Source organism: Rhizobium sp. CSW-27 (assembly GCF_018760785.1).
GTDB lineage: Bacteria > Pseudomonadota > Alphaproteobacteria > Rhizobiales > Rhizobiaceae > Neorhizobium.
Map to the genome: position 1 here is coordinate 1 of NZ_JAHHZO010000008.1, position 57,671 is coordinate 57,671.

A 57,671-nucleotide genomic window follows, 5' to 3' on the forward strand; every position below is an offset into this window, starting at 1 on the left:
TTGCCGTCAGAGACACGCCGTTGGCGCCGGCAACGGAACCCGTGGCGGCAACAACAATATCCGCCTCGGCCGTCACCTCGACGGAACCGTCAGACGTGCTCAGCGCATCGGCAAGCTCCACCGAGCCAGCGAGAGCCGAGACAGACACCGTGCCCGCGGTCTTCACACGGCCAAGCTTGGCATCGGTACCCGCCGACAGCGTCACATTACCCGTGCCGCCATCGATCAGAGAGCCAGAGGCCTGCGTCAGCTTGCTGCCTGCCGAGAGCGCGATATCGCCATCGATCGCGGTCACGGAGCGGGTCAGCAGATCGCCAATGCTCGACAGCATGATGGAGGAACCGGCGGCCACCGTGCCGCTCTCCAGCGTCATGCTGCGGTTATTTTCGATGACGACATTGCCGCCATCGGCGTTGGTAAAGGTGAGATGCGCCAGATTGGTCGAGAGCGCCGTATCGCCGCCGATACCGCCATGTGCTGACAACGTCACGCCCGCGGAATCGTCGGAAACGTCGATGTCCTTCAGGTCGTCGCCGTTGCCGTTGATCGAACCGCCGGCCTCGACGACGATGGCGTCGTCGCCACCCTTCTGGGTGACCAGATTGCCGAGCACGATGTTGCCGGCCGCGCCGAGATCGATGGCATTGCCCTGGGCGTCAATGGTCGACCCCTTGCCCATGACGAGGTTGGCTTCAGTGCGAATCTTTGCAGTCCCGTCACGCGAGATAACCTTGCTGTTTTCGCCGAAGATCACGTCCTCCGGTGCAAACCAGTCGATGATGCTCGCCGAGAAGGTATTGCCGGCCTCTACCAGGATCTGGCTGGCCGATACGATCTTCGAGATGCCGCCGACGATGGCTTCCTTGACATAAACAGGCAGATCCGGCGCGGCTATGTAGGAATCGCCCGGCGTCTGCAGCTCAACCTCGCCGTCGGTACGGGTCGTGACGTCGAGCGATGATCCCTCCGTTCCGATACCATCACGGGCGTAGAGCTTGATGTTGCTGCCGTTGAGGTCTACCCCCGCATCCGCGAAGGCATCGACGATACGTCCGTCATTGGCGGCAAGATCGAGCGTCGGGCCGGCGGCATCCTGCAGGCGCAGGTCGCCGGTCTTTTCCGCCAGATAGGCCGAGCCGTCGGTGCGCAACTGCACGTAGCCATCGTCCGTGGTCTCGGTGATGAAGCGCTTGTCGGCAGTGCCGAGATTGTCGCCGGCGGAGGACAGGATCAGGTTGCGGCCGGTGACATTGGCAGCATCGTCATCATTGGCGTTGAGCAGGCTGCCGGAGGTGTTGAGCTGCAGCGTGTTGCCGACCGAAATCGTCTTCACGTTGAGGTCACCCTGGCTCTGCAGATAGGCATCCTGACCGGCTTCCACGCTGACCGTGCCATCCGTATTGATCGACACGCCATCATGTCCCGTGACGGTGATCGAGCCATCGGCATTGTAGACCACGTCACCGACATTGGCGTTCCGCATGCTCTGCATGTCCGCCACCGAGACGGTCTTGTCGCCGCCGGCATTCAGCGTGAAGCCGGTGTCGGCCTCGCCGATGGTGCCGGTGACATCGATGTTCAGGCTGCCGGCCTGGATGTTGCTGGCCTGCGTCGAGCCGCCGGCATTGCCGCCGACCACTTCCGCATTGACGGCCGAGAGCACGGCGTCGCGATCGAACGTCAGGCCCTGCGTATTGGCCGTGCGCTCCGCGTCGGTCAACTGATAGCTGAAGTTCGCGTCATAGGTCCCCTCGGCCGCGGCACCCAGCTTGTCATGGGCATCGTGGTAGAAGGTCGTCTGCTGTGCCTCGTAGGCCGCGATATCGGCGTCCGTGAAGCCGTTCGACTGCAGCGCCGTGCGGTCGGGTTCCGAGACGTGGTAGACGAAGTCCGGATCGTAGGGCGCAATCGTGCTGGCCGCCTCGGTCGAAGCCACCCGCATCACGCTGGCGCTGGCGTCGGAACTCAACTCCTCGCCTGCGCCCCGCATCTTCCAGTAGGCGTGATACATCTCGGTCATCTGCTCGGCCTTGGCATCATTGACCAGGTCGGTCTCAGCCTCGGCATAGGCGGTCGAGCCGATGCCACGGCTGTCGAGATAGTCGGCAAAGGTGCTGTCGCGTGCGGCGAGATCATTGCTCTGCGTCTGAGTGCTCAGCAGGTCGCCGTTGACCAGCAGCGTCAGGTCACCGGCCACATCGATCTGGTCGACGCGCAGGTCGCCGGACACCTCGCGGATCGTCACCGCATTCGCGTCTTCCGTCTTCACCGACAGCGTGCCGCCACCGGCTGCATCGGTATCCACGTCAAGGCCGTTGTTGACGACATTGGTGAGGATCTTGCCGGTCTTGCTTTCCAGCTGGATGCGGCCGCCCTTCACCACCGAGCCCATGTTGGAGGCGCGGAAATCCAGGTCGCCGCGGGCCACGAGCGTCAGGTCGCCGCCATTGGCCGTCTTGGCCGCATCGACGTTGATCTGGCCGAGGCGCAGGCCGCCGGCAACCTCTTCCAGATACAGGTTCGGCGCCGTGGCATTGACGATGGCATTGGTGCCGGTCTGCTCGATCTGGAACGTGTCGGTGGCGGAACTGCCAATGCTGGTCTTGGCGTTCAGCGTGATGTTGTTGGCAATCAGCACACCCTTCTGGGCGTCATTCTCGGCCGTATAAATGCCGCCGCTCCGGCTGGTCAGCAGGGTTTCGCCGGAAACATTGCGCACGGTGCCACCGATCAGGACATCCCCCTGGCTGTCCACGGCAATCCGGCCGGTATCCTCGCCGAAGAAGCCGATGCTGATCGTCTTGTCCGCCTTCACCGAATAGGTCTGAGTGCTGTGGTAATAGATGCGATAATCCATCTTCGGACGGACTTCCCAGTCCAAGCAAGCCCCCCAGTCTTCTTCGCACACAGTCTCATGGGTGAAGTTCTGCACCTCGCGCCCCGTTTCGGTTACATCGCGCGTGTAATGGAACTCCGAGCTGTCGGATGCATTCACCACCAGGGCACCAACGGGATCGGCCCCATAAGTCGGGCTGGACCAGCTCAGGTGCTCATCGCGCCAACGCTCCCAGCCATCACTGCTCGTCTTGGTGGTCAGCTTGCCACGGATCCAATCATAGCTGACGTCACTCCACGGCCTTCCTTTGCGCTCCTTGTTGATGGCATTGATATCATCCTCACCCTCGTCTTTGTCCTCGTGATACGAGTAGAACCGCTGAAGGTCGTAGTAATCAGCCGTCACCGTCCACTGGTAGCGCTGGTTGGCGAGCGGGTTGTAGGTGGCCGCTGCCGCACCGGTGGCCACCTGCGTCATCGCAATGCCGTTCGTCAGTTCATTCGACGTGTTCTCGTACTTGACGATCTCGCTGCCGATACGCGCCCAGCGGGTCTGCAGATAGCTGCTGTCCGCGGTCTGGTAGTTGTGATCGTTGAAGACGATCGTGCCTTCCACGCCATCGCCGGTATCGATATCGCGCAGTTCGAGGGCGCTGGTCGAGGTGTTGGTGATGTCGAAGCGGGCGAAGCCATCCAGCGCCTCCACCTTGCCACGGCCGGTGCTGGCGATGCGTCCCTCGATGACGATCGTACCGCCTTCCGCCTGCAGGTTCTTCGCGACGACACGACCGGTCGCGTAGTCGTAATAGAGCGGAATCTCGGCGAGATCATCGATGGAGATGCTGGCAAGCTGCTCGCGCGTTGCCGTCAGCGGATCGAAGCCGAGGCCGGCATTCAGCTGATAGTAGCGGTCTGTTTCGCTCTTGGTCTGCTCATAGCGGGTCTTCTGCGCACTCGAAAGGGCCGCATCGACCTGGGCCTGCGTCACCGTGGTGTCGCGACCGCTGACGCCGGAGCGGATGGTGCCGTTGATGTTGATGGCGTCGGCCTTGATGTAGATATTGCCGAGCGCCTCGATCGAGCCGGCCGATCCCTGCGGGCTGCCTGCCGAGGACAGCGTTACATCGACATCAGCCGCCGTCTGCACATTGTTGTAGGAGTTGGCGAGACTGCTGAACTCGCTGATCGGATCGTTGCCGAGGTTGATGTCGTCATCGCTGTCGATGCGGAAGTCACGGCCGGCCAGAATGGCCAGGTCCGCCGCCTGCACGCGTGACTGCAAGGATACCGAGCCGTAGATATTGGCCAGCGTCACCGAGCCACCGAGATTGCTGATCTGGCCGTTGACCGTCAGGTCCGGTCCGCTTGTATGGGTGCTGACCACGGAGAGCACGCTCTCCTCGGTCGGAAGGCTGTAGCCGACGGAGCCGAGCAGCGACGACCCGTTCTGCTTCACTTCCGTGCCGTTCACATAGACCTTGCCGCCCACCAGATAGGGGATCGACAGGCCGGCAATCGACAGGGCATTGGAAGAGGTATTCACGACGCGCAGGTCGGCATCACGCGGCGTAACGATGGTACCATTGCCGGTGAGACCGCCCTCGTCGACACCGGTACGCAGCACCACGTCACCCAGCGGCGCCTCGTAGTTGACGCTCCAGGTGTTGCCGGACTTGCTGACCGCCTTGCGCCAGTTATAGCCCTGGCCTGTCACGGAGTTGATGTCCGTGCCGTCGATCGAGATCCAGCGCACCCGGTCAATACCGGTTTCCAGCGTGCCGTTCAGATTGACGGTACCCGCCTTGCTCGTCCGGCCAACGCCCTTGATATCCATGAAGGCGGTCAGGAAGCTGGTCGCGGAATAGTTGCGCACGTCGATATAGGCCGTGGCACCGCCGCGCTTGTCGTCGGAGGCACCGGCATGGATGTTCTCGCCCGATTGCACCTTGCTGCCGCTTGCGATGGTGAGAACATTGTTCTGGTCGCTCGTCGCGCGCGAGATGTTGTCGCGCGGGATGCCGATGGCGGCGCCGATGATGGATATGACGGAGGCCGCCACATCATTGCTGTTGATGCGGTAGCCGACCAGCCGGTCGCCGGCGAGCGCAGAGGCGTCGTCGGCATCCACATAATCCTCGCCCGCACCGAGGAACACATCGCCGTAGCTGGCGACGGTGGCATTGCTGCCGATGGTCACCACATTGTCCGAGGTGGAGGCCGTCACCGAATCCACCCGCAGCGTCGCCCCGGCGCCATAGGCCGACCCGTCGCCGGAGGTCGACATCTTGGTGTCGGTGACGGCGGAGGCTTCCAGATGCTCGCCGGCAAACAGCGAGGCTGCATCGCCAACATTCACATAGGACTGAGCCCGGTCACCGCTGATGCCGGTATGGGTGAAGTTTGTCTTGCCGGTCGCAGCCGCGGCAGCCCCTGCCGCGTCGATGGTGATCACGTCGTCACCGCTGACATTGGTCATCGATTTGACCGTCAGGTCACCGGCCGAATAGATCTGCGTCTTCTTGCCGATCGCCACGCCGGTGTTGGTCTTGACCGACACATTGGAGCTCACATCGGCAATCGCGATGGCGCCATAGGCCTTCAGGCTGATATTGGTGTCATCGCCGAACATGTTCTTGGCAATCGCGTTGCGCGCCAGGATCTGGATCGCTTCGCCATTGCTCTGATCGTCATAGGTCTTCGACACGATCTTGCGGTTGTCACCGATATCGACGGTCGAGGTCCCCTCGACCTCGTATTCGGTGCGACCGGAGCCGCCACCGTAAAGACCAACGCCGAAGGAGTTCATCTTGCCGTCGAAGCGGCGGTCGTGATCGGCCTTGATGACGATCTCACCGGTCGCACGGATGTCATCGCCCGTCAGCGTGCTGGCGAGATCGGAAAGCTCGATCGTCGTTGCGCCCTTGTCGATCACGGTCGCGCGCGAAACCCCGGCGGTATAGATGCCGCCGGCGACCGCAAAGCTTTCTGCGGTGGCCTTGGTGTCGCTGTTGGCAAGAATGTGAATGTCGTCGGCCGCATTGATGGACGAGCCAAGCGTGATGCGGCTGGAATTTTCGTTCTTCGCCTGCGCCACATGTGCGCCGAGCGACAGGCCACCGACGGTGATGCCGATGATCTTGGACTGCAGCGCCACCTGGTTTTCCGTCGTCACGTCCACATCGCCACTGCGCGCAGTGATCTGGCCGTAGCCGAGGTTCACCACCGCGTCATTGCCCGTTGCGGTGCCGATATTGCTGCCCTGGGCAGCCCCCAGACCGCCGGCGGCCGCCAGCGCAAAGCTTTCGGCGCGGCGATAGGTTGCACGAACAATGCCGATGCTGTCTGAGGCCGCCTCGACCGAGTCACCACTTGCGGTGGATTCGAGCGTGGAGGCATCCGACAGGCGGCCGGCCGTTTGCAATTCGCCGATCAGTGCGGAGATTTCCACCGCACTGCCCTTCAGCAGATGATTGTTGCCGGCCTTGACCGTCGCGTCGCCATAGCTTTCCGCGTAGGAATGGACATAGCCGGCAGCCACCGCGCCGAGCGCGATGCCGACCACGTTCGACACGGACCAGCCCAGATTGTCGGCGGCGATGTTGAGAACGCCGGCCGAGTCGAGCGTGACATTGTCACCGAGCTCTACGGTCGCATCGCTGTCTTCCTCGATTTCGGAGACCGCTGCCTGGCCGGCCACGCCACCGCCGGCGCCCGCCAGACCATCGACCGACATGCGGAAGCGCTGCTGCGCGACCACGCCGAGGCCGCCGGTGCGCGTGGTCACCGTGGCACCGTTACCAACAGTCGTGGTCGCACCGCCCTCCAGTTCGGCATAGGTGAACGAAACACCCGCGCCAACCAGCCCCCCCGCAATGCCGATGGTGGTCGCCGCAAGGTTCTGCTCGTTCTCGGCGCTGATCAACGCCTGCGCTGCCGAAACCTGCGCGCCGGCTCCGACCAGCGTCTGGGCGGTGTTGCGCAGACGGTTATAGTTGATCGAGCCCGCCACACCGACCAGACCGCCCGCGCCGGCAAAATTGACCGCCTCGAGCACGGAGACATTCTGGGCCTGCATGGTGAGCGCAGCCCCTGCCGTCACCCGGGCATTGTTGCCGATGCCGGTGATGGCCGACGACGAGAAGTCGTTGACGCCGACCGTCAGACCGACGCCGACCGTGCCGCCGCCACCGATCGTGCCGGCAAACTGGTAGACGCGGCCGAAATCGCTGGCGGCAAGATCGACAGCGCCACCGGCAACCACCTCGGCATTGTCGCCGATCGTGGCAGACGTGCGATCCTGGCCGTCCTTCGTCAGCATGGCCGATACGCTGGTCGCATCACCGGACAGGCTGGAGGCCGTCGCGTCATTGGCCTTGGCCACCGTCGCGTCGAGCGTCGCATTGCCGCTGTTCTGGATGCGGTTGCCGGCCACGATGGACAGGATGCCGTCCACCTCCTCCGCCATGCCGGCACCGTCGACGGCAGCACTGCCGTCATTGTTCTGGTAATCGTTCAGGTTGCCGGAACCGGTGCGGTTGATCACGACTGCACCGCCGACGCCCACCACGCCGCCAACGCCGCCGGCTATGGTGTTGGAGGCATAGTTCTTGGCAGAGACGGCGTCGATATCGACACGGCCGCCGGCATAGACCTTGGCACTGCCGCCGATGGCGGCATCCGTCTGGTTGAGGATCGTCGCCATGTCGAAGCTGACGCCGACACCGACCGTGCCGCCGCCGCCCAGGCCACCGACCAGACGATACATGTCGATCGCACTCGACGCCTCGATCTCGACATCCTGGCCGCTGCCGGCCGACTTGAAGGCCGAATCCTGGTTGATGCGGCCATAGGCATAGGAGGAAATGCCGCGACGGGAATCCACCACGTTGATCGAGGCGCCGACACCGGCCGTACCGCCGACGCCGCCAGCCACGATGATGTTGCCGATATATTCGCGCGCGCGCGCCGTGATGCTGGTGTCGCCGATCGCATTGATCGCCCCGGATGCACCGAGGACGGCGGAGGTGGTGCTGTCGGCCACGACCACGTTGATCGCGCCGCCGACGCCGGCCGTGCCGGCCACGCCGATGGCGCCGACCACTTCCAGGTGGCTCGAGCTTTCGCGCGCGTCCACCGAGACATTGCGATAGGCATCGGCGCGGCCGTCGATGCGGGCCGCCGTCGTGCCGGAAATCACGGCGACGTTCACGGCCGCGCCGACACCGGCCGCTCCCGTGGAGCCGCCCATGGCGAAGTTGGCAATGCCGATCTGCTGCTGGCGGCGGGCCGCCACCGCCACGTCACGGCGCGCCTTGACGACGGCACCGCTGTCGACCGTGGCCTGTGTCGTGCCGCTGAAGACGTTGACGGTAGCACCGCCGCCGACACCGGCCGTTGCGGCCGCGCCGACCATGCCGGCAAAGCCGATCATGCGACCGGTCGACTGGGCACTGATGATCGTGTCCTGGTTTGCACCATACTGGCCAAGCGTTGCCGCAGACAGACCCGCATTGATGGTCGCGCCGCTTGCCACATGGGCGCTGACGGTGTTGCTGAACACGCCGACATCCACCACGCCGCCCACGCCGGCAGACCCCGTGGAGGCACCGACCGCGAGAGAAATTGCCACGGCACGATGGTCACCATTGGCAGTCATCACGAAGCCCTTGGCGGTGCGCGTCGTCGTCGGCATGGCGAGCAGCGCATCGCGCTCCGCCTTCGACTTGCCGACATCACCCAGGGTGTCGAAGGCCGCCTTGACGTCATCGGCAAAGGCAAGGCCCGTGCGCTCCAGCCCCTCGAAGCTCTCGACGATGCCGGTGCGCTCGGCCTCCTTGGCCTCCTCGACCTCCTGCAGTTCCTCGAAGGAAACGACGTCGTTTTCCAGCCCGCGCGCTGTCACGCTGGCATTGCTGCCAACTTCCGCCAGCGTATTTCCGAGCACGACCAGCGAACCGACGCTTGCGCCGACACCGACATTCTGGCCGGCGCCGATGCCGCCGCCGAACTGCAGCAGGCTGCTGTCATCGGCCGCATCCAGCCACACATTGCCATTGGCCGTCACGACGGCACTCTCGGCGATGCGGGCGGTGACGTCATTGTCGAGCACCAGGACGGAAACGGTTCCGCCGACGCCCGTGCTCTGCGTGCTGGCGCCGCCGGCGCCGGCCAGCTGGCGGATGTCGTTGGAGGCGCGGGCGGCAATCTCGATATTGCGCGCCGCGGCATTGCCGATCTGGGCTTCCACCGTCTTGTTGACGCCGGTGCCGGGCATGGTCAGGTCGAAGGCGGCACCGCTCATCGAGAACGCGACGCTGCCGGCGATTTCCAGCACGTCGGATTGGTTTTCGGCGGTGACCGAGACATTGCCGTTCGAGGCCGTCAGCGTCGAACTCTTGTCGGCAACCGCCCGCGTGGTGCTGTCGACAACCGTGACGCTGAGCACGCCGGCCAGACCGCCACCGGCCACCGGAATGGACAGCAGCTGCTCGCTGGTTTCGGCGCCGAGACTGACCGAGCCGTTGCTGGACGTCACCGTGACGCCGGAGGCCAGCAGGCTTTCCGCGGAGGACAGCTGAACATTGCTGACGACGGTGGCGGCAACCGGATTGCTCGTCCCGAAGGTGACGCCGAGCGCGCCCGCGAAGGCAAAGGCATCGATGCCATTCTTCGCGGTGATGTTGGCATCATCTGCGGCGGTGATGGCCACGTTGTCGGCAATCACCGTCTTCGCCGAACTCTGGAAGGTGTTGGAGGAAATGTTGGCCGCCACCGTGGTCGAGGTGGAGCCGGACAGCGAGGCGACTGCCGTGATCGACATGGCCTGCGTTTCGGCCTCGGCGGTGAAATCGGCGCCACCGCCGTTCGCCACGAAGACGCCACCCTTGCCGATCGAGGTCAGTACCTCGTCCATCACCACATTGACGGCGCCCTGTGCGCCGAAGGTGCCGCCGGCACCCGACAGGCTGACGGTCAGCGAGCCGCCGATGCCCAGCACCTCCTGGTTCATCAGGCTTTCGACAGTGATCGCCTCGGCCTCGACATGCGCCCGATCGCCAATCGCCACTTTCGTGACGCCATTGGCAATGGTGATGCCAAGCGCGCCGCTGAAGGAGGCTTGCGTGCTCTGACCCGCTGCGGCCGCAGCAATGACCTGATTGTGCAGCGACTGCGTCACCGCCGGATCGGCGTTGCGCAGCGGCGCGGCAATATCGCCACCCAGAACCGGATCGACATAATCGAGCCAGGTCGTGGAGGAGGTGATCGTGCCCTTTTCCGGACCGATCCACTGTTCGGACGGCGTGAGGACGCGGGCGACGATGTCCGCATCCCCTTCTGTCTTCAGGCTGAAATCGTTGCCGATCGTGGTCGTCACCTCGCGACCGCGATAGATGATCGAGCCGACGGCGCCGCGCGCCGACTTGGTGGCGCTGGTGCCGGTGCCGAGGGCCGCCGAGACGCCCCAAGCCTTGTTGGCGATCTTGGACTGGTCATAGGCGCCGATCGTCGTATCGCCGGTGGCATTGATCGAGACGCCGTTGCCCAGCGTGGCGGCGGTATCGCCGAGATAGACGGTCGCCGCGAAGGCACCGGTCAGCGAGGAGCCCTTTCCGCCTGCGCCGGCAACGGCCTCCGCCGCATAGGCGAAGTTCGGGAAGGTTTCATCGAGAACCTTCTGGCCGTTCTCCAGAACGTATTCGCCATCCTCGTCGGTCTTGTAGCGGAGCACGTCGGCCACGTTGACGCCGGTGTTGAAGCGGCTCATCGCCTGCACCGTCACATCAGCGGCCTTGCGGTCTGCGGAACCCAGCACGACATTGTTGCCGATGCTGGTGGCAACCGTCGTGTTGATGACGTTGATGCTCATCGCCGCGCCCGTCGCGTCATCGCTGAGCACGGCCGCACCGGAGACCTCGGCCATCGACATGGCGTCATGGTCGGCGATCACGTCGATCGCGCCATTGGTCTCGATCTTCACATTGTCGGCCACGATGGCCTTGGTGTCATGGTCGGCGAAGTTGAAGCCGACGGCCGCCGCAAAGGCCTGCGTCGGCTTGGCGTTCTGCGTCGCCTCGGAGGCCTTGCTGATCTCGCTGTAGGTCTTGGTGAAGCGGTCCGCCGCGCGGCCGAAGATGCTCGTATTGGGATTGTTGCCATCCGATCCGAGCAGAAGCGCATTGGTGGAGGTCTTCAGCTTCGATGCGTAGGCTTCGACGGGCGTTCCGCGCGCGGAAGCCTCCGCCGTGACCACTTCCACCGTATCGGACGTCGCTTTCACGGCGACGTCGCCCTTGGCGCGCACGGAGGCCGCCAGCGTCGCCGTCGTATCGAAATCATGCAGATTGATGGCACCCGCCGCACCATCGGCAGCCTGCGCGCCGGCCGCCTTTCCGTCCGCCGTGGCTTCCGCCATGGCCTGCGTCTTGGCGCTCACCGTTACCGTCTCGGCATGGATCATGCCATCGCCGGCCAGCGCGCCGAGGCCCGCATCCGCACCGGCGGCACGCAGCGTCACGGCGCGGCCGCTGCCGATGCCAGCCGAGACATCGCCGTAAACCACATTGATGGCAGCCGCCGCATCCATGGCCGTGGCAGCCGATTCGGAAGCTTCCGGCGACAGGCTGAGGATCTCGCCGGAGGGGCCTGTGCCGGCCACGCCCTGGGCGCTGGCGCGAACCCGCGCATCCGTCGAAACCTCCAGATCCCCCACGTCGACGATCGCATTGCCGTCACCGATCGAGGATTTCACGTCGAGCGAGCCGATATTGATGCCGATGCCGAAGCCCTTCGCATCGCCGTCGCCGCCGGCGTCGGGCCCCTCGGTAAGTTCTGACTGACGTTGCTTGACACGGGCGTCCAGATAGCCGCCGATCAGCGGCGTTGCCATCTTCGCAATCGACAGGCCAAGGGCTCCGCCGCGCATGTCCCTGGTGGATTCGTAGTAGCTGAGCAGTCCGTCTTCACCGTCGAAGAAAAGGCCGTTGGTGCCATTGGCGGCATTGCCTTCCGCCTTCAGGGTGGTCGCGGCAAGCGATGTCACCGTCACGGCCGGCTTGTCGTCGTCATTGGCGAGGATGGCCTGAAGCTGGGATTGGTTGGCCGCATCATAGGCCGCCTGCGACAGCACCGTGACATTGTTGTCGATCTTCGCCTCGTTTTCGAAATCGACGATGTTGAGGCCGAGCGCGATAATCAGCTGCTTGCCTTTCAGGCCGGACTTTCCGGTGCTGCGGGCGAAGAAGTCACTGGTATCGTCCTCCAGCGTCTCGTCGCCGTTCTCGTCGGTTCCGTAGGCCTTGGTAGACGCTTCAACCGTCAAGCCACCCTTACCGACGATCACCGTGCTGCCGGCGCCGAGCAGGGCGAGATTGTCCTGATTGGCAAGGTTGGCGGCAACCGAGAGAACCGTTGCGCCGGCACCTTCGTCGAATTCGGAATTGGAGGTCACGGAGACATCCGCATCCGTCACGTTATACGCACCGACGCTCACCCCTTCGCCGCGTAGCGTCAGGTTGGCGGCCGTCTCGGCGACGCTGTCGAAGGAATTGTAGGAGAAGCCGGCGCTGAGGACGAAGTCCTTCTTGCCCTGCTGCTTCATCACGCTCTGTGCATCCGCCTCGGCACTCATCGCCTTTTCGGCCGATTCCATCATCGAGGCGCTGTTGCGCACGGCATTCGCCACCATGGCGAGGTTGAGAATGGCGCCGATGCCGAGCTTGGCGTTGGAAGACGTGTCGTCTTCCTCCTCCTCTGCCGGCGGCTCACCCTCCTCTTCCTCATCGCCGAGATCGTAGCCGGCAATGCCGGCAATCAGGTCGAGCCCGTTGGTCACGGCGTTGCTGACAGGCGAGACCGCCCCACCAGCCGTTGTACCGATCAGATAGGTGGCGACCGTATTGGCACTGGCGGCTTCCACGGAAAGGGTACCGTCGGCAAGCACGCTGCGCTCCAGGCGCGCGCCGGTATCCAGCATCTGGATGCCGCCGGAGAGCGTGATCAGGTTGGCGGACGTCGCGTCACCCGCCACTTTTTCCGCTGTCGCACTCTTGTTGACGATCTGGAATGACGTTTCGTTGCGGGCGCTGACGGTCACGTCACCCGTGGATGACAAAATGTTCTGCGCATGTGCACCGCCGCCGGAACCGGTTCTCTCGGCGATCCTGGCAGTGGTTTCGCCGAGAAGCACGTTCACGCCGATATTCAGCGCGGCGCCACTGGAGCCCTTTTCAGCGCTTCCGCCGTTCACCGTCGCATAAGTGCTCAGTCCGCCTTCCATGCCGGAATGCGCGTTGACCGCGATTGCACCGACATCACCTGACAGGACGCCGGCATTCGACACGTCGGACCCGACGGATGCCCCCCCCCGCAGTTCTGCGGTCGTGTTCTGGTCGATCATGTTGAAGCCGACCGTGTAGGTCGAGCCGAGACTTGCAACCGGATTTGCCGCGGCGGTCTGCGCGGCAGCCTGTGTCTGGGTAACCTGCGTCTGTTGTGCCTGCGTCTGTGCCAGGGCCGCATTGGCGGCGGCAATCTGGTTGTTTGCCGCCGTCTGCTGTGCCGGCGTGGTGGCCGTGTTGCTGGCCTGCGTGGCCTGGGTTTTCGCAGCCTCTGCCTCTTCGCGGATTTTGGTCAGCCTATCCGCCAGGCGACCAGCGGCAGCCTCGGTGGCAAGCCCGGCCATCTCCGAGGCGTCACCAGCTTCCATATAGAGTACGGAAAGCACGTTCTCGGCGCCGATCGACAAGGCGCCGTCATGCGCAAGCTTCACGGCGGCGTTGTCGATATAGGCCTCGACGTTGCGCGTTGAGACGCCGATACCAATCGCATAGGTGTTTGCAACGGCATCCGGAGCCGCCGCGCGGGCATTGGCGATGATGCTGCGGCCATTGGCATAACGGCCAGCATTCATGTCCTCGCCACGGAACGCCAGCAGTTCGATCTCGTCGTCGTTCGGGTCGGCCTGCGTCTCGAACTGCGTCGCCTGTACCGAAACGGCGCCGGCATCGATCGAGAGGTTTCCGTCTGCGCCATTGACGAAGGCGCGGTTAGACATGTTCTCATAGGACAAATTGAGTGCGAGCGCGGTGGCGTTGCCGCTCTCGCCGTCATAGGCCACCTCAGTGGCGACCGAATTCATGGTCAGCGCATTCGAGCGGCTCTCCACGTTCAGATCGCCGCCGGCCGTGATGCGGACGGTTTTGCCATCGTCGGCGGTAATTTCCGCCGAACTGCTGTCCAGCGCGATGAGAGCGCCAGCCGCAGCACCCCAGACCTTGTCCGCGCCGTTCTGACGCTCGCCAGAGATCCCGGATTTATCACTCCAGTCCGCGCTGTAGATGGAAGCCAGCGCATCGATTGCCGTTGCGGAATCTTTGACAACACCCCAAACGGTCGTGATATCTTCGCCAGTATCATTGACCTCGCCACCGTCGGTGAAGAATTCATCGACAACAGCGGTCACCACGCCATCCAGCAGGTCTAGAATGTTGTCGGCCGCACTGTCCTTGACCGAAAGAGTACCTGCCTGCTCGGCCCGCAGGATGCTTTCCGTATGAACATTCACATCGCCGGCTGTCGCGGTCACGTTCGAATTATGAACGCGGGCAATGGCCTGATGATCTGTGTAGTTGAATCCGATCCCCAGCGCGCCTTCGGTCGAGCCTCCGGCCAGCACATCGAACGTATTGACGTTTTCACTCAGCGCATAGGCGCGGACATTCACATCCCCCTCAGCCGTCAGCGTCGCATCGTCAACCGTCACCGCCGCAGTGTTGGTCACGACACCGACGGAAACCGCCGCCGCATAGGGAAGCGTGGTGTTGCCGAACGTGATGTTGCGCGCCGTGCCGACGGCCTCGGCTTCGGCACGGCTGTCTGCCGTAAGATTGATATCGCCGCCGCGGCTGAGCACCGAAGCGCCGTTCTGCACGCTGACCGTCGCGTTCGAAAGCGCAACCCCGACCGCCGCATCGAAGGGAACCGGAACAGGCAGCACGCTGTCGGTCAGCAGATCGCTGGCCAGGGAAACCGTCGTGGCCGTCGCCTCGACATTGACGTTACCGCCGGCAGTTAAGCTGGACGCATCGACAGTAATCGACGCGGACGCCGTGTTTGCCGATGACAGGAGGTACGGACGGTTCACGTTGAAGGCGAGATCCTCGACAACAGCCGAGGCGGTCGCCTTCACGTCAAGATTGTTATCCGCCTGGAGACGGCTACCCTTGGTGATCTTGATGTCGCTGAAGGCCGTGCCGACCTGGACCACTGCCGAAAAGGAATCCACCTTCTCATCCCTGGCCGTCAGGTTGACATTCTTGCCGGCGACCGTGGCATTGTCGAGGCTGATCGACTGGCCCGAAAGCGTCACGTCGCCGCCGGCATAGCTGCCGCTGCCCTGGGCAAAGATCGCCGAGCCGCTCTTCAGGTCGATCACCGGGGCCGTCAGTTCCACGGCACCCGAAACGCCGGTGGAGGCGCCGGCGGCATGGGTGTTGCGGTCGGTCGCGCCGCCCACCTGGCGCGTGGAGAGGAAGACGTTTTCGGCGAGCGTGATGCTCTGGCTGGCCTCAAGGCTGAACTTCGTGCCGGCCGAGAGCGCGCCGGAATAGGCGCCGCCGCAGCCGAGGCAGGTATTGGCGGAAATGACGATCTGGGCCGGGTCGATCAGCACCTCGCCGCCGGCGCCGAAGAAGGCGGCCGCGTTCAGCGTGCCGCCGGCCAGCGTCACCACGTTGCGACCGCTGAATTCAATGAAGCCGCCATTGCCGGAGATATCGCCGCCGAGCGCCAGCACCGAGGCATCGGCGGCGAGTTCGGATTCGTTGTCGGCGAAGATGATCACCGAACCGCCATCCGACCCCGCGCCCCTGCCGCTGGCGGAAATCAGGCTGCCCGCCTTGACCGTCACGTCATTGCCGGCCTCCACGCGGATCGAGCCGGCGGCCCTGCCGGAAGCGCCATCGGCGGCGATCTGGCCGCCGTTGATGACGGTGTCCTCGACCGACTGCACCACGATCTGCGGCGCGATGCCGGCAGCACCGGCGCCTTCCACCGTCAGGCGGCCGGAAAGATCGACATCCTGTGCGGCGACCGTGATGCCGGATTTCGCCGACACGAGGCCAGCGACATTGACGATGCCCTTGCTGTTCTTCTGCAGCGCGCCCAGCGTCAGAAGCGAGAGCGCATCATTCTGGGCGGGCGCCCGGCCGACCTTCAGGAGCTGGTCCACATCCTCCAGCGAAGGGGTTGCCAGCGTGATGCTGTCGGCCCTCAGAATACCGCTTGCGCCAACGACGATGCCGTGCGGATTGAGGAAGAAGACATTGCCGCCGATCTGGCCGTCCTTCAGCGCATTCAGTTGGCCGTTGATGTCGGACTGCTTGTCACGCACCACGTTGATCAGGTTGGAAACCGTCGACGGAACGATCAGATTGACCGTCTGGCCGGCATAGACGTCGAAGACGCTGAACGAGTTGTAGGCATTGTTGCCGTTGATCGAGGTGGTCGAAATATCGACCAGACCTTCGCGAATGGTGAGCGCCGTTTCCGTGCGGGTTTCGGCGCTCTTGTCCAGCACGATCATCTTGCGCTCGGGCGCGGCCTGGCCGGCCCCCAGCAGCGAGATGGTGCCGTCGGCCCCGACGGTCACGGACTGCGCGCCCTTCTGCAGCCCCTCCGTGTTGACCACGTTCTCGAAGATGGCGCGCGAGGCTTCCGCCCCTTCGCGCACGGTGCCGCGGATTTCCTGGCTGGCGGAGCGGATGATCAGTTGGTCGCGCGCATTCACCTCGCCAAGGATGCGCACGCTGCCATCCTTCGACAGCGGAACCTCGCCCCGGATGACGGCTTCCACCTCCGCGTGGCTGATGGCGCCCTGATTGTCGATCAGGCTGTCGGCGAAGCCGGAGGTCGGGGTCTGCAGGGTAAGCCTGCCCGTGTTGACCACGCCCTTTTCGCCCACCACGATGCCGTGCGGATTGAGGAAATAGACGTCGCCGCCGATCTCGCCATTCTTGTAGCTGTTCAGGATGCCGTTGATCGAGGACTGCTTGTCGCGCACCACGTTGAGCAGCCGGTCAGCCCCTTGCGGCACATAGAGATTGACCGTATTGCCCGCATCCACGTCGAACCGCGAAAACGAGTTGAAGGCGTTGCCATTGGCGATGGTGCTGGTCGTGACATCCGTCACGGAACCGTTCACCTGCAGCGAGGTCTGCGTGCGCCCGTCCAGGACAATCTGCTGCGCATGCAGCATGAATGGCTGAAAGACGAGAGTTCCCGAAACGACAGAGGCGGTCAGCGTGCGGGAAAAGCGCGCCAACACCGGATACCAGTGACGAGACCGATCAACCATGTCCAAAACCCCAAACGCAGCCCCCCAGGCATTGGCTGCGCCAAACAAACGTGCCCACGCGACGTATCCGCCATATACGCGATTCGAAATATATAACGGATTCCGCCCAATGATAGGACGGATACAATCTCATCTTTTACGTGTCCAGTGATTCTCTTCAAGCAAAACCGAAGTTTTTATTGCCAAAAAAGGAGAGAGACTGGACGTCAATCACGACGACGATCATCGGCTTCGCAGTCTTGACGGACTTAAGAGTCCGCACTGCAACAATCATGCACCAGTAGGACGCCCGTCGGATCACCGATGGCGCTCGAGACACCGAGGGTTGCCGCCCGTCCCGGGAACCAGGTGAAACCTGTCTTTTATCTCCATGTGATCTATGATGATTTTGCCATTTCCCCTGCTGCCATCAGCCGGTCACCCCACACACCCGGCAGCCGGAATGAGCGACATCTTAGCGGCTCCATGGACCCAGCCAGTCCCCTGCTTGGATTCTATTGGGACACATTCCCGCCTTGGCACGACGAGCGAAGCGTCCAGCACCGATATGAATCAGTGATTCGATCTGGCATCATCTATACTGAAATTTACATAATTATACGTTTTCATTTATTTTGCGACGCAAAACAAGCTTTCACTTATACAAGCAGCCGGCATCACGTCGGCGGAGCCGGCACTTCCGGGAGACCGTGGCCGGAGAAATGCCCCGTCATTCCGGGGAACGGCAGAACATCTTCCTGTGCGCTGGCAAAGCCCCGGAATGCAGATCGGCACGCCGGTCGAACCGGCGTGCCGATGTCTGTGTCGCTTCGATGCGCTCCAGGCAGGTCCGAACCGGCTCAGTCCTGCCGCTCATAGGCGAAGCGGGAAAAATCCGCGGGCCTTGCCCGGCCGGAGGTGTCGAAGGCGATCATGCCGACGAAGGCGCCGGTGAAGGAGCCGTGCTCGCCGCGCCCGCCCTCGTCGGAAATGACCCCGGCATCCAGAACCGGTCCGAGGGGTTGCCAGTTGCCGCCTTCGCCAAGCCGGAAGGAAAACTGCAGGTCGTTGTCCGTCACATCCATGGCCAGATGCACCGCGCCGTCGCCGATCGCCTCGCCGCTGCCTGCCGGGAAGCTCATCCGCCCATGCGGAAAGTCGCCGGGGCAGGAGAAGATGGTCACCACCCGGCCCAGTTTCTCATGCAGCGTCACGACGAGTGCGTGGAACTTGTGCCGGTTGTAGTAATGCGTCAGGCCCGCCACCTGCTGATAGGTATCCGGCTCGAATTCCAGTACGGTCTCGGCGCGGAAGCGATGATGCTCCTGCCGCCGCGCCACCAGGGCCTGCTCGAACCAGGAGCCGATGCTTTCGCGGCCATGGAGCCTCAGAACGCCCGGTCGCTCGGTCAGGGAAAAGATGCGCTCAGGCTCCGGCGTGCGCAGCCACTGGAAATCCTCGGGCAACGCCGGCTGGTCGAACAGGTAGTCGATCCGCGCCGGGGTCACCTGCGGCTCCACATCCGTCGGCGCCTGAACATCGACCGAAGGAACGGTGCCGCCATCGTCCAGATACAGCCAATCGTCGCGCCACACGCATTTCTGCAGCGCCGTCTCGCGGCCCAGCGTGCAGCGGCGTCCGGGCGCAAGCGGCCGGCCACACAGATGGGTATGATAGGCCTCGCCCTCTGGCGTCTCGACATATTGCCCGTGACCGGCCCGCTGCAGCACGGCATCCGGATGATCCTTGGAGGTGATGAGATGCATGGCCGGGTGCAGTTCGTAGGGCCCATCGATCCGGCGCGAGCGGGCCATGGTCACCGCATGGTCATAGCCGGTGCCGCCCTCGGCCGTGGTGAGATAGTACCAGCCATTGCGCTTGAAGAGATGCGGCCCCTCGACAAGGCCGAGCGGGCTTCCGGCGAAGATGTTGCGGATCGGCCCGGTGAGACGCCCGGTCGCCGCATCCCATTCCTGCAGCAGAATGCCGTCGAAGGCCGGGCTTTTCGGCGCGCCCCCATAGCTTTCGGTGCGGTGGTTCCACTGCATGTTGACGAACCACTTGCGGCCGTCATCGTCGTGGAACAGCGAGGGGTCGAAGCCCGACGAGTTCACATAGACCGGATCGGACCATTCGCTCTCGATGGTCGGCGCGGTGACGATGTAGTTGTGGGCGTCCTTGAAGTTGCCGTCGTAGCGCTTCACGTCGGTATAGACGAGCCAGAACTGCCCGTCGGCATGGGAGAGGCACGGCGCCCAGATGCCGCAGCTGTCGGGATTGCCGCGCATGTCGAGCTGCGCCTTGCGCTCCAGCGGCCGGCGCACCAGCCGCCAGTTCACCAGGTCGCGCGAGTGGTGGATCTGCACGCCGGGATACCATTCGAAGGTGGAGGTGGCGATGTAATAGTCCTCGCCAACGCGGCAGATGGAGGGATCGGGGTTGAACCCCGGCAGGATCGGATTGCGGATCATCGGGTTTTCCTTGTCGCGGTCAACGTCGGGCCGGCCGGCCGCACCCTGTCCCCTGGGCGCAGCCGACCGTCGCCCTCAGCGCAGCAGCGCCTGGGCTTCTTCGATGCCGAGCGCAGCCGGCTGGGTGCAGGTGGTGACCATGTCGATGAAACGGCCTTCCTCGCCTGATTTCAGGATGCCGGTCATCACGTCGATGCCATGCAGCGTCCTGTCCAGCGAGCAGCGGGCGTCGCGTCCCTCGATCAGCGCCATGGCCATGTCTGCAAGACCGGCGGTGCGATAATTGGCGCGCGGGCCGCGCGGGCTTTCCTGGTTCGCCTTGCCGAACGGATGGTCCCATTCCTCCAGCGGCTGGATATCGGTATTGCGGCCGGAAGCCTCCACCTTGCCACCGAAGAAGTTCGGATCGGGCACGAAGATCGAGCCTTCCGTGCCGTAAAGCTCCATGTTGGCATGGCGGTGCGCCCAAACATCCCAGCTCGCCGAAAGGGTCACCGTGGCACCGCTGACGAATTCCAGCAGCGCATGGATCGTCGTCGGCGTCTCGACCGGGATCACGGTGCCGGCCAGGGGCTGGCTGGTCACGGTGCGTGTCGGGCTGGCCATGGAGGTCAGCGCGCCCACCCGCTTCACCGGGCCGATGAGGTTGATCAGGTTGGCGATGTAATAGGGGCCGAGATCCAGGATCGGCCCACCGCCCGCCAGGAAGAAGAAGCCGGGATTGGGATGCCACATTTCCATGCCGGGGCTCATGACGTGGCAGGTGCCGGACGTGATGCGGCCGACGCCCCCCTCGTCGATATGCTTGCGGGCCAGCTGATGGGCACCACCAAGGAAGGTGTCTGGCGCGCAGCCGATCGCCAGCCCCTTCGCCTTGGCAAGCGCCCGCAATTCCTCGCCCTCCTCCAGCGAGAGCACCAGCGGCTTTTCCGAATAGACATGCTTGCCCGCCTCCAGAATTGCCCTGGAGACGGAAAAATGCGAGGCGGGGATCGTCAGGTTGACGATCACGTCCAGCTCGTCATTGGCGAGCAACTCGTCGATCGATTGCGCCGCAACGCCGTATTCCTCGGCGCGCAGTTCGGCTGCATTGCGGTTCAGGTCCGCGCAGGCCAGCATCTTGAGCCCCTTGAACAGGGGCGCAAGCGAGAGATAGGTGGTCGAGATATTGCCGCATCCGATGATGCCGACGCCAAGTTCCTTCGCCATGGGGCGCTCCGCAAATGTCAGGGGTCAGTAGGTTTCGAAGGCCGCCAGCGAGCGGGTGATCAGCCGGTCGATGTCGTTCGGATTGTCGTGTTCCACCACGAAATGCCTGGCGGATGTCTTGCGCAGCGCAGCCATCAGTTCCTTCCACGGCACCGTGCCGTGGCCGACATCGGCCCAGCCGTCTTCGTCGGCATTCTCGCCCGGCGCGGCAATGTCCTTCACATGCACGGCCCGAATGCGTTTGCCATAGCTTTCGATCCAGGCGAAGGGATCGGCCTTGCCGCGCACCACCCAGGCAATGTCGGCCTCCCAGGCAAGATCCGGTCCGCCGGCAAAAATCTGCTCCTGCGGCGTGGAGCCGTCCTCCAGCGTTCTGAATTCGAAGTCATGATTGTGCCAGCCGAACACGTAGCCGGCATCCTGATAGCGCTTTCCCGCCTCCTGCAGGCGCTGGCCGAAGGCGAACCAGCCGGCGGCATCGGCGGGCCGCTGGTCGGGCAGCAGATAGGGGCAGTAGATCGCCTCCATGCCGAGTGTCCTGGCGATGGCAAGCGCCTGCTCCGGCTGTTTCTCGAGAAGATCGAGGCCGAAATGGCCGGTCGGCATGGTCAGGCCCGCCGCATCGAGATCGGCCCTGAGAGCCTTCAGCGCCGCCTCGTCCATGCTGGCATAGATGGCGCCATAGCCTTCCACATGCGTGTAGCCGGCCTGAGAGAGCTTTTTCAGCACCTCCGACAGCGGCGGAAAATTGCGGGCGCTGTAAAGCTGGAAACCAAGTTCGGTCATGTCATCCTCCCGGGCCGTGATGGCCCCTGCTGGGTCAAGAACACTCAGCCTGCCGTGGAGCAGGACTGCAGATCGTAAATCCGGAACGACGGTTCGCCGTCGCTTTCGGACGAAGGGATAAAGGTGATGCGGTGGCTTTCGCCGGCGGCAAGGTCGAAGGCATTGTCGGAGAAGCGGCCGGGCGTGTCGCTTTCCACCATCACGTAAAGGCCGAGGCCCGCGCTTTCGACCGTGATGTCATAGCCGCCGCGCGGCGCTGGCGAGACGGTGAGGCCAAGGCCGGCCGGCTGCAGCACCAGCGCCTTGTAGCTGCCATGAACGTAATGGCCGCTGCCACCCATGCCGTTGCCGGCGGTGAAGCTCCAGGCCAGCAGCGTGTCGGCCGGCAGGCTTGCCGCATCCACCACCGCCGCCACCACGGCGGCATCCGGCGGGCAGACCAGCTCGACGGTCTCGACCGTGCGCCGGTCGCCGGAGAGCGTCAGGTGCTGGATGACAAGCGTCAGCGCCACGTCGGCCAGCGTGTCGTTGACCGCCGAGAAGCGGATCTCCCGGCCGTCCTCGGAGGGAATGGCGCAGACCGCCACCGGCTGGAAGAAGCGGCGCGCCAGATAATGCAGCACCTTCCAGCCGCCACCGTAATCGAGGCTCGACCAGGAGGCCACCGGCCAGGTGTCGTTGAGCTGCCAGTAAAGCGTGCCCATGCAATGCGGCTTCAGCGAACGCCAGTAGTCCACCGCGGTGCGGATGGCGAGCGCCTGCTGCACTTGGCTGAGATAGACGAAATTGGCAAAGCCTTCCGGAAAGCGGAAATAGCGGAACATGGTGGCCGCGATGCGTTCGTTGCCGCCGACATTTTTCTGGTGCAGTTCCATCACCGGCGAGGCAATGTTCATGTCCTTTTCCGCCGCATAGCTGCGGATCACCGGCAGCGAGGTGTAGGACTGGAAGCCGAATTCCGAGCAGAAGCGCGGCCGCACCTTGCGGTAATCCTCGAACGGCTTGTTCTCGTGCCAGACGGACCAGAAATGCATGTCGCCGGACCCGTCGGCATGCCAGGCATCGCCATAATCCATGTAGCCGGTTGCCGGGCTGGAGGGCCACCAGATCGCCTCGGGAGAGGCCGCCTTCATCGCCTGCTCGATCGTCCGGTTCAGCCGGTCGTAGGAGACGAGGTAGCGGTCGCGGTTCTCGATCGATTGCTTGAACCAGGTCAGCGCACCGACCAGTTCGTTGTCGCCGCACCACAGCACGATCGAGGCATGCGAGGCGAGCCGGCGGACCTGATAATCCACCTCCGCCGCCACGTTGCCGAGGAAATCCGGCGTCGAGGGATAGAGGTTGCAGGAGAACTGGAAATCCTGCCAGACCATCAGGCCGAATTCGTCGCAGAGATCGTAGAACCAGTCCGCCTCGTAGAAGCCGCCGCCCCAGACTCGGATCATGTTCATGTTGGCGTCGACCGCCGATTGCAGAAGATCGCGCGTCTTCTCCACGCTGGTCAGCGAGAACAGCGCATCGGCCGGAATCCAGTTGGCGCCGCGGCAGAAGATCTCGCGGCCGTTGATGCGCAGGGCAAAACGGCTGCCGGCCGCGTCGGGGTCGGTCAGAAGCTCGGCGGTGCGCAGGCCGATCCTGCGCGTCACCGTTTCGTCTGGCAGCGCGACGGTCAGCGTATAGAGCGCCTGTTCGCCGCTGCCGGCCGGCCACCAGAGACGCGGCTGGTCGATCTCGAAGCGGTAGGCCACCTGAGTTTCGCCGGCATTCACCCCGCAGTCCAGCCGCACGCGCTCCTCGCCGAGCGACAGCACCACCGGCACCACGCCGGGAGCCGCGGCAAACAGCGTGACGGTCACCGCCACCTCGACCCGGTCCGGGTGATGCGTCTGGCGCGTGGTGACGTGCTCGATGCGCGCCGCCTCCAGTTTCCTGAGCGCAATCGTGCCGTAAAGGCCAAGCGGCGCGAGCGCGATGTTCCAGTCCCAGCCGAAATGGCATTGCGGCTTGCGCAGCATGTTGCCGTTCGGGATCGGCGAATTGCCGGTGTGGTAGGGAATGTAGAAGGGCTGGCGTGCCTGCCGCGCCGCTCCTTCGCGAACGCTGGAATGAAAGAGGATGCGGATGCGGTTGTCACCGCTCTTTAAGGAAGTACCGACCGACGGACGATAACGGCGGAAGCAGTTGTCCGCCTCAAGCACCACCTGCCCGTTGATCTCCACGGTCGCCACCGTGTCGAGATCGGTGATGTCGAGATACCAGTCGCCCTCGGCATCCTCCAGCACGAAATCCTGCTCGATCTGCCAGTCCTGCTCGGCGACCCAGCCGAGATCAAGTTCGTTGCGGCCGACATAAGGGTCCGGAATGAGGCCGGCATTCTTCAACGCCGTGTGCACATCGCCCGGAACCGGCATCAGCGCCTGGGTTTCCCCATCAAGGGATGACAGCCGCCAGTTACCGGCGAGATCAAGGGTGGTCATGATGTCACTCCTTCAGGCCTGCGCATTTTGGCGAAAGGCCCCTCTGCCCTGCCGCACCTTGGGTCGAGCCGCCTGTACCTGCCTGTCGATCGGCCCCACGTGGGGGAGATGACCGGCAGGCCGGAGAGGGGCTTTCTGCAGGCTGCAGACATCAGATCCGGTCTTCCGTCTCGGCGTCGAACAGGGAGGCAAGGCCCATGTCGAAGCTCATGCGCACCCTGGCGCCCGGGGCATAGCGGCGAGCGCCACCGATGCGCACCGACATGGTATGGCCGGCATGGTTCAGCCACAGCAGGTTGTCGGCGCCCATCGGCTCCTCGATATCGACCACCGCCTCGTGCAGCTCCGGCGAATTGACATCGCTGTCAATCATGACGTGTTCCGGGCGCAGGCCGAGAACCACCTTGCGGCTGGGCGCAAGCGGTTCGGACGCATCATAGGCGTCGAGCGCGAAGCTGACCCCATGGGTGGTGAAGACGGGGCGATCGCCGGAAAGCGCAATCTCGCCGCGCAGAAAATTCATCGAGGGCGAGCCGATGAAGCCGGCAACGAACAGGTTCTTCGGCCGGTTGTAGATGACGATCGGGTCATCGAGCTGCTGAATGACGCCGCTCTTCATGATGGCGATGCGGTCGGCAAGCGTCAGTGCCTCGATCTGGTCATGCGTCACGTAGATCATGGTGTTCTTCAGCTGCTGGTGCAGGCGCTTGATTTCCACGCGCAGTTCCGAGCGCAGCTTGGCGTCGAGGTTGGAGAGCGGCTCGTCGAACAGGAACACGTCCACATCGCGCACCAGGGCGCGGCCGATGGCGACGCGCTGGCGCTGGCCACCGGAAAGCTCGGCGGGCTTGCGCTTCAGAAGCGGGCCGATCTGCAGGATCTCGGCGGCGCGCGCCACCCGCTTGTCAATCTCCGCCTGCGGCACCTTGGCCACCCGCAGCCCGAAGGAGAGGTTCTTTTCCACCGTCATCTGCGGATAGAGCGCATAGGACTGGAACACCATGCCGATGCCGCGGTCCTTGGGTTCTTCCCAGGTCACGTTGCGGTCCTTGATGAAGATCTGGCCGTCGGTCGGCTCCAGCAGGCCGGCAATGCAGTTGAGCAGGGTCGACTTGCCACAGCCGGACGAGCCGAGCAGCACGAGAAACTCACCGTCGCGAATATCGAGATTGAGGTCCTTGAGCACGGTGACCGAGCCGAAGGAAAGGGAAAGATCACGAATGGAAACGCTGGTTGCCATGGGCTCAACCTTTTACTGCGCCGGCGGCGATGCCGCGGACGAACAATCTGCCGGAGATGAAATAGACGATCAGGGGCACGGCGCCGGTCAGAAGGGTCGCGGCCATGTTGACATTGTATTCCTTCACGCCCTGCACCGAGTTGACGATGTTGTTGAGCTGCACCGTCATCGGATAGCTGTCCGGCCGGGTGAAGACGACGCCGAACAGGAAGTCGTTCCAGATGCCGGTCACCTGCAGGATCATTGCCACCACGAAGATCGGCAGCGCCATGGGCAGCATGATGCGGAAATAGATCTGCCAGAAGCCGGCGCCGTCGATGCGGGCCGCCTTGAACAGCTCTTCCGGCAGCGAGGTGAAATAGTTGCGGAAGAGCAGCGTCAGGATCGGCATGCCGAAGATGGTATGGACGATGACGAGGCCGGTCAGCGTGCCGTAGACGCCAAGCTCGCGCAGCAGGATGACGATCGGATAGATCATCACCTGGTAGGGAATGAAGGCCCCGACGATCAGGATCGAGAAGAACAGGTCGGCGCCCTTGAAGCGCCAGTTGGCAAGCGCGTAACCGCTGACCGACGCAACCGCGATCGACACGACCACGGACGGCAACAGGATGCGCACCGAATTCCAGAAGCCGCGCGAAAGCCCGTCGCAGTTCAGCCCGGTGCAGGCCGTCGCCCAGGCCTTCACCCAGGGCTCGAAGGTGATCTCCACCGGCGGCGAGAAGATGTTGCCGAGCCGGATTTCCGGCATGCCCTTCATCGAGGTGACCACCATCACGTAGAGCGGCAGCAGGTAATAGAGCGCGGCGAGGCCCAGCAGACCGTACAGGATGATGTTGCGGCGCGAGAGGATCTTGCGCGGCTTCCTGCCGCGCGGCCCGGCAACCTCGGCCGAGACCGCGTCGAAGCCGGCGGCGGCGGTGTTGAGTGAGCTGACATTAGCCACGCTTCTTCCCTCCGAATTCGAGATAGGCCCAGGGAACGATGATGATGGCGACCGTGATCAGCATCATGGTGGAGGCGGCAAAGCCCTGCCCCAGGTTCTGCGCCTGGAACATGTAGTCATAGACGTACTTCGCCGGCACTTCCGAGGCGATGCCCGGCCCGCCGCTGGTCTGCGCCACCACCAGGTCGTAGACCTTGACGATCCCGCTGGCGATCAGCACCAGCGTGGTGATGAACACCGGCCGCATCATGGGAATGATGATGAAGATATAGGTGCGCCACATCGGGATGCCGTCGACACGCGCGGCCTTCCAGATGTCCTCGTCGATGCCGCGAAGCCCCGCCAGCATCAGGCACATCACCAGCCCGGTTCCCTGCCACAGCCCGGCAATCAGGATGCCGTAGATGACGATGTCGGAATTGTAGAGCGGGTCGAAGGTGAAGCCGGGAAAGCCGAGGCTGCGCACGATCGACTGGATGCCGTATTCCGGGTTGAGGATCCACTGCCAGACGAGACCCGTCACGATGAAGGACAGGGCAAACGGATAGAGGAAGATGGTCCGGAAGGTGTTCTCGAAACGGATCTTCTGGTCCATCAGCGCAGCCAGCACGAAGCCGATGACCAGGCTGAAGATCAGCGAGAGAATGCCGTAGATCGCAAGATTCTGGATCGAGATGATCCAGCGCGGCGCATCCCACAGGCGTTCATACTGCTCCAGCCCGACGAATTTCAGCCGGGGCAGCAGCTTGGAATTGGTGAAGGAATAGACAACCGTCCAGACCGTGCCGCCCAGGAAGACGACAAGCGCGATCAGGATCATCGGGATCAGCGCGATCTTGGAATTCAGGTTGCGGAAAAGCTGGCTTGGCCGCCCAGCCGGCGCGTGGGACCTCATGCTGCATCATCCTCCTCAAGGGCCATCGGGGGCTCCGGCCCGTCGTTTCCCGCCTGGCGGGCGGCAAGGCTTGGCCGGGATGCATGGCGACGCAACAGCACGCAAGAACAGGGCTTCGCCGTCATTGCGTCCGCGGCCGGCCGCCATGCATGGGGTTTATGCTGCGCGGGGAGCGGGACGGGCGACCGCCGCGCCAAAGGCGAGGCGGCCCCCATACCCCTCCCGTGCGATCAATCCGCCGAGGCGATGATGTCGGCGAAGCGCTTCTGCGCCGCGTCGGGCGTCATCGATGGATTGGCGAAGAATTCGGAGAACAGATCTTCCAGCTGCTTGGCCGAATCGGCCGAGAGCAGCTGGTTGACGCTGCGCACCACATTGCCCTTGGCCAGGATATCCAGGCCCTTCTTCATGCAGTCATTGGCGGCCGACAGGTCGATGTCGCCGCGGATCGGCAGCGAGCCCTTCTTCAGGTTGAAGGCGACCTGCACCTTGGGGCTGACGATGGTGGAGGCGAGAACCTCCTGCGCCTTGGACTTTTCCGCATCCTTCAGGACGGGGAAGTAGAAGGCATCGCCATCGGTCGAGATGACCTCGTTGACGCCAAGCCCCGGCAGGCAGGTGTAATCGGTGCCTGCCTTCTGGCCGGCCAGCGCGAATTCGCCCTGCGCCCAGTCACCCATGATCTGGCCGCCGGCCTTGGCGGTGATCACCATGTTGGTCGCCTGGTTCCAGTCCTGCACATTGCTGCCCTTGGACATGCGGCGCGCATCGTCTGCGGCCTTGAACACCTTGCCGATCTCCGGGCCGGCCGCCACGTCCTCGTCCTTCTCGCCGAACACCTTCTGGAACACGTCCTTGCCGGCAATCGCCACCATCAGCACGTTGAAGGCGCCGCTGGTCTGCCAGGGCTGGCCGCCGACGGCGAGCGGCACGATGCCGGCCTTTTCCAGCGCCGGCGCTGCGGCAACGAATTCGTTCCAGTTCTTCGGCACCGGCACGCCGGCAGTCTTGAAGGCGGCGTTGGACAGCCACAGCCACTGCCACGAATGGATGTTGACCGGGGCGCAGTAGATCTTGCCGTCGATGGTGCAGCTGTCGAGCAGGCTGGCGGGCTTGATGATCTCCTTCCACTTCTCCTTTTCCGCCACCGCGGTCAGGTCGCGCATCAGGCCGGACTGCACCAGTTCCTCGGCCTGGCGGCCGTGGTTGAACTGGGTGGCGCCCATCGGGTCGCCGCCGGTGATGCGGCTGATCATGATCGGACGGGCGGTGCCGCCGGAGCCGGCGATCGCGCCGTCGACCCACTTGTTGCCGGTGGCGTCGAAGGCCTTGGCGAGCTCCTTGACGGCGGCGGCTTCACCGCCCGAGGTCCACCAATGGGTAACTTCCAGATCCGCCGCACCTGCATGAGCCGCAGGCATGAGAACGCTGGCCACGAGAATGGCTTTCAATGCACGCATATTCATGAGTCTCCTCCCTCACTGAAACGTTGCCGTAAAAAACCTATGCGAATATCGGATTGGGCGCAACCGGGCTTATCCGGATTTTCTTTATTCATTGATATTTTCAATCCTGAACTGTATTTCCCCGCAACGCAGGAAGCGTTCCGAGCGAAAATCATTACATTCGATTTCCGTTGAATTTCAGCATATTCAGCATATTTAGCCGCCTTTTTCCTTTCGCAATCGCAAAAAAGATTCCGCGCCTGCGTTGCACAACCCCTGAACGCGCTATTGCCGGATAATTCGCAAATTCCCCTCGACATTTCTCCTGTAACGTTACAGTTTGATGTCTTGGGAGAGGCCTTTGCGGGAGGAGGTGCTCGTTTCCAGGCGGCAGGAAGACGGCTATAGTCCGTCGCTTGAACGAGTGGATGCGCATGGACGACAGCAATATTTCGAAGAATCTCGGCCGCCCCCTTTCCGGGAAACAGTCCGGCCCCCTGTCCGGCACGGCCTCCGGCAATGCCCGGCCGACATTGAAGACGATCGCCTACATGACCGGGCTTGGCATCACCACGGTGTCGCGGGCGCTGAAGGACGCGCCGGATATCGGCGTCGACACCAAGGAGCGTGTCCGCCTCGTCGCCGCGCAGCTCGGCTATCAGCCGAACCGCGCCGGCGTGCGCCTCCGAACCGGCAAGACCAATGTCATCGCGCTCGTCCTCAGCATCGAGGAGGAGCTGATGGGCTTCACCAGCCAGATGATGGTCGGCATTTCGGAAGTGCTGGCCGGCACGCAGTATCATCTGGTGCTGACGCCGCACGTGCACCAGAAGGATCCGATGGCGCCGGTGCGCTACATCCTCGATACCGGCTCGGCCGATGGCATGATCATCTCGCGCACCCTGCCCGACGACCCGCGCGTGGCGCTGATGACGGAGCGCAATTTCCCCTTCGCCACCCATGGCCGCACCGACATGGGCATTTGCCATCCCTTCCATGATTTCGACAACGAGGCCTATGCCTTCCAGGCGGTGGAGCGGCTTGCGGCGCGCGGGCGCCGGCGCATCGCGCTTCTCGCGCCCCCGTCGAAACTGTCCTACTACCTGCACACCCGCATCGGCTTCGAGCGGGGGCTTGCCACCTTCGGCGTGGCGGAGGCCGCCATGGGCCGCATCACAAGCGAGGCGCCGCTCGACGAGATCCGCACGCAGATGCAGGCGCTGATGCAGTCGGCGGAGCCGCCGGACGGCATCATCTCGATCAGCGGCAGTTCCACCATTGCCCTCGTCGCAGGACTGGAGGCTGCCGGCAGGCGACTGGGCCAGGAGGTGGACATCGTCTCGAAGCAGTCGGCAGAGTTCCTGAACTGGATCCGCCCGGAGATCTACACCGTCAACGAAAGCGTGCGGCAGGCAGGCCGCGAACTGGCCAAGGCGGTGATCGCCCGCATTGACGGGGTGGCACCCGAACTGCTGCAGAGCATCAGCGGCCCCGTCTGGTCCGCCATGGCCCCGCGCGACTGAAGGGGCAGAGACGCACGGAAGCCGGGTTGCGGCGGCCGCGGCATCGTCGCATCAGGCGCGGATCGCCAGCCGCAGCCCGCCCCAGTGGCGCCCGTTGACGGTGATCGGCGCCGAAATGTCCTTCATCAGCACGAACTGGCCGCCGCCCATGTCGCGCCGGTAGGTCTGCAGCAGGAAGGGCTCGCGATTGCGCCCCGCCGCCAGCCCGACGCGATCGTTGAAGATGCGGCGGTTGCGGCAGTTGGCGGTGTTCCAGGCCACATCGCCCGGCCGCTGCGACTGCGAGAACCTGGCATTGTGCGTCGGCAGATAGCCGTTGTCGTCCACGGCGGCGCAGAAGGCGATGCGCTCGTCGCTGGCCGCGACCCGTTCCTGGATGGCGGGAAGCACGGCATCGGTGAAGGGCGTGAAGCGGGTCAGATATTGCTGCGGATCGCTGCCGGCAATCGGCTGGTAGTGGCGGTCGAACAGCGCCGCCATATCGATGCGCCCGTCGCGGACACAGGATTCGAACAGCGCGCCGATATCGGCGGCCACCGCCATGGCGGTGCGGATATAGGGCGTGTCCGGCGTTTCGATCCCGGTGCTTGCCGTGGCCTGGATCATGCGTTCGGAAATGGCCACCACATCGCCGACGCGGGCGCTGGCGCGCTGCAGTTCCTCATCCGATTTCAGCACCGCATCGGCCGCCGTCGCGATGCTGGCGGCAAAATCGCTGCATTGACGGTCAACCGCCTCGGTGGTGCGCGCCAGGCCGGAGGCACCGTCCAGAATGCGCACCATCACCTCTTCCACCGCATGGAAGGAGGCGTGCACCTCCTCGGCCGTGCTTTTCACATCGCCGGCCGAGCGGCGCGAGCCTTCGCCGGCAAGGATCAGCGCCTCGATGCGCCGGCCCAGCTGCAGGAGCGTCTCCTGGATCGACGAGGTGGTCTTCGAGGTCTGCAGCGACAGCGCACGCACCTCCGCCGCCACCACGGCAAAGCCCTTGCCGGCATCGCCGGCGCGCGCAGCCTCGATGGCCGCGTTCAGTGCCAGAAGATTGGTCTGCCGGGCAATGGTGCCGATTTCCTCGGCCAGCGTGCCGACGCCGGCCAGCGCGGCCGAAAAGGAGCGGATCTCGCCGCTGATATCCTGCGAGGCGGCCACCATCTGGTCGATGGCGGCAATCGAGCCGTTCATCTGTCCTGCCTGCCGGCCAAGCACAGCCCGCGCTTCGCTGGCCAGGCGATCGGTCTCGGCAAGCGAGAGAGCAATGTCGCGATTGGCATCGGCAATGGATTGCGCGGCGCCGGTCACGCGCGTCAAAAGCGCCACATGCGCCGTCGAATGTGCCGCCGTGTCCTGCAGCGTCCCGGCAATGTCCACCAGATGCAGGCCAAGCGCCGAAGCTTCCCGGGCAAGGTCGGTGACGGCACGATGCATCACATCCTGCCCGTCCGCCCCTGCCTCGTCCCGTCGTGCAACCGCGTTCACGTCTGTCTCCCGCCACTCATCGGAAAGAATGCGGCAGAAGCCTTAACGGCGGGTTAGTCCATCCTTAAATACGAGACATGCGACAGGACGCCGCGCCGGGCGTCCGCCCTGCCCGTCAGGCGCGTGGCGATCAGGACCGCTCGAAGGCGGCCGGATCGATGCCGAGGGTCACAAGGTCGCGGCGGGCTGGCTTGCGGCCGGCATCGACAGCGGCGGAAGCGGCAAGGGCTGCGCCGAACACAGCCATGGCCCGCGTGAGGAAACCGCCGCGCATCCCGTTGATTTTCATCGACATGGTCAACTCCTTTTGTCCAGACGCACTCTGCGGCCGGCCGCGGCTTTGCGCAATGCACAAGAGGAGATGAAAGCCATGCAACCTGCGCATGAGATACCGCCGCAGCCATGCCGCATGGCCGGTCCGCGGGCCTTGTCGTCCGGCCGATCTTGTCGCACAGTCCGCCCGGCATCGCCGGTTCGCCAGGATCCGGCCGACAGCATAGGACATTCCATGATCACGCTTTACGGCATCAAGAATTGCGACACGATGAAGAAGGCCCGCAGCTGGCTGGAAGAGAAGGGCATCGACTACCGCTTCCACGACTACAAGGCGGAAGGCATCGACCGCGCGCATCTGGAAGCCTGGACAGGGGCCAAGGGATGGGAAACCGTTCTGAACCGCGCCGGCACCACCTTCCGCAAGCTCGCCGATGCGGACAGGGCGGATCTGACCGCCGAGAAGGCAATCGCGCTGATGCTTGCCCAGCCGTCTCTCATCAAGCGCCCGGTGCTGGAGCGCGACGGCGACATCACCATCGGCTTCAAGCCGGACCTTTACGAAAGCCTGTTTGCCCGCTGACGCGGCCCCGGAAACATCCCATGTCGAAGACCACGCGCGCCACCCAGACACTGACCAGGGCCGGCATCGCCTTCAGCCTGCACACCTATGACTATGACCCGAATGCCGAACGCATCGGCCTGCAGGCGGCCGAAGCGATCGGCGAGGCGCCGCATCGCGTGCTGAAGACGCTGATGGCCGAGGTGGACGGCAGGGCGGTCTGCGTTGTCGTACCCTCGGATCGCGAGGTGTCGATGAAGAAGCTCGCCGCCGCCTTCGGGGGGAAATCGGCGGCGATGATGAAGCCGGCTGCGGCCGAGAAGGCGACCGGCTATGTGGTCGGCGGCATCAGCCCCTTCGGCCAGAAGAAGCAGGTGCCGACCGCCATCGAGGCGACCGCCATGGCCGAGGCCTTCGTCTACATGAATGGCGGCCAGCGCGGCCTGCAGGTGCGCCTGTCGCCGCGCGATGCGCAGGCCGTGCTGAAGGCGATCGTCGCGCCGGTTGTTGCCGAGACCTGACGGCGAGACTATGTCTGTCACACATTGAACCTCCACAAGACAGGTGCTGCGCCCCATGACGATCCATCCCGCCATCGTCCCCTCCATCGATCCGGTGAAACTCGACAAGCTGGCCGAGGTGGCCGTCAGGGTCGGCCTGCAGCTGAAGGCGAACCAGGATCTCGTCATCACCGCCCCGATTGCGGCCCTTCCGCTGGTGCGCGCGATCACCAGACATGCCTACATGGCCGGCGCCGGGCTGGTCTCGACCTTCTATTCGGACGAGGAAACCACGCTCGCCCGTTATCGCCATGCGCCGGATGCAAGCTTCGACAAGGCGGCCACCTGGCTCTATGACGGCATGGCCAAGGCGTACGAGGGGGGTGCTGCACGCCTTGCCATCTCCGGCGACAATCCGATGATGCTCGCCAACGAGGACCCGCAGAAGGTGGCGCGCGCCAACAAGGCCAATTCGATCGCCTACAAGCCGGCTCTCGAAAAGATCTCCAACTTCGACATCAACTGGCACATCTGCTCCTATCCCAACCCGTCCTGGGCGCGGCAGGTCTTCCCCGATCTGCCGGAAGAGGAGGCCGTGCACAAGCTGGCCGAAGCGATCTTCTCCGCCTCGCGCATCAACACGCCCGACCCGATCGCCGCCTGGGCCGAGCACAATGCCAGCCTCAAGAAGCGCTCCGGCTGGCTGAACGGCGAACGCTTTGCTGCCCTGCATTTCACCGGCCCAGGCACCGATCTGACCGTCGGCCTGGCCGACGGCCACGAATGGCATGGCGGCGCTTCGACCGCCAAGAACGGCATCACCTGCAACCCGAACATTCCGACGGAAGAAGTCTTCACCACGCCGCATGCGCTGAGAGTGGAAGGCACCGTCTCTTCCACCAAGCCGCTGTCGCATCAGGGCACGCTGATCGACGATATCCAGGTGCGCTTCGAGGCGGGCCGCATCGTTGAAGCCAGGGCGTCGAAGGGCGAATCGGTCCTGAACAAGGTGCTCGACACCGATGAGGGGGCCCGTCGTCTGGGCGAAGTGGCGCTGGTGCCGCATTCCTCGCCGATCTCGGCCTCCGGCATTCTCTTTTACAACACGCTGTTCGACGAGAACGCCTCCTGCCACATCGCGCTCGGCCAGTGCTATTCGAAGTGCTTCCTGAACGGCGCCTCCCTGTCACCCGATCAGATCAAGGCGCAGGGCGGCAATTCCTCGCTGATCCATATCGACTGGATGATCGGCTCGGATAAGGTCGACATCGACGGCATTCGCGCCGATGGAACAAAGGTGCCCGTGATGCGCAAGGGCGAATGGGCCTGAGCCATCGTCCCTCATTCCTGCAGCCTCGCCGCAGAGGAGCGCGGCGGGGTGCTTTTCCTTGCTGACCCGCGATCAGAACCGCTGCCACCACCGGCATGACTGGCCCGTCGGTGCGGCAACCAACCTTCGGAGGACCACATGTTGCGTTTCGGAATTCTCTCCACGGCCCGCATCGGCCAGCAGGCCGTGGTGCCGGCCATCCAGGATGCGGAAAATGCCGTCGTCACCGCCATTGCCAGCCGCGACGAGGCCCGCGCCCGCGCGATGGCCGACCGTTTCTCCGTGCCGCATGCCTTCGGCTCCTACGAAGCGATGCTGGCTTCAGACCTCATCGATGCGGTCTATATCCCGCTGCCCACCAGCCAGCATGTGGAATGGACGATCAAGGCCGCGGATGCCGGCAAGCATGTGCTCTGCGAAAAGCCGATCGCGCTGAAGGCCGACGAGATCGATCAGCTGATTGCCGCGCGCGACCGCAACAAGGTGCTGATCGCCGAAGCCTTCATGATCACCTATGCGCCGGTCTGGCATAAGGTGCGCGCACTTCTCGCCGAAGGCGCAATCGGCCGGCTGCGCCACGTGCAGGGCGCCTTCACCTATTTCAACCGCGATGCCTCCAACATGCGCAACATTCCCGAGCTCGGCGGCGGCGGTCTGCCGGATATCGGCGTCTATCCCACCATGGCAACGCGCTTCTCGACGGCCAAGGAACCGCTGCGCGTGCAGGCGACCACCGAGCGCGACCCGGATTTCGGCACCGACATCTATTCGAGCGTGAAGGCCGATTTCGGCGATTTCGACCTCACCTTCTACATCGCCACGCAGCTCGCCGCCCGCCAGGTCATGGTCTTCCACGGAACGGACGGCTTCATCGAGGTGAAGTCGCCCTTCAACGCGGATCGCTACGGCGCCGAGGAAGTGGAACTGACGGACCAGAAGCATGGCCGCTCGGAAATCTTCCGCTTCCCCGACAGCCGCCAGTACAAGCGCCAGGCCGAAGCCTTCGCCACCCGCGCCCTCGGCGGCGAGGCCGACGTCGTGTCGCTGGAAAGCTCCCGTCTCAACCAGCGCTTCATCGATGCGGTCTACCGGGCAAGCGAGACGGACGGCTGGGAAACGGTCTGAGCCGGAAGCCCGCAGCGCCTGACCGGCGGGTGCAAGCACCGCCGCGGACAGGACGAATGCCACCGATGCGCCGGCGCGACGGGTCCCCGTCCGCCGGCGTTTTTACGCTTTGTTGACCATGGTGAGGCTAGGTTTCGCGCACTGGACCTGCCGATCCTGATCGGCACGCCGCCGGACATGAGGTTGCCGGATGCCACACGGGGACCCATCGTGACCAGATCGACCTTTGCCGCGCTGGCGGCCCGCGCCACCGTAACGCCTTCCGGCCCCTTCGCCCGCTTCCTGCCAGCCCTTGCCGCCTATGCGAGCCTGACGATTGCCGGCATCCTGCTGCTGGCGCTTCCGGGCGCGGGCGATCATGTCGGCCCGCTGAGCGGCGACACGCTGCGCCTCCTGCAGCTGCGCGATCTTCTCGCCGGCCAGGGCTGGTTCGACCTCACGCAATATCGCCTCGGTCCGGAGGGCGGCACGATCATCGGCCTGTCGCGGCTGGTCGACCTGCCGATTGCAGGTCTGATCCGGTTGTTTGCGGTGTTCGGGCAACCGCCGCTCGCAGCCGAAGCGCTGGCGCTCACCGTCTGGCCGCTCACCATTGCCACGCTGTTCATTGCGGCTGCCGGCTTTGGCGGGCGCCAGCTTGCTGGCATGATCGGTATGCATGTGGCCTTCGGCCTAGCCAGCCTTTACGCCTTCACCTCGTTGCGTTTCTATCCGGGCGCCATCGACCAGGCCAGTGTGCAGATGCTTGTGCTGCTCGCACTCGCCGGCCTGCTGATCGAGCGCCGCCGCTCGGCCGCGGCGCATGGCATGGCCGGCGTGCTGGCGGCCCTCCTGCTCGCGATCGGGCCCGAAACCGCGCCGCTGGTCGCCGCAGCCTCGCTCGGCGTTGCGCTGCAATGGGCCTGGCATGGCCAAGCCTTCGGCCGCGCCGCCCGCGCCTTCGGGCTTGGCCTCGCCCTTGCCGTTACCGCCGCCCTTGTCGCGACCGTCCCGCCGGCCGGCTATGGCCAGCTCCGCTGCGGGGGCTTCTCGCTTGGCCTTGTCGCACTGGTCGCGCCCGGCGGCGCGGGCCTGTTCCTCGCCACCCGCCTTGCCGGCTCGCTGTCGCGCAGCCTTCGCCTGCAGCTGGTCGGCGCGCTGGGGCTTGCGCTGGCCGCCGCCGCGCTTCTGCTTGCGCCGCACTGCCTTGCCGGCCTGTTCTCCAGTCCCGATCCGCTGCTCGGCGATCTCGGGCTTGCGGAACCTGTCGAGACCCGCTCGATCCTCGCGCAGATCCGGCTGGCGCCGGAGGTTGCCGGCGGTTTCTATGCGGTCGGGCTGTTTGCCATTGCGGTCTGCGTCTTCCGCATTCGCGATCGCCAGCAGGTGGAGGCGCATCTGCTGCTCGGGGCTCTGATCCTCGCCGGCTGGCTCCTGTCGCTCCTGCAGCTGCGCTACGCCAGCTTCGCCAACGTGCTGTCGATCCTGCCGCTGTCCTTCCTGATTGCCGATCTGCGTCGCCTGTCGCAGGCGGAGCCGGAAAACATCAATGCCGGCTTTGCCTATACGATCGCCGCACTCGCCGCCGTGCCGGTGGTCTGGGTCTTCCTCGGCACGGTCAGCCAGAAAGGCATCGGCCGCTTCATCACCGTCAGCGCCATGACGCGCGCCACCGCACCGCTGCCCCCGGCCGGCGCCTGCCGCGGCGCCTCCGGCACCGCACTTCTTGCCCGGCTTCCGTCGCGCATGGTCGCGGCCCCGCCGGAAAGCGGAGCCGATATCCTGCGCTTCACCCGCCACCGGGTGCTGGCCGTTGCCGGTCCCGTACCGGGCGCCGACCAGGCGGACGGCCGGCAGACACTGCTGCAGATCGGCCTTTCCCCGGAAAGGCAGGCGCTTGACCTGCTGCGCGGCGCAAATGTGGCGCTGCTTGCATTTTGCCCGACGGACGAGGAGACGGTGGCGATTGCCCGCACGCACCCGGACGGGCTCTATGCGGGGCTTCTCAAGGGAAATGTCCCGGATGATCTGCGGCTGGTCGCGCCGCCGAAACCCGGCGATCTCGCGATCTATGCGGTGCGGCCAAGATAGCGGCCGGCCGCGGCGTCGCCCGCTGAAACGGGCCGAACCACGTCGGGCGGACAGCCGTCAGGCCGTCTGGCGGCGACCGTCGAAGGCAAAGACCGCGCCCATCAGCGCCATGATGCCGACATTGTAGCCGGCAATCGCAATGCCGAGACTGAGCAGGGAGACCGGACCGGGCGACATCACGGCCGCGCCGGCAAACACAAACAGGATCAGCGCCGCAACCATTGCCACGGACAATACGGATTTCAGGGCCCCGGTGGCAAAGCCGATGCATGTAGCCGTCAGAAAGAGCACGTTCGGTCTCCTTTTTATCCTCGGTGCGACGGGTCCACACTTAGACGCAAACCTGTAAAAGAGTCCGGTTTGAGGCCGGTTCGAGCCTAAAAGATCGCTCCTAGCTTTAACGCGCCTTAAAGCGGATAACTCGAATTGTCGTCATTGGTTTCTTGTAGCACCCCGGGAAAACGAAGGTTTCCGCTGCCTCCACGGGTGAAACAGCCTGCAAAATGCGCTAGATACGCAGCATGAACAGGCTCTTCTCCTCCGATCCCCAGACCAATCTGGCAGAGCAAACTGTCTCGGAGCTTTCGGGATCGATCAAACGCACGGTTGAAACCGCCTTCGATCACGTTCGTGTGCGCGGCGAGATTTCCGGCTATCGTGGGCCGCATTCCTCCGGCCATGCCTATTTCGCCCTGAAGGATGACAAGGCGCGCATCGATGCGGTGATCTGGAAAGGCAGCTTCTCCAAGCTGAAGTTCCGCCCGGAAGAGGGCATGGAGGTGATCGCCACCGGCAAGGTCACCACCTTTCCGGGTTCATCGAAATACCAGATCGTCATCGAGGCGCTGGAACCGGCCGGCGCCGGCGCGCTGATGGCCCTCATCGAGGAGCGCAAGCGCAAGCTCGGCGCCGAAGGCCTGTTCGATCCGGCGCGCAAGCGGCCGCTGCCCTTCATGCCGCAGGTGATCGGCGTCGTCACCTCGCCGACCGGCGCCGTCATCCGCGATATCCTGCACCGCATCACCGATCGCTTTCCGGTGCATGTCATCGTCTGGCCGGTCAAGGTGCAGGGCGAAGGCTCGGGCGACGAGGTGGCCAATGCGATCCGCGGCTTCAACGGGCTCGATCCGCTGGGTCCCATCCGGCGGCCCGACGTGCTGATCGTGGCGCGCGGCGGCGGCAGCCTCGAGGATCTCTGGAGCTTCAACGACGAGGCCGTGGTGCGGGCGGCGGCCGACAGCGCGATCCCTCTGATTTCCGCCGTCGGCCACGAGACGGACTGGACGCTGATCGACTACGCGGCGGATGTGCGCGCCCCCACCCCCACCGGCGCTGCCGAAATGGCCGTGCCGGTGAAGGCGGAACTCGATGCGCAGGTGGCAAGCCTTGCCGCCCGCCTGCGCGGCGCATCCAGCCGCCAGATGGAGACGCGCCGCCAGAACCTGCGCGGTCTGGTGCGGGCACTCCCCTCGCTCGACCAGTTGCTCGCCCTTCCCCGCCGGCGTTTCGACGAGGCCGCCGCCGGTCTCGGCCGCGGCCTCGAACGCACCGCGATTGCCAAGCGCCGCAGTTTCGAACGCGCCTCATCCGGTCTTCGCCTCGATCTTCTGGCGAGCCGCCTCATCGAGCGCCACCGCCGGATTGCCGACCAGATGCAGCGCATGGATCGCTGGCTGGAGCTGAGGCTGCTTGGCGAACGCAGCCGCATCGAGCGCGCCGAGGCAAGGCTCTCCGGCCTGCCGCAACGCCTTTGTGGCCAGATCGCCCGCGAAAGGCTGCATCTGGCCGCGCTCACCCGTCAGGCCGACAGCGCACTCACTCATGCGCTCAGCCGCAGCCTAGCCGCGATTGCCGCGCAGGACCGGGTGCTGCAATCGCTGTCCTACAAGAACGTGCTGAAGCGCGGCTATGCCGTCATCCGCGGCGAGGATGGTACACCGCTGACCCGGGCGGCACAGGTGGCAACCGGCCAGGCGCTGTCCCTGCAGTTTGCCGATGGCGCCGTTTCCGCCACCGCCGGTGCTGCAGCGGAACCGACCCCGCCCGCACCGGCCGCCCCCTCTTCGCCTGCACCCCGCAAGCGCACTGCAAGGCCCGCACCGGAAAAGGGACCGGATCAGGGGAGCCTGTTCTGACCCATGCGCCGGCACGTGCTGATCGTTCTTGCCCACCCTCTGCCCGAGAGCTTCGCCGCCTCCGTTGCGGACACGGTGGCGCAGACGCTGCACAACAAGGGGCACACGGTCGATCTGCTCGACCTCTACCGCGAGGATTTCGACCCGCGCCTTTCGGAGCGGGAGCGCCGCCGCTATTTCGATCCCGTGGCGGATACCAGCGCGGTCGATCCGATCATAGCGCGGCTGAAGGCGGCCGACGCGCTGATCCTCGTCTTTCCTCAATGGTGGTTCAACTTTCCGGCGATCCTCAAGGGCTTCTTCGACCGTGTCTTCGCGCCGGGCGTCGCCTTCGAGCATGACCAGGCCGGCGGGCGCATCCGCCCCGCGCTGCGGAATATCCGCCACCTCTATGCCTTCACCACCACCGGGTCGCCCTGGTGGGTGGTGAAGCTCTATATGGGCAACCCTGTCCGCCGCCTGCTGAAGCGCGGCATTGCCGCCTTCTGCGCCAGGGATCTGGATTTCCGGATGCTGTCCCTGCATGACATGGACCGCGTGACGCAGGCGCGGCTGACGGCACATCTGGCGCGCGTGCGCTATCTCGTGGACCGGCTATGACGACCTCCTGGCGCGTCATCGCGGACTGGCAGGCGAGCTATCCGGACCCGATCAGGCTGGCGAAAGGCGAGCCTCTGGCCTTGTCCGGCCGCACGGACCTCTGGGAGGGCCATCTGTGGCTCTGGGCCCGCGACCGCGAAGGCCGCGAAGGCTGGGTGCCGGATACGCTGGTCGATCACGGCAGCGGCGGTCCGGTTGCGGCCTTCGACTATTGCGCCATGGAGCTCACCTGCCGGCAGGACGAGGTGCTGTCGGGCGGCCGGCAGTTGAACGGCTGGATCTGGTGCCGCGCCGCGGGCGGTGCGGAAGGCTGCGTTCCGGCCGCGCATCTCGCCGCCGTTGCACCGGCCCAGATGCCGCCGCCTTCGCCTTAAAACTGCAATCTGCCGGTTCTATTCTGCCCCTGGACGATGGGGAGGAAGACCATGCGACTGGCATCCTACAATGTCGAAAACCTGTTCGACCGCGCCAAGGTGATGATGCTCGACACCTGGGCGGAGGGCAGCGAGGTGCTGCAGGCCTTTGCCGAGGCGAACGAAATTCTCGGCAAGCCGCACTATACGGAGGCCGACAGGGACAAGCTCGCGGAATTGCTGATCGAACTCGGGCTGGAGAAATCCGACCAGGCGAGTTTCGTCATCCTGCGGCGCAATCGCGGCGAGCTGCTGAAGCGCCCCCGCAGCGGCGGGCTCGAGATCACGGCAGAGGGCCGCGCCGACTGGGTCGGCTCGCTGGAACTGACGGATGCGCCGGTCGATCACGAGGCGATGCTGAACACCGCCCGTGTCATGGATGCGCTGAAGGCCGATGTGCTGGGTGTGGTGGAGGCGGAAAGCCGCCCGACGCTGCTCGCCTTCAACGAACAGATCCTGAGCCATGTGGGGGGCACGCCCTTCGACCATGTGATGCTGATCGATGGCAATGACAGCCGCGGCATCGATGTCGGCATCCTGACCCGCGCCTCCTATCCGCTGGTCTCCATGGTCAGCCATGTCGATGATGCCATGGACGGCGAGCGGGTCTTCTCGCGTGACTGCCCGGATTACACCCTGGCCACCCCGTCCGGCGAGCGCCTGCACGTGCTGGTCAACCACTTCAAGAGCAAGGGCTATGGCGATCCGCGCCGCTCCGATGCGCGCCGCAGGCAACAGGCCGAACGGGTCAATGCCATCGTTCAGGCTTTGCTTGATGCCGGCGAGACCCATGTGGCGGTGATCGGCGATCTCAACGACACGCCGGACAGCGATCCGCTGGCACCGCTGATCGAAGGCGGCCTGCTGACCGACGCCTTCCTGCACCCCGCCTTCGATGACGGCGGCTATCCGGGCACCTATGGCAGTTGCACCGCGAGCAACAAGATCGATTATCTGCTGCTGTCGCAGGCGCTGTTCGACAAGGTACGGGCCGGCGGCGTCATCCGTCTCGGCATGTGGCCGGGAACGCGCCCGAAGAAGTGGGAGGTGCTGCCGAGCCTCACCGCCAGGGTCAACGCCGCCTCCGACCACGCCGCCCTCTGGGTCGATCTCGATCTGGGGTGAGGTCCGGCATCCGATCAGCCGTTACCTTTGGGGGCTGAATATCCCCTCTGGCTGCCGTCATCTCCCCACAAGGAGGAGAACCCGCCGGCAAGCCGCTCACTCGCCCTCCAAGGCAGCATGGGCGCAAAAGCCCCACCGGACACGGCCACGGCACAAGGCATTGCCTGCACGAGGCATTTGCCGCTGGCGGTCTCTTTCCTGTGCCGTCGGGTCCGAAGGACGGGGCAAGACGCGTGGCGCATCCAGAAGTCCCGCAGGCAGAGGGGGATTTTCGCCTTCAGCCTTCGAACGCCGAAAGATAACGGGACAGCAGCGCATCCAGCGCCTCAAACTCCGCCGCACTGAGCATTGCCGTCAGACGGTGCTGGTTCGCCACATGCGCGGTCACCGCGCGGTCCACGGTGGCGAAGCCCTTCTCCGTCAGGCCGATCAGCACGCTGCGGCCATCGTCCGGATTGGCGATCCGCTCCACCAGCCCCTGCTTTTCCAGCTGGTCGATGCGGTTGGTCATGGTGCCCGAGGTCACCATGGTCGCCGCCAGCAATTCGCCGGGGGAAAGCCGGTGGGGACTGCCGGCGCGGCGCAGCGTTGCCAGCACGTCGAAGCTGGCGCGATTGAGGCCATGCGCGGCAAGCTCCGCCTCGATCTCGCGCGACAGGTGGGCATGCAGCCGGCCCAGCCGGCCGAGCAGGCCCATCGGCGCGACGTCGAGGTCCGGCCGTTCGCGGTGCCACTGGTCGAGAATGCGGGTTACGTGATCCATGCCCGCAGTAAGACGGAATTTTATCTTGACGTCAAGATTTACCCTAATATCTTGATGTCAAGATAATTGGAGACCCACCATGAACCGCTTCACCGATACCGCGCTGACCGCGCTTGCCCCGGCCATCTGGGGTTCCACCTACATCGTCACCACGCAGCTTCTGCCGCCCGGCCTGCCGCTGACCGTCGCCGCCCTGCGCGCCCTGCCAGCCGGCCTCGTTCTGCTGATCATCGTGCGCCGCCTGCCCTTCGGCGCCTGGTGGTGGAAGAGTTTCGTGCTGGGCGCCCTGAACTTTTCGCTGTTCTGGGCCTGCCTCTTCGTTTCCGCCTACCGCCTGCCCGGAGGTGTTGCGGCCACCGTCGGCGCCATCCAGCCGCTGATCGTCATTGCCCTTTCCCGGCTGGTGCTCGGCGCGCCGGTGCGGCTGCTTTCCGTGCTCGGCGGCCTTGCCGGCATGGCCGGGGTTGCCCTTCTTGTGCTGACCCCGCATGCGGCGCTCGATCCGCTTGGCGTCGCCGCCGGACTTGCCGGTGCCGTCTCCATGGCCTCAGGCACGGTGATGAGCCGCAGATGGACCCCGCCCGTTTCGCCGCTCACCTTCACCGCCTGGCAGCTGACGGCGGGCGGGCTGCTGCTTCTGCCGGTCGCGCTGTGGCTGGAGCCCGGCCTGCCCGTGCCGACGCTGCAAAACCTTGCCGGCTTTGCCTATCTCGGCCTGATCGGCGCGGCGCTGACCTACCTGCTCTGGTTCCGGGGTCTTGCCCGGCTCGACCCCGCGGCCGTCTCCGCGCTCGGTTTCTTAAGCCCGCTCGTCGCCGTCCTGCTCGGCTGGAGCCTGCTCGGCCAGTCACTCGACGCCCTCCAGATCACCGGCGTCGTGGTGGTTCTCGCCAGCGTCTGGATCAGCCAGCGGGCCCAGGCCGGCGCCGGCCCCTCTCGCTGAGGCGGCCCGCAGGCGGACGAAGAGAATGGCCGAAAACGTCCGCTCTTCGTCCGAAGCCCTGCTTTTACGTCTGGTATGAAAGCTTAGACTGAGGCTATCCTATCAGGTACTGGAGAGCAGAAAATGTCCGATATCGCCCTCATCGTCATCGACGTGCAGGAATCCTTCCGCCACCGCCCCTATTGGGACGAGGCGGATCTGGCCCGTTATCTGGAACGCCAGCAGGCGCTGATCGATGGCGCCGCCGCGCAGGGTCTACCGATCCTCCAGATCTTCCACGTGGAAGACACCGGCCCCTTCAGCAAGGAGAGCGGCCATGTGCGCACCTTCGAGGGCCTCAACATCGCGCCAACCCGGATCTTCGAAAAGCGCCGCCATTCCGCCCTCGTCGGCTCCGGCCTCGATGTCTGGCTGACGACACACGGCATCCGCAACCTGATCATCTCCGGCATCCGCACCGAACAGTGCTGCGAAACCACCACCCGCCACGCCTCCGATCTCGGCTTCAAGGTCACCTATGTCGCCGAGGCGACGCTGACCTTTCCGATGACCGATGCCGACGGCATTACCCGCTCGCCGGCCGAGATCCGCCGCCACACGGCCATGGTGCTAGACAACCGTTTTGCCCGCATCGCCACCGTCGAGGAAGCGCTCGGCGAGACAAGGCTCGCCGCATGACAACGCCCGGCACCACTGTCCCCGTCCTGATGGTGGTGCCGCCGCATGCGCTGCTGCTCGATATCGCAGGGCCGATGGAGGTCCTGCGTTATGCCAATCAGCACCAGGATGCGCTCCGCTTCGATACCCGATACGTGTCCGCCGAACCGCAGCAGACGACCTCGATCGGCCTGTCGCTGACCGGCCTCGAACCTCTGCCGGAACACTTGCCGGAGAATGCGCTGCTCGTCGTCTCCGGCGCGACGACGCTGGTGCCGGATCCGGCGGAAACCAACGCGGAGCGCGCCCGGCTTGCCCGCTGGATGCGCCAGGTGGTGCGGCCGGATACGCGCATCGTCAGCATCTGTTCCGGCGCGCTCTTGGTGGCGGAAGCGGGACTGCTGGAAGGCCGCGCCTGCACCACGCATGCCGATTGCATCGCCGATCTGCGCCGCCTTGCGCCGACGGCAACCGTGCTGGAAAACCGGCTCTACGTCGAAGACGGCCCGGTGTTTTCCAGCGCCGGCATTTCCACCGGCATCGATCTCATGCTGCATATCGTTGCCGAGATGACCTCTGCCCCGGTCGCCCTCGCCGCTGCGCGCAAAATGGTGATCTATCTGAGGCGCAGCGGCAGCGATCCGCAGATCTCGCCCTGGCTCTCCGGCCGCAACCATGTGCATCCGGCAATCCACGCCGTTCAGGATGCGATCATGGCCGATCCCGCCGCCAACTGGTCGGTGGCGCGCCTCGCCCACCTCGGCCATCTCAGCGAACGGCACCTGTCGCGGCTGTTTCGCGAACATGCCGGCCTGTCGATCATCGATTACGTCAACCTGATGCGGGTGACCCTGGCGCGCGAACTCATCAGCCAGTCCAGGCTCGATCTCGAAAATGTCGCGGCCCGCACCGGCTTTGCCTCGGCGCGACACCTGCGCCGCATCTGGCGCCAGCATTACGATCAGCCGCCGAGCCTTGCCCGTGCAAACCTCGCCCGCAGCGGCCGCTCCGCCTGATCCTTCCATCACGCGAATTGAATGGTGCATCGCTCGCCGCAGGGTTAGGTTCGCCCCATATCCTCTGTCCTGTCCGCCCCATCACGAGGTCTTCATCATGTATTCGCGCCCGCTTGGCCGCACCGGCCTTTCCATCGCCCCCGTCGTCTTCGGCGGCAATGTCTTCGGCTGGACAGCCGACGAAAAGACCTCGTTTGCGCTGCTCGACCGTTTCTTCGAGGCCGGGTTCAACTGCATCGATACGGCCGACGTCTATTCCGCCTGGGTGGACGGGCACGAGGGCGGCGAAAGCGAAAGCGTCATCGGCCGCTGGCTGAAGCGCGGCACCGTTGCGCGCGACAAGGCAGTGATCGTCACCAAGGTCGGTTTCGACAATCGCGGTCAAAAGACCGGCCTCTCGAAGGGCTGGATCGAGCGGGCAATCGATGCCTCGCTGACCCGCCTCGGCACGGATTACGTCGATCTCTACCTCGCCCACAAGCCGGACGCGGACGTGCCGATCGAAGAGACGCTCGAAGCTTTCGAGACGCTGAAGACGGCCGGGAAGGTGCGCGCCATCGGCTGCTCGAACTATGATGCCGGCCAGCTGCAGGCCTCGCTCGATGCCGCCGCCAAGGCCGGCCTGCCGCGTTACGACGTGCTGCAACCCGAATACAATCTCTACACGCGCGAAAAATTCGAGGGGCCGCTCGCGGATCTCTGCATGGCCGAAGAGATCGGCGTGATCAGCTATTACGCGCTTGCCGCCGGCTTCCTCACCGGCAAATACCGCAAGCCAGAGGATACGGAAGGGGTCGCCCGCGCCTACCGGGTCGGCAGCTATCTCGACGAAAAGGGCCACCGGGTTCTCGCCGCGCTTGATGCGGTGGCCGCCGAAACGGGCGCAAGCCTCGCCACGGTCGCCATCGCCTGGGTCGCTGCCCGTCCCGGCATCACCGCGCCGATCGCATCCGCCACCTCGCTGTCGCAGCTCGATGCGATGATCGCAGCCGGTTCGCTGACGCTGACCGAGGCGCAGATGCGGCAGCTGAACGAGGCCGGCGCATGAAGAACGATCTCATCATCCGCGACGCCCGGGCAGAAGACGAAGCCGGCTGGCGAACACTCTGGGCCAGTTACCTCGCCTTTTACAAGGTCACGCTGGCCGATGATGTCACCGACCACACCTGGGCCCGCATCCTCGATCCCGCCTCGCGCGTGGCGATGCGCGTGGCGGAGGTGGACGGGCGGCTGGCCGGCTTTGCCATCCACCATTTTCACGATTCCACCTGGGTCAGGACGCCGGATTGCTATCTGGAAGACCTCTTCCTCGACGAGACCTTCCGCGGCAGGGGCATCGGCCGCGCGCTGATGGAGGATCTCATCGCGCTGTCAAGGCAGAACGGCTGGTCGCGGCTTTACTGGCATACGGACGAGGGCAATGCGACGGCGCGCAAGCTCTATGATTCCTTCGTGAAATCGGATGGCCATGTCCGCTACCGGATCAAATTCTGACCTTTCTCATCCGCGCCAGCGAAAGAAATCGACAAAGGCTCTGAGCGGCGGCCGCATCTGCCGCCGTGAGGGGTAATAGATGTAGAAACCCTCGAAGGGCGGACACCAGTCCTCCAGCACGCGGATGAGGCGCCCGGCCGCAATATCCTCCTCGACGCGCCGGTCGAACAGGAAGGCAAGCCCGATGCCGTCGAGGGCCGCGCGGCGTATCATGCCCTGGTCGGAGAGGATCAGCGGGCCGGAGACATCCACCACCAGCGGCTTGCCGTCCTTTTCCAATTCCCAGCGGTAGATGCTGCCGCTGGAAAAACGCCGGCGGATGCAGCGGTGCTGCATGAGATCGCGCGGGTGCTGCGGCAGTGGCATGGTGCGGAAATAGGCGGGCGAACCTGTGATCGCCGAACGCCAGGGGCCGCTCGCTCTCACTGCAATCATGTCCGCCTCCAGATGCTCGCCCAGCCGCAGGCCTGCATCATAACCACGCTCCACGATGTCCTCGAACCGGTCATCGGTACGCAGATCCAGCTCGATCTCCGGATAAAGCTGCAAAAATGCCCCCAGCCGCGGCAGGATCAGCTCGTCGGCCGCCAGTTGCGGCATGGTCAGCCGCAGCGGTCCGGCCGGCCGCTCCCGTTTGTCGGAAAGGGTTTCGATGGCCGTTGCGATTTCGGCCAGTGCCGGGCCAAGCGTCGCGATCAGCTGGCGCCCTTCTTCCGTCGGTGCAACGCTGCGCGTCGTCCGCTGCAGCAGGCGAATGCCCAGGCTCTCCTCCAGCGCCGACACCGCATGGCTGACGGCTGAGGGCGCGATGGAGAGTTCAATGGCCGCCTTGCGGAAGCTCTTGTGTTCGGCGACGGCGGCCAGGACGGCGAGTTGAGACAGCTGTGTTCGGTTCATTGTTCGAAATGATAGAACAGCCTGCGATGATTTGCAGCTATTTTCGAGAACTTCGATCCCTTCTACAGTTATGTTCATACCGGCGACGGGTCTTGCCGCCCGCCTCCTCCGCGACAGGTTTCCGCCATCGGTCGCATCACATCTGCAAACAGGAGATCCTTTTATGCAAACCCGCCATCTCGGTTCGCTCACCACCTCGGCGCTCGGCCTTGGCTGCATGGGCATGACCCATGCCTACAGCCCCTCGACGGATGAGGCGTCAGCGCTTGCCACGCTGGCCCGCGCCGTGGAGCTTGGCGTGACACTCTTCGATACGGCCGAAGTCTATGGCCCCTTCACCAATGAGGAACTGGTCGGCAAGGGCCTGAAACCCTATCGCGACCAGGTGCTGATCGCGACCAAATTCGGCTTCACCATCGGCGACGCGGCAAAAGCCGCCCGCCCCTCCGGCGTCGACAGCCGGCCGGAGCATCTGCGCGCCGTGGCGGAAGCCTCGCTGAAGCGGCTCGGCGTGGAGGTGATCGATCTCTTCTACCAGCACCGCGTCGATCCGGACGTGCCGATCGAGGAGACGGTCGGCGCCATGGCGGACCTCGTCAAGGAAGGCAAGGTGCGGGCGCTCGGCCTGTCCGAAGCCAGCGCCGCGACACTGCGCCGGGCGCATGCCGTGCATCCGATCGCCGCCATCCAGAGCGAATATTCGCTCTGGACCCGCGACCCGGAAGAAAACGGCGTTCTCGAAACCTGCCGGGAACTCGGCATCGGTTTCGTGCCGTTCTCACCACTTGGACGCGGCGCGCTGACCGGGGCGTTGAAAAATCTCGAGGGTCTTGCCGACAACGATTTCCGCCGTGGCCTTCCCCGGTTCCAGGGCGAGAATTTCGACGCCAACCTTGCGCTTGTCCATCTTCTGGAAGAGATGGCGGAGAAGAAGGGCGCGACCGCCGGCCAGCTGGCGCTCGCCTGGGTGCTGGCGCAGGGCGATTTCATCGTGCCGATCCCCGGCACCACCAAGATCGCCAACCTGGAAAAGAACGTCGCCGCCGCCGCGATCACGCTGTCGCCGGAGGAAGTAAAGGAGTTGGGCGACCTTCTCTCGCCCGCCAAGGTGAAGGGCGAGCGTTATCCGGAAGCCATGGCGAAGATGGCGAACCGGTAGGGCTGCCCCGTTCGCGCACGACACCGCCTCCGTCGTCTCTCGGAGTCTGGATCCTCGGGTCAAGCCCGAGGATGACGACCGGGACGGAGGATGTCACCGCACCTCCAAGTGCTGTCCAGGCAGCAATCATCGGCATCTCTTGGGGCACCCGCAACTCCACAAACTCCGTCATCCTCGGGCTTGACCCGAGGATCCATGCGCCCAAGCCTCCATCATAACCGCTTGCCGTGCCGCCTCCCCCCTCTGCCCTGCCGGGCTGACCAGGGCTGAGCCACGGGTCTCAACCCGTCCTTCGACCCCCCCACAGGTGGGGAGATCGCATCGTGGCACCGCCTTCCGGCCCCATACCGTCGCAATCGAAGAAACCGCCCAAACCTCTCTGTCGTGCGAGCGGCCAACCGTTCTGCCGATCTCCCCCCGTTGAGGGGGAGATGTCCGGCAGGACAGAGGGGGGTAACCCCGCCCGCGAACGTCCAACGACAGCCCTCTAACCCATTGACCCGCAACCCTTTCCGACAGATCTCCGCAGCAATCCGCCACGCCTCCCGCAAAAATTCCGCATCCCCCTCCATCCCCACCCCGAAATCCGTGCCTAAAATCTCCTCGTCCCGCAGCGGATACACCGGCAGGCGTGCCGGCGATGCGGGGCCGGTTCGGGGCAGGCGGGTGAGACGCAAAACCGCCTGGTCCGGGTCCGTCAACAGGGTCCCCCTCCGGCGACCGGGTGGAGGACAAGGCGCGTCGGACGTCTGCGCCCTGTCCTTCAAAGCTCCCAGCTGCGCGTCGGGCGTGCCTTATGTGGCACACACGGGGAAGGCAGGCAGGGGCCGCATCGCCCGTTGTCCGCCCGCATCCGTCCCGCAAGGGAAGATGCGGGAACGGCGATGGCAAACGGCACCACCGGCCTTTCAGACAGAGGGACCGACCGGCGGGCACAAACAACCGAACGGGGCGCTGAGAGGTGCTACCTATAGACTACCCCACGAGGCAGCTTTCAGCGCCCCGGCCGGACACAGCGTCACACCACGGGTCGAAACCGGCCGCGTGAGGAAAAGGCATGCGCATCAACGCGCCGGCCGGCTTTTTGACAGATCGGGACAGAAACGCGGATCGGCCGGAACGCGGTCTCCCGCATCCCGGCCGACAGAAGGATCTGCAATGGCAGGTCAGGCGCGCAGTGTGCCGCCGGTCGTCTTTTCGACATTGCCGACGATCTTCTTCGTCAGCGCGTCGAAATCCTCGTCGGTCAGCGTCTTGTCGCTCGGCTGGATCAGCACTTCGATGGCGATCGACTTCTTGCCTTCGCCGAGCGAGGCGCCCTCGAAGACATCGAAGACATTGACGCCGGTGATCAGCTTGCGGTCGGCACTCGTCGCCGCCTTGATGATGGAGCCGGCATCGACGGCCTTTTCCACCACGAAGGCAAAGTCGCGCTTCACCATCTGGAAGGGCGAAAGCTCCAGCGCCGGCTTGGTGCGCGTCGCCTTCTTCTTCGGTTCCGGCATGGCATCGAGATAGACCTCGAAACCGCACAGCGCGCCGGAGACATCAAGAGCCGAGAGCGTGTTCGGATGGAACTCGCCGAAATGGCCGATCACCACCTTGGGACCCATCTTGATCGTGCCGGAACGGCCCGGGTGATACCAGGACGGACCGCCCTGCTCCACCTGCACATTGCCCATCGGCAGGCCGCAGGCCTCGATCACAGCCAGCGCATCGGCTTTCGCGTCATAGACATCGACCGGCTTGCCGCCGCCCTTGGCGGCATTCGACCAGGAGCGGCCGGCACCGGCCAGCGAGGCCGTGCCACGGCGGATGCCACCGGCCACGCGGCGCTGCTTGTCGGGCGTGTCACCCTCATAGGTGCCGGACACCTCGAAGATCGCCACATCGCCATAACCCTTGTCGGCATTGCGCTGGGCGGCTGTCAGAAGGCCGGGCAGCAGTGAGGGGCGCATGTCGGACATGTCGGCGGCGATCGGGTTCGCCAGCTTCAGCGAGGGCTGCCCGCCGCCGAATAGTTTTGCCTGGTCTTCGGGAATGAAGGACCAGGTGACGGCCTCCAGCATGCCGCGGCTCGCCAGTGCCCGTTTTGCGGTGCGCGTGCGGATCTGCAGCGTCGTCAGGATGCGGGCATTGACCGTCTCCTTGGCAGGCAGCGGTTCCGGCGTGATGTTGTCGACGCCATGGATGCGCATGACCTCTTCCACCAGATCGGCCTTGCCATCCACATCCGGCCGCCAGGAGGGGACTGCAACCTGCACCTGGGTCTCGTCGCCCGACAGGATCTCGAAACCGAGACCGGCCAGGATCTGCCGGCTTTCTTCCACCGAAACCGTGAGGCCCGTCAGGCGCTTGACTTCGGAGAAGGGGAAGTCGACGATCTTGCGGTCATGACCCTTGTAGCCGGCAACCTTGGCCTTGGCCGGCGTGCCGCCGCAGAGTTCGACGACGAGTTCCGTGGTGCGCTCCAGGCCCGGCATCATATATTCGGGATCGACGCCACGCTCGAACCGGTAGCGCGCATCGGTGATGATGCCGAGGCTGCGGCCGGATTTGGCGATGTTGATCGGGTCCCACAGCGCCGATTCGATCAGCACGTCCACGGTATTCTCGTCACAGCCGGAATGTTCGCCGCCCATGATGCCGCCGATCGATTCCACGCCATTGTCATCGGCAATGACCACGGTGTTCGGCGAAAGCCTGTAGGTGCGGGTATCGAGGGCGAGCACTTCCTCGCCCTCCTTTGCCCGGCGGACCGTGAGATTGCCCTTGACCTTGGCCGCGTCGAAGACGTGCATCGGCCGGCCTTGGTCGAAGGTCATGTAGTTGGTGATGTCGACCAGCGCGTTGATCGGACGAAGGCCGATCGCCTTCAGCCGCTTCTGCATCCAGGCCGGGCTCGGGCCATTCTTGACCCCGCGCACGAGGCGCAGCGCAAAACCGGGGCACAGCCGCTCGTCGTCGAGATCGATGATGACATCGACCGGCGTTTCGCCCGCAACAGACAGAGCCGGAGCCTTCGGCTGCTTCAGCGTGCCGAGACCGGAGGCGGCAAGATCCCGCGCAATCCCGTAGACGCTGGTGCAGTCCGGACGGTTCGGCGTCAGGTTGATCTCGATCATCGGATCGTCGAGGCCTGCATAGGTCGCAAAAGCGGTGCCGACCGGCGCATCTTCCGGCAGGTCGATTATGCCGTCGTGATTGTCGGAGATGTTGAGTTCCTTCTCCGAGCACATCATGCCGTGGCTTTCGACACCGCGAATGTTGCCAACGGCAAGCGTCACGTCGATGCCAGGCACGTAGGTGCCCGGACGCGCCAGCGCGCCGACGAGGCCGGCCCGCGCATTCGGCGCGCCGCAGACGACCTGGACGGGTTTTCCGTCGCCGGTATCGACCATCAGCACCTTCAGCCGGTCGGCAGACGGATGTTTTTCGGCGGACACGACCTTGGCGATGACGAAGGGCTTGTAGGCCGCCCGGTCATCGACATCCTCGACTTCGAGGCCGATCGCGGTGAGGCGCTCGCAGACCTCTTCGAGGTTCGCGTCGGTTTCCAGATGTTCCTTCAGCCAGGAGAGCGTGAATTTCATGGATCTTTCCTCCTTGCAGAATTACACGCTCAAACCGCCGAACAAAGTCGGCATGTCGAGCGGGCGGAAACCGTAGTGGCTCATCCAGCGCACGTCGGCGTTGAAGAAGTCGCGCAGGTCCGGCATGCCGTATTTCAGCATGGCGATGCGGTCGAGGCCCATGCCCCAGGCAAAACCCTGGTATTCGTCGGGATCGAGGCCGCCGGCGCGCAGCACGTTGGGGTGCACCATGCCGCAGCCGAGGATCTCCATCCAGTCGGTGCCTTCGCCGAACTTGACGATCGGGCCGGACGAGCGGTCACACTGGATATCCACCTCGAAGCTCGGCTCGGTGAAGGGGAAGAAGGAGGGGCGGAAGCGCATGGTGACGCTGTCGACCTCGAAGAAGGCCTTGCAGAACTCTTCCAGAATCCAGCGCATGTTGCCGACATGGCTCTTCTTGTCGACGACAAGACCTTCCACCTGATGGAACATCGGGGAATGGGTGGCGTCGGAATCCTGGCGATAGGTCTTGCCGGGAATGATGATGCGGATCGGCGGCTTCTGGGCTTCCATGGTGCGCACCTGCACCGGCGAGGTATGCGTGCGCAGAACCTTGCGCTCACCCTTTTCATCCGGCTGGAAGAAGAAGGTGTCGTGCATTTCGCGGGCCGGATGGCCTTCCGGGAAGTTCAGCGCCGTGAAGTTGTAGTAGTCCGTCTCGATATCCGGACCTTCGGCGATGGAGAAACCCATGTCGGCGAAGATCGCGGTGATCTCGTCGACGATCTGGCTGATCGGATGGATACGACCACGCTCGGCCGGCGAGGAACGCACGGGCAGCGTCACATCGAGCGTTTCGGCGGCCAGACGGGCATTGATCGCCGCATCGCGCAGCACCGTCTTGCGGGCGGAAAGCGCCTCCGTCACCTCGGTCTTCAGCGCATTGATCGCTGCGCCACGGGACTGGCGCTCCTCCGGGCTCATGGCGCCCAGTGTCTTCAGGAGGTCGGACACAGAGCCCTTCTTGCCGAGGGCTGCGACACGCACGGCTTCGAGTGCCGCTTCGTCGCCAGCGGCCGCAATTTCCGTCAGAAGCGAGGTTTTCAGGTTTTCCAGATCGGACATGGTTTCTTCCGTGTGATGCTCGGCAAAGTTCGGGTCAGTGACCCTGACGTGCGGTCGTAACAGGCAAATGAAAAACCCGCGCCAGCCCAAACCAGCGCGGGTTTCCCAAATCTACGAAGCTTACAAGCCTGGGAAGCGCTGGTTAACGAACCGCGCTTTCAAACTCGTTGGCCGTGCCGGCTTCCTTGAGGTAGGCGAGAGCCTTCTTGGAGGCTTCGACCAGGGCGCCGAAGGCAGCCGGCTCGTGGATGGCCATGTCGGAGAGAACCTTGCGGTCCACTTCGATGCCAGCCTTGTTCAGGCCGTCGATGAAGCGGCCGTAGGTCAGGCCGAATTCGCGCACAGCTGCGTTGATGCGCTGGATCCAGAGCGCGCGGAAGTTCCGCTTCTTGGCGCGGCGGTCGCGCGTCGCCATCTGGCGCGAACGATCGACGGCAGCCTTTGCGGCGCGGATGGTATTCTTGCGGCGGCCATAGAAGCCCTTGGCGGCCTTGAGGGTCTTGGTGTGCTTGGCGCGAGAGGTTACGCCACGTTTTACGCGTGCCATGTCATGATCTCCTTAACGTGTTCCAGATGCGATTGGGTCTCAGAGACCGTTCGGCAGGTAGTTCTTGATGACCTTCTTGCCGTCAGCTTCGGCGAGAATCATCGTGCCGCGTGCATCGCGGATGAACTTGTTGGAACGCTTGATCATGCCGTGGCGCTTGCCGGCGGCAGCCGCAACGACCTTGCCGGTCGCGGTGATCTTGAACCGCTTCTTGGCGGAGGACTTCGTCTTCATCTTGGGCATTTTGCTACTCCATAATTCTTGTATCGGAACCGGCTGACGAGGCCAGCTCCAAGCAATTCAAGAACGGACACGGCATGCCCTGCCGGACCGTTCGGACGCGCGCTTATAGCGGCAGATGCCGCAAAGCGCAATGGGGAAAGAGGGATTGTCGCCGCCCGTGAGAAGCGGCAGATCCGGGCCCTTCAGCCGAGCGGAAAGGCTGGCCTCAGCGGGGGGCCAGCACCATCATCATCTGGCGGCCTTCCAGCTTCGGCTCGGCCTCCACCTTGGCGATCGCCGCGGTGTCTTCCTTCACCTGAAGCAGAAGCTTCATGCCAAGTTCCTGGTGCGCCATTTCACGACCGCGGAAGCGCAGCGTCACGCGAACCTTGTCGCCATCTTCAAAGAAGCGGTTGATGGCCTTCATCTTCACCTCATAGTCATGGGTGTCGATGTTCGGACGCATCTTGATTTCTTTGATTTCGACGATCTTCTGCTTCTTGCGCGCTTCGGCCGCCTTCTTCTGATTGGCGTATTTCAGCTTGCCGAGATCGAGAATCTTGCAGACCGGCGGGTCATTGTTGGGAGAAATCTCGACCAGATCGAGACCCGCCTCTTCCGCCATCTTCAGCGCCTGATCTGTCGGCACGATGCCGAGGTTTTCACCCTCTGCGTTGATCAGCTGAACGCGGGGGATGCGGATTTCCCGGTTGGAGCGCGGCCCGTCCTTGACTGGAGCGTCGGCTTTGAATGGTCTGCGAATGGTCGTATTCTCCTCGAATTGTTTCTGGATCGCAGCGGCGATCATCTGCGCCCGGCGCAATAGCGGGCAATGTCGTCAACGCTGCTTCGAAGTCAATAGCATATTTGCTGGGAGAAATCACCTGCTGCCGGCTTTTCGCGAATCTGTTTTATAGGCAGCCATCCAGCCGGAGAGACAAACGCATGACACAGCCATCCGCGGTCGACCACCCCACCCCCCTCATTGTCGGCGACAATGCCGAAGCACGCCCGATCGCGACCCTGCATCGGCCGGGCAGCGGCCCGATGCTGGTGTGGCTCGGCGGCTACCGCTCCGACATGACGGGCACCAAGGCGCTGGAGATGGACCGCCTGGCGGCCGAGCGCGGGCTGGCCGCGCTGCGCTTTGACTATTCGGGCCATGGCCGCTCCGGCGGCGCCTTCCGCGACGGCACCATCTCGCGCTGGCTCGAGGAGACGCTGGCGGTGATCCACGCCCATCCGGCGACGGAGGTGATCCTGGTCGGCTCGTCGATGGGCGGCTGGATCGCCCTGCGCGCCGTGCAGGAGCTTGCCCGCCATCCCGGCGCGCCGAAGGTACGCGGCATGGTCCTGATTGCGCCCGCACCCGATTTCACCAGCGACCTGATCGAGCCGGCCCTGAAGGACGAGGAGCGCCGCTCGCTGGAGGAACGCAGCTTCTTCGAGGAGCCATCGCAGTACAGCACCGAGCCCAACATCTTTACCCGCGCGCTGATCGAGGACGGCCGCCGCAACCGCGTGCTGCAGGGAGTGATCGAGACGGGCTGCCCGGTGCATATCCTGCAGGGCATGTGCGACGAGGACGTGCCCTACCGGCACGCCCTGAAGCTGATGGAATTCCTGCCGGCCGACGATGTGGTTCTGACGCTGGTGCGCGATGGCGACCACCGGCTGTCGCGACCACAGGACATCGAGCGCATCCGGGCGGCCATCGCCGCGCTTCTCTGAGATCGCCCTTTCATGAGCTGCGACTAAAACGCCGCAGTTTTTAACCATAAACGAAGAGTCCCGCTGTTAAGACTCTGTTCATAATTGACACCCTGTCCCTTCGGCTCTTAACCTTTTGTTAGGATTTGAAGGGACGGGTCCATGATGAATGCCCTGAAGGGGCGGCACCTCGGCGTGCTGCTGGCCGCAATGATTGCGCAGACGAGCATGGCTGCGCCGGCGTCGCTGCCGACGACGCACATGGTGACCGGCGGCATTACATCCCAGCCGATCGGACATTACGAATTCTGTCAGATCCACAAGGACGAATGCAATATCCGCTTCGCCTCCGCGCCGCCGCCGAAGGTCACCGATTACGGCTGGCAGATGGTCCACGAGATCAACAGCTCGGTAAATTCCCGCATCGTGGCGCGCACCGACATGGAGGTCTATGGCCGCGAGGAGGTCTGGGCCTATCCCGTCGATGCCGGCGACTGCGAGGACTATGTACTGCAGAAGCGCAAGGAACTGGCCGAGCGCGGCTTTTCTCTCTCCGACCTGCTGATCACCGTGGTGCGCAAGCCCGATGGCGAAGGTCACGCGGTGCTGACCGTTCGCACCTCGGAAGGCGACTTCATCCTCGACAACCTGACCGACGAGGTGAAGCTGTGGACCGAGACGCCCTATACCTATCTGAAGCGTCAGGCGACCTTCAACACCGGCCGCTGGGTCACCATCGAGGACGGTCGCGACATCCTGGTCGGCGCGCTGCGCTGATCGACCCACACACCTTCTGGAAAAGGCCGGCAGTCCCGGCCTTTTTTCTTGCCCGACTGATGACGGCCCCCGCTGCGACAACAGGCAAAGGCCCCGGCGCCTCGCGTTTGGCTCGGCGCGTTCGTCGCTGCAATCGATCCACTGGATCGATTGCTTGGCCTGCGGCCAAACGCTCCTCACCCATTCCCGATCAAAATGCCGGCGGCGAGGACGAGGGAGCCGCCGAACACCACCTGGAAGACGGCGCGCAGGAAGGGGGTTTCCATGTACTTGTTCTGGATGAAGGCGATGGCCCACAATTCGATGAAGACGACAATCGCCGCAACGATGGTGGCCGTCCAGAAATGCGGAATGAGATAGGGCAGCGCGTGACCGAGGCCGCCGACCGCTGTCATGATGCCGGAGGCGAGACCGCGCTTCAGCGGCGAGCCGCGTCCGGAAAGCTTGCCATCGTCATGCGCCGCTTCCGTGAAGCCCATCGAGATGCCAGCGCCGACCGAGGCGGACAGGCCGATCAGGAAGGTCTGCCAGGTGTCCTGCGTGGCAAAGGCTGCCGCAAAGATCGGTGCCAGCGTCGAGACCGATCCGTCCATCAGACCGGCCAGCCCCGGCTGAACATAAGTGAGAATGAACTGCCGGCGCTCGGTGGCCGCCTCCTCCTGACGAACCTCTTCCGGCGCGTGCTTGTCGCCCAGCATGCGGGCAATCTCGCCATGGCCCTGCTCGGCCAGTGCCAGATCGCCGAGCAGCTGCCGGGTGGAAGCATCGGTCACATGCCTGGCGGCTTCCCGGTAGAAACGCGCAGCCTGCTCTTCCATCAGTTCCGCCTGGGCGCGGATCGTCTCCAGAGACAGGTTCGTCATCAGCCAGTCCGGGCGGCGTTGGTAGAAGCCGCGCACATGCTCGCGGCGGATCAGCGGAATCTCCTCACCGAAGCGCTGGCGGAACTGGGAAATCAGCATGTTGCGATGTGCCTGCTCCACCTCCGCCATGTCGCGAAAGACCTTCGCGCTGTCCG

Annotated in this window: 38 protein-coding genes (1 of these 38 running past the window's edge); 18 read left to right on the forward strand and 20 right to left on the reverse strand. The window is 64.4% G+C overall.

The window, feature by feature from the left end; all coding sequences use genetic code 11:
- The 9 genes from KLP42_RS15895 to KLP42_RS15935 all read right to left on the reverse strand — a co-directional run.
- Window positions 1-17,188: leukotoxin LktA family filamentous adhesin (locus KLP42_RS15895; protein ID WP_215567874.1), on the reverse strand; the 17,188-nt coding region annotated here is incomplete at its 3' end.
- An 839-nt stretch (window positions 17,189-18,027) separates the two neighbouring features.
- Complete coding sequence (locus tag KLP42_RS15900) at window positions 18,028-19,638, reverse strand: glycoside hydrolase family 43 protein (protein WP_215567876.1); 1,611 nt, start codon at window positions 19,636-19,638, stop codon at window positions 18,028-18,030.
- 75 nt (window positions 19,639-19,713) lie between these two features.
- Window positions 19,714-20,847: a Gfo/Idh/MocA family protein gene (locus tag KLP42_RS15905; RefSeq protein WP_215567879.1), complete on the reverse strand. Its 1,134-nt coding sequence runs from the start codon at window positions 20,845-20,847 to the stop codon at window positions 19,714-19,716.
- A 24-nt stretch (window positions 20,848-20,871) separates the two neighbouring features.
- Window positions 20,872-21,633, reverse strand: a complete 762-nt coding sequence (locus KLP42_RS15910) for a sugar phosphate isomerase/epimerase family protein (RefSeq protein WP_215567880.1) — start codon at window positions 21,631-21,633, stop codon at window positions 20,872-20,874.
- A 44-nt stretch (window positions 21,634-21,677) separates the two neighbouring features.
- Window positions 21,678-24,110 (reverse strand): beta-mannosidase, encoded by a 2,433-nt coding sequence (locus tag KLP42_RS15915; RefSeq protein ID WP_215567881.1) that lies wholly within the window; start codon window positions 24,108-24,110, stop codon window positions 21,678-21,680.
- A 151-nt stretch (window positions 24,111-24,261) separates the two neighbouring features.
- A complete protein-coding gene (locus tag KLP42_RS15920) occupies window positions 24,262-25,350 on the reverse strand; it encodes an ABC transporter ATP-binding protein (RefSeq protein ID WP_215567882.1) in 1,089 nt (362 codons plus the stop codon).
- A gap of 4 nt (window positions 25,351-25,354) precedes the next feature.
- Entirely contained in the window at window positions 25,355-26,296 is a 942-nt protein-coding gene (locus tag KLP42_RS15925) for a carbohydrate ABC transporter permease (RefSeq protein ID WP_215567883.1), read from the reverse strand.
- Complete coding sequence (locus tag KLP42_RS15930) at window positions 26,289-27,191, reverse strand: carbohydrate ABC transporter permease (RefSeq protein WP_215567886.1); 903 nt, start codon at window positions 27,189-27,191, stop codon at window positions 26,289-26,291. The genes KLP42_RS15925 and KLP42_RS15930 overlap by 8 nt, the downstream gene beginning before the upstream one ends.
- 230 nt (window positions 27,192-27,421) lie before the next feature.
- Window positions 27,422-28,657: an ABC transporter substrate-binding protein gene (locus tag KLP42_RS15935; RefSeq protein ID WP_215567888.1), complete on the reverse strand. Its 1,236-nt coding sequence runs from the start codon at window positions 28,655-28,657 to the stop codon at window positions 27,422-27,424.
- Window positions 28,658-29,070: 413 nt separating this feature from the next.
- Between KLP42_RS15935 and KLP42_RS15940 the strand changes: the two genes are divergently transcribed.
- Complete coding sequence (locus KLP42_RS15940; RefSeq protein ID WP_215567890.1) at window positions 29,071-30,159, forward strand: LacI family transcriptional regulator; 1,089 nt, start codon at window positions 29,071-29,073, stop codon at window positions 30,157-30,159.
- A gap of 51 nt (window positions 30,160-30,210) precedes the next feature.
- On the opposite strand, the gene KLP42_RS15945 is transcribed toward KLP42_RS15940, so the two are convergent.
- Window positions 30,211-31,584 (reverse strand): methyl-accepting chemotaxis protein, encoded by a 1,374-nt coding sequence (locus tag KLP42_RS15945; protein WP_215568156.1) that lies wholly within the window; start codon window positions 31,582-31,584, stop codon window positions 30,211-30,213.
- A gap of 181 nt (window positions 31,585-31,765) precedes the next feature.
- Entirely contained in the window at window positions 31,766-31,930 is a 165-nt protein-coding gene (locus KLP42_RS15950; protein ID WP_215567893.1) for a hypothetical protein, read from the reverse strand.
- A 213-nt stretch (window positions 31,931-32,143) separates the two neighbouring features.
- Between KLP42_RS15950 and KLP42_RS15955 the strand changes: the two genes are divergently transcribed.
- From KLP42_RS15955 to KLP42_RS15975, 5 genes are all read left to right on the forward strand, one after another.
- Window positions 32,144-32,491: an ArsC family reductase gene (locus tag KLP42_RS15955; RefSeq protein ID WP_215567896.1), complete on the forward strand. Its 348-nt coding sequence runs from the start codon at window positions 32,144-32,146 to the stop codon at window positions 32,489-32,491.
- Window positions 32,492-32,511: 20 nt separating this feature from the next.
- Window positions 32,512-32,991 (forward strand): Cys-tRNA(Pro) deacylase, encoded by a 480-nt coding sequence (gene ybaK / locus KLP42_RS15960; protein WP_215567898.1) that lies wholly within the window; start codon window positions 32,512-32,514, stop codon window positions 32,989-32,991.
- A 55-nt stretch (window positions 32,992-33,046) separates the two neighbouring features.
- Window positions 33,047-34,300 (forward strand): aminopeptidase, encoded by a 1,254-nt coding sequence (locus KLP42_RS15965; RefSeq protein WP_215567900.1) that lies wholly within the window; start codon window positions 33,047-33,049, stop codon window positions 34,298-34,300.
- Between the two features lie 138 nt (window positions 34,301-34,438).
- A complete protein-coding gene (locus tag KLP42_RS15970; protein ID WP_215567903.1) occupies window positions 34,439-35,425 on the forward strand; it encodes a Gfo/Idh/MocA family protein in 987 nt (328 codons plus the stop codon).
- A 210-nt stretch (window positions 35,426-35,635) separates the two neighbouring features.
- Window positions 35,636-37,495 (forward strand): hypothetical protein, encoded by a 1,860-nt coding sequence (locus KLP42_RS15975; RefSeq protein WP_215567905.1) that lies wholly within the window; start codon window positions 35,636-35,638, stop codon window positions 37,493-37,495.
- 57 nt (window positions 37,496-37,552) lie between these two features.
- Here KLP42_RS15975 and KLP42_RS15980 read toward each other — a convergent pair whose 3' ends face one another.
- Window positions 37,553-37,786 carry a hypothetical protein gene (locus KLP42_RS15980; protein WP_215567908.1) on the reverse strand — a complete coding sequence of 78 codons (234 nt, stop codon included), beginning with the start codon at window positions 37,784-37,786 and terminating at the stop codon, window positions 37,553-37,555.
- Between the two features lie 230 nt (window positions 37,787-38,016).
- Here KLP42_RS15980 and xseA point away from each other — a divergent pair, with 230 nt between their 5' ends.
- From xseA to KLP42_RS16000, 4 genes are read left to right on the forward strand one after another with little or no spacing between them, the layout of a single operon-like run.
- On the forward strand, window positions 38,017-39,630 hold the full coding sequence (gene xseA / locus KLP42_RS15985; RefSeq protein WP_215567910.1) for an exodeoxyribonuclease VII large subunit: 1,614 nt from the start codon (window positions 38,017-38,019) through the stop codon (window positions 39,628-39,630).
- Window positions 39,631-39,633: 3 nt separating this feature from the next.
- Window positions 39,634-40,230, forward strand: a complete 597-nt coding sequence (locus KLP42_RS15990) for an NAD(P)H-dependent oxidoreductase (protein WP_215567912.1) — start codon at window positions 39,634-39,636, stop codon at window positions 40,228-40,230.
- Window positions 40,227-40,604 carry an SH3 domain-containing protein gene (locus KLP42_RS15995; RefSeq protein WP_215567913.1) on the forward strand — a complete coding sequence of 126 codons (378 nt, stop codon included), beginning with the start codon at window positions 40,227-40,229 and terminating at the stop codon, window positions 40,602-40,604. The genes KLP42_RS15990 and KLP42_RS15995 overlap by 4 nt, the downstream gene beginning before the upstream one ends.
- Before the next feature lie 51 nt (window positions 40,605-40,655).
- The gene (locus KLP42_RS16000; protein ID WP_215567914.1) at window positions 40,656-41,768 is read left to right on the forward strand and encodes an endonuclease/exonuclease/phosphatase family protein; all 1,113 of its coding nucleotides are present in this window, start codon (window positions 40,656-40,658) and stop codon (window positions 41,766-41,768) included.
- A 277-nt stretch (window positions 41,769-42,045) separates the two neighbouring features.
- Here KLP42_RS16000 and KLP42_RS16005 read toward each other — a convergent pair whose 3' ends face one another.
- The gene (locus KLP42_RS16005) at window positions 42,046-42,531 is read right to left on the reverse strand and encodes a MarR family winged helix-turn-helix transcriptional regulator (protein ID WP_215567915.1); all 486 of its coding nucleotides are present in this window, start codon (window positions 42,529-42,531) and stop codon (window positions 42,046-42,048) included.
- A 79-nt stretch (window positions 42,532-42,610) separates the two neighbouring features.
- Between KLP42_RS16005 and KLP42_RS16010 the strand changes: the two genes are divergently transcribed.
- From KLP42_RS16010 to KLP42_RS16030, 5 genes are all read left to right on the forward strand, one after another.
- Window positions 42,611-43,474: an EamA family transporter gene (locus KLP42_RS16010; protein ID WP_215567916.1), complete on the forward strand. Its 864-nt coding sequence runs from the start codon at window positions 42,611-42,613 to the stop codon at window positions 43,472-43,474.
- 123 nt (window positions 43,475-43,597) lie between these two features.
- Complete coding sequence (locus tag KLP42_RS16015) at window positions 43,598-44,152, forward strand: isochorismatase family protein (RefSeq protein WP_215567917.1); 555 nt, start codon at window positions 43,598-43,600, stop codon at window positions 44,150-44,152.
- The gene (locus tag KLP42_RS16020; protein WP_215567918.1) at window positions 44,149-45,147 is read left to right on the forward strand and encodes a GlxA family transcriptional regulator; all 999 of its coding nucleotides are present in this window, start codon (window positions 44,149-44,151) and stop codon (window positions 45,145-45,147) included. The genes KLP42_RS16015 and KLP42_RS16020 overlap by 4 nt, the downstream gene beginning before the upstream one ends.
- 97 nt (window positions 45,148-45,244) lie before the next feature.
- Window positions 45,245-46,195, forward strand: a complete 951-nt coding sequence (locus tag KLP42_RS16025; protein WP_215567919.1) for an aldo/keto reductase — start codon at window positions 45,245-45,247, stop codon at window positions 46,193-46,195.
- Window positions 46,192-46,641: a GNAT family N-acetyltransferase gene (locus tag KLP42_RS16030; RefSeq protein WP_215567920.1), complete on the forward strand. Its 450-nt coding sequence runs from the start codon at window positions 46,192-46,194 to the stop codon at window positions 46,639-46,641. Before KLP42_RS16025 ends, KLP42_RS16030 begins: the two co-directional genes overlap by 4 nt.
- A gap of 6 nt (window positions 46,642-46,647) precedes the next feature.
- Here the strand turns inward: KLP42_RS16030 and KLP42_RS16035 are convergent, their stop codons facing one another.
- A complete protein-coding gene (locus KLP42_RS16035) occupies window positions 46,648-47,538 on the reverse strand; it encodes a LysR family transcriptional regulator (protein WP_215567921.1) in 891 nt (296 codons plus the stop codon).
- Window positions 47,539-47,701: 163 nt separating this feature from the next.
- On the opposite strand from KLP42_RS16035, the gene KLP42_RS16040 reads away from it, so the two are divergent.
- Window positions 47,702-48,697 carry an aldo/keto reductase gene (locus KLP42_RS16040; protein ID WP_215567922.1) on the forward strand — a complete coding sequence of 332 codons (996 nt, stop codon included), beginning with the start codon at window positions 47,702-47,704 and terminating at the stop codon, window positions 48,695-48,697.
- Between the two features lie 1,166 nt (window positions 48,698-49,863).
- Here the strand turns inward: KLP42_RS16040 and pheT are convergent.
- From pheT to infC, 5 genes are all read right to left on the reverse strand, one after another.
- Window positions 49,864-52,290 (reverse strand): phenylalanine--tRNA ligase subunit beta, encoded by a 2,427-nt coding sequence (gene pheT, locus KLP42_RS16045; protein ID WP_215567923.1) that lies wholly within the window; start codon window positions 52,288-52,290, stop codon window positions 49,864-49,866.
- Between the two features lie 21 nt (window positions 52,291-52,311).
- Window positions 52,312-53,397: a phenylalanine--tRNA ligase subunit alpha gene (gene pheS, locus KLP42_RS16050; RefSeq protein ID WP_215567924.1), complete on the reverse strand. Its 1,086-nt coding sequence runs from the start codon at window positions 53,395-53,397 to the stop codon at window positions 52,312-52,314.
- Window positions 53,398-53,539: 142 nt separating this feature from the next.
- Entirely contained in the window at window positions 53,540-53,944 is a 405-nt protein-coding gene (gene rplT, locus KLP42_RS16055) for a 50S ribosomal protein L20 (RefSeq protein WP_215567925.1), read from the reverse strand.
- A gap of 39 nt (window positions 53,945-53,983) precedes the next feature.
- A complete protein-coding gene (gene rpmI, locus KLP42_RS16060) occupies window positions 53,984-54,187 on the reverse strand; it encodes a 50S ribosomal protein L35 (protein WP_099056273.1) in 204 nt (67 codons plus the stop codon).
- Between the two features lie 205 nt (window positions 54,188-54,392).
- Window positions 54,393-54,929, reverse strand: a complete 537-nt coding sequence (gene infC / locus KLP42_RS16065) for a translation initiation factor IF-3 (protein ID WP_215568157.1) — start codon at window positions 54,927-54,929, stop codon at window positions 54,393-54,395.
- A gap of 182 nt (window positions 54,930-55,111) precedes the next feature.
- Here infC and KLP42_RS16070 point away from each other — a divergent pair, with 182 nt between their 5' ends.
- Together KLP42_RS16070 and KLP42_RS16075 are read left to right on the forward strand one after the other, a co-directional pair.
- Window positions 55,112-55,897, forward strand: a complete 786-nt coding sequence (locus KLP42_RS16070; protein ID WP_215567926.1) for an alpha/beta hydrolase — start codon at window positions 55,112-55,114, stop codon at window positions 55,895-55,897.
- Window positions 55,898-56,086: 189 nt separating this feature from the next.
- The gene (locus tag KLP42_RS16075) at window positions 56,087-56,653 is read left to right on the forward strand and encodes a transglutaminase-like cysteine peptidase (RefSeq protein WP_252193059.1); all 567 of its coding nucleotides are present in this window, start codon (window positions 56,087-56,089) and stop codon (window positions 56,651-56,653) included.
- A gap of 176 nt (window positions 56,654-56,829) precedes the next feature.
- Here KLP42_RS16075 and mbfA read toward each other — a convergent pair whose 3' ends face one another.
- Window positions 56,830-57,671 carry the 3' portion of an iron exporter MbfA gene (gene mbfA, locus KLP42_RS16080; protein ID WP_215567928.1) on the reverse strand. It continues 142 nt past the right edge of the window, so the window shows 842 of its 984 coding nt (coding positions 143-984); the start codon falls outside the window, past its right edge; its stop codon occupies window positions 56,830-56,832.

Bases quoted from the DNA above. Each gene is read 5' to 3' on its own strand.
- KLP42_RS15950 (WP_215567893.1), bottom strand. From the start codon at position 31,930: ATGTCGATGAAAATCAACGGGATGCGCGGCGGTTTCCTCACGCGGGCC.
- KLP42_RS16000 (WP_215567914.1), top strand. From the start codon at position 40,656: ATGCGACTGGCATCCTACAATGTCGAAAACCTGTTCGACCGCGCCAAG.
- KLP42_RS16035 (WP_215567921.1), bottom strand. From the start codon at position 47,538: ATGAACCGAACACAGCTGTCTCAACTCGCCGTCCTGGCCGCCGTCGCC.
- KLP42_RS15930 (WP_215567886.1), bottom strand. From the start codon at position 27,191: ATGAGGTCCCACGCGCCGGCTGGGCGGCCAAGCCAGCTTTTCCGCAAC.
- KLP42_RS16075 (WP_252193059.1), top strand. From the start codon at position 56,087: ATGATTGCGCAGACGAGCATGGCTGCGCCGGCGTCGCTGCCGACGACG.
- rplT (WP_215567925.1), bottom strand. From the start codon at position 53,944: ATGGCACGCGTAAAACGTGGCGTAACCTCTCGCGCCAAGCACACCAAG.
- KLP42_RS16010 (WP_215567916.1), top strand. From the start codon at position 42,611: ATGAACCGCTTCACCGATACCGCGCTGACCGCGCTTGCCCCGGCCATC.
- KLP42_RS15995 (WP_215567913.1), top strand. From the start codon at position 40,227: ATGACGACCTCCTGGCGCGTCATCGCGGACTGGCAGGCGAGCTATCCG.
- ybaK (WP_215567898.1), top strand. From the start codon at position 32,512: ATGTCGAAGACCACGCGCGCCACCCAGACACTGACCAGGGCCGGCATC.
- KLP42_RS15905 (WP_215567879.1), bottom strand. From the start codon at position 20,847: ATGGCGAAGGAACTTGGCGTCGGCATCATCGGATGCGGCAATATCTCG.
- KLP42_RS15945 (WP_215568156.1), bottom strand. From the start codon at position 31,584: ATGCATCGTGCCGTCACCGACCTTGCCCGGGAAGCTTCGGCGCTTGGC.
- pheS (WP_215567924.1), bottom strand. From the start codon at position 53,397: ATGTCCGATCTGGAAAACCTGAAAACCTCGCTTCTGACGGAAATTGCG.
- KLP42_RS16020 (WP_215567918.1), top strand. From the start codon at position 44,149: ATGACAACGCCCGGCACCACTGTCCCCGTCCTGATGGTGGTGCCGCCG.
- KLP42_RS16030 (WP_215567920.1), top strand. From the start codon at position 46,192: ATGAAGAACGATCTCATCATCCGCGACGCCCGGGCAGAAGACGAAGCC.
- KLP42_RS16005 (WP_215567915.1), bottom strand. From the start codon at position 42,531: ATGGATCACGTAACCCGCATTCTCGACCAGTGGCACCGCGAACGGCCG.
- rpmI (WP_099056273.1), bottom strand. From the start codon at position 54,187: ATGCCCAAGATGAAGACGAAGTCCTCCGCCAAGAAGCGGTTCAAGATC.
- KLP42_RS15935 (WP_215567888.1), bottom strand. From the start codon at position 28,657: ATGAATATGCGTGCATTGAAAGCCATTCTCGTGGCCAGCGTTCTCATG.
- KLP42_RS15915 (WP_215567881.1), bottom strand. From the start codon at position 24,110: ATGACCACCCTTGATCTCGCCGGTAACTGGCGGCTGTCATCCCTTGAT.
- KLP42_RS15990 (WP_215567912.1), top strand. From the start codon at position 39,634: ATGCGCCGGCACGTGCTGATCGTTCTTGCCCACCCTCTGCCCGAGAGC.
- KLP42_RS15970 (WP_215567903.1), top strand. From the start codon at position 34,439: ATGTTGCGTTTCGGAATTCTCTCCACGGCCCGCATCGGCCAGCAGGCC.
- KLP42_RS16025 (WP_215567919.1), top strand. From the start codon at position 45,245: ATGTATTCGCGCCCGCTTGGCCGCACCGGCCTTTCCATCGCCCCCGTC.
- KLP42_RS16070 (WP_215567926.1), top strand. From the start codon at position 55,112: ATGACACAGCCATCCGCGGTCGACCACCCCACCCCCCTCATTGTCGGC.
- KLP42_RS15910 (WP_215567880.1), bottom strand. From the start codon at position 21,633: ATGACCGAACTTGGTTTCCAGCTTTACAGCGCCCGCAATTTTCCGCCG.
- KLP42_RS15955 (WP_215567896.1), top strand. From the start codon at position 32,144: ATGATCACGCTTTACGGCATCAAGAATTGCGACACGATGAAGAAGGCC.
- KLP42_RS15900 (WP_215567876.1), bottom strand. From the start codon at position 19,638: ATGATCCGCAATCCGATCCTGCCGGGGTTCAACCCCGATCCCTCCATC.
- KLP42_RS15920 (WP_215567882.1), bottom strand. From the start codon at position 25,350: ATGGCAACCAGCGTTTCCATTCGTGATCTTTCCCTTTCCTTCGGCTCG.
- xseA (WP_215567910.1), top strand. From the start codon at position 38,017: ATGAACAGGCTCTTCTCCTCCGATCCCCAGACCAATCTGGCAGAGCAA.
- KLP42_RS16040 (WP_215567922.1), top strand. From the start codon at position 47,702: ATGCAAACCCGCCATCTCGGTTCGCTCACCACCTCGGCGCTCGGCCTT.
- KLP42_RS15965 (WP_215567900.1), top strand. From the start codon at position 33,047: ATGACGATCCATCCCGCCATCGTCCCCTCCATCGATCCGGTGAAACTC.
- pheT (WP_215567923.1), bottom strand. From the start codon at position 52,290: ATGAAATTCACGCTCTCCTGGCTGAAGGAACATCTGGAAACCGACGCG.
- KLP42_RS16015 (WP_215567917.1), top strand. From the start codon at position 43,598: ATGTCCGATATCGCCCTCATCGTCATCGACGTGCAGGAATCCTTCCGC.
- KLP42_RS15940 (WP_215567890.1), top strand. From the start codon at position 29,071: ATGGACGACAGCAATATTTCGAAGAATCTCGGCCGCCCCCTTTCCGGG.